Here is a 56456-nt window from a genome sequence, read left to right as displayed (position 1 = left end):
CCCCGCTATCTCTGGAATCTGCGCCGCGGCATCACCGGCCGCTATATCGGACTCAATCCCGCCGGCACGATGATGCTGGTGGCGCTGCTGCTCGCGGTCGCCGTCTCGGCGATCACGGGCGCGATGTCGGTGACCGTGACCTTCTTCGGCCTCTGGTGGGTCGAGGACACCCACCATTATTCATCGGATGCGGTCATCGTGCTGGTGGTGCTGCACGTGCTCGGCGTGCTGCTGATGGGACTTCTTCAGCGCGAGAACCTGATCCGGGCGATGATCACCGGCCGCAAGCGGATCCGGCATCATCTCTAAGCGAACCGGTCGAGTTCCCGAGCAGCCACAGGGCTACGTAGTTTCACGGGGCGGAGCCGTCTTAACCCGCACAACCACCCCCAACTGGCGTCATTTGCGGGGAAACATTTACCTCGCGATAGGCATGCAACCGGGCATTGCAGAAAATTAACGCGGACAAAGCCTGATCGGCTCAATCCTCGATAGTATTGACGAGGGAGCGATTTGCATGTTCCGCGTTTTTTCATGTCTTACGGCCGAGCACGATTTGCGGCTCGTCGTACTCGCAGGCCTGGTCTGCTTCGTCGCGAGCATCGTCGCAGCCAACATCTTTCATCGTGCGATCGCGACGCGCGCGCGAACGCGGTGGATCTGGATCGCGATTGCCGGCGCCGCCATCGGCTACGGAATCTGGGCCACGCATTTCGTCGCGATGCTCGCTTATGAGCCGGGTGTCACGACCGGCTACGGCCTCGTGCTGACGGCGTTCTCGCTCGCCGCGGCCATGGTTCTGACCTCGGTCGGCTTCGGTGTGGCGGTCGGCACGTCCGGTCGCTGGGGCGCGATGGCGGGCGGCGTCATCATCGGCGGCGGCATTGCCAGCATGCACTATGTGGGGATGTGGGCCCTTGAAGTGCCCGGCCGGGTCGCCTGGTCGGTGGACCTGGTAATCGTCTCGATCATTCTCGGCATGTGCCTCGGCTACGCAGCGCTGGCAGTTGCCCTCACCTACCAGGACTATCGGGGCACGCTGGGAGCGGCCGTCCTGCTCACACTCGCCATCGTGTCGCATCACTTCACAGCCATGGGCGCCGTGCAGATCACGCCGGACCCCACCCTCGCGACGGACAAGCTCTCGCTTTCTCCGGGTTTCCTCGCACTTGCCATCGCCGGTGTCGCACTTTCCGTGCTGGGGATGAGTCTGATCGGCGTGCTGGCCGATCGCCGCCTGGCAAGCCGAACCGCCAGGTTCGAGGAGATCATCAGCCAGCTTTCGCTCGCCCGGCAGCAGCTCGAAGATTCGCAGCTGGAACTACAGGAACAGACGCTCAGGCTGGATACGGCGATCAATCATATGGTCGAGGGTCTTTGCATGTTCGACGCCGAAAAGCGGCTTGTGGTCTGCAACGAGCGTTATGCCCGACTCTATCAGCTGCCGCCGGAGCTGCTGAGGACCGGGACATCGCATACCGACATCATCAGGCATCGTATCGCGAAGGGCATTCTCAAGGGCGATTCCAGCGAATGCGCTGCCGAGCAATTCATCTCGAAACTGGCGGCCCTGCCGTTCGATGCAGTTTCGAGCAGGATCGACGAGTTTGCGGATGGCCGGCTGATCCGCGTGACGCGACAGCCAATGGCCGGCGGCGGATGGGTGGCCACGCATCTCGACGTAACCGAGCAACGCCGGTCCGAGGCCAAGATCACCCATATGGCGCAACACGACGCGCTGACCGATCTGCCAAATCGCGTGCTGCTCAGGGAGCGGATGGAGCATGCGATTGCGGTGACGCGCAACGGCGGCCTCGATCTGGCCGTGCTCATGCTCGATCTCGATCGCTTCAAGGAAGTCAACGACACGCTTGGACATCCGGCGGGCGATGCGCTGCTGCGCGCCGTCTCCACGCGTCTGCGCGAATGCGTCACGGAAACCGCGTTGATCGCGCGACTCGGCGGCGACGAGTTCGCGGTCATCGACTACGTGACCAACCCGGCCGTGGAGGCCGCCGCCCTTGCCGAGAACATCAGAAAGGCGCTTTGCGAACCCTTCGATCTCGGCGATCACCGGGTTACGGTGGGCACCAGCATCGGCATTGCCATCGCGCCGCGGGACGGCAACGATTCCGACGTGATCCTGAAGAGCGCGGATCTCGCGCTCTACTCGGCCAAGAGCGGTGGACGTGGTGCATACCGCTTCTTCGAGCCGGAGTTCGACGAGCTGATGCATGCGCGACGCAACCTCGAGCGCGACATGCGGGATGCGCTTGTTGGCCGTCAATTCGAGCTTCACTACCAGCCGTTCGTCAGCGCCGCGACCGGCGAGACCTGTGGCTTCGAGGCCTTGCTGCGCTGGCATCACCCGCAGCGAGGCCTGGTCCTGCCCGGCGAATTCATCCCGCTTGCGGAAGAGACCGGCTTGATCGTGCCACTGGGCGAGTGGGTCTTGAGGACCGCCTGCGCGGAAGCTGCCACATGGCCGACATCTGTCAGGATCGCGGTCAACCTGTCTCCCGCCCAATTCAGGAGCAAGGAGCTCGTTCCGGTCATCGTCGGCGCGCTGGCGAGTTCAGGACTCGCGCCGCACAGGCTCGAGCTCGAGGTCACCGAGACGGTGATCATGCATGACAGCGAAGCCGTCTTTGCGGTGCTCGCTCAGTTGCGCGAACTCGGCGTGCAAATCGCCCTGGACGATTTCGGCACCGGTTATTCATCGCTGAGCTTTCTGCAGAGATTCCCGTTCGACAAAGTCAAGATCGACCGCAGTTTCGTCGACGAACTCTCCGGCGTGCGGGCCGAGGCGCGCCATCTCGCGCGCGCAGTGGTTCGTTTCGCAGTCAGCCTCGGCAAGACGACGACCGCCGAAGGCGTCGAAACGAAGGAACAGCTCGACATCCTCCGTGAGGAAGGGTGCATCGAAACGCAGGGCTATTATTTCAGCCGGCCGATGCCTGCATCCGACATCGCCAGAATGCTGCGGCGGGACGAAGCAGCCGTCCGCGCTGCGTGAGCTTTCAGACCCTCACTGCAGCGGCGGATCGCCGCTGGTGCGTTTCTTGGCGAGATCCATCTCCGTGACGGCGATCAGGATCTCGGCGCGGGTCTTCAGGTCGGGCGCCTCGAGCATCGCCTGCTTCTCCGCGGGGCCATAGGGCGACATCATCGCCAGCGCGTTGACGAGCGCCTCGTTGGGTGCGCTCTCGACGCCCTCCCAGTCGACCTTGAGATTGTTGGCCTTCAGGAAATCCGCCAGCACGGCCAGCAGCGCCTCGCGATCGACCTCCTCCTCGCCCCTTCGCGCGGTGAAGTCGTCGACGAAAGCGAAGAAGTCCACCTTGCACTGCCGATAGGGGGTGAGCACCTCGAGCTCCTCGACCACCTTGAAGCGCGAAACGCCGGTGAGCTCGAGGATGTAGCGGCCGTCGCCGGATTCGGCGAGCTGGGTGATGCGGCCGACGCAGCCGACGCGGAACAGTGCCGGCTTGTCGGAATCCTTCGGCGAATGCGCCACGTCCGGCTGGATCATGCCGATCAGGCGATGGCCGTCGCGGAAGGAATCGTCGACCATCGCGAGGTAGCGCGGCTCGAAGATGTTGAGCGGGATCTGGCCGCGGGGCAGCAGCAGCGCGCCCGGCAACGGAAACACCGGAATGATCTCCGGGAGGTCGGCGGGCCCGCGATATTCGATGTTGATCGGCATCTGCCCGGTCCCCCTGGCGTTGCCAGTACGTCCCTACGAAAACAGGATCGTCGACAAACGCTTGCGTCCCTCGACGGTTGCATCATCCGTGCCGCCCCAGGCCTCGAAGAACTGCACCAGCTGCTTGCGGGCGCCGTCGTCGTTCCACTTGCGGTCGCGCTTGACGATCTCGAGGAGCTGCTCGGTCGCCGCCGCGCGATTGCCTTGCGCGTTGAGCGCGGTGGCGAGGTCGAATCGGGCCTGATGATCGAGCGGGTTTGCGGCGACTTTCTGTTCCAGCTCGGCGACAGGACCAAGCGATTTCGCTTGCTCGGCGAGATCGATCGCGGTCTGCACGGCCTTCACGGCCGGATCGTTGCGCTTGGAGTCCGGCACCATGGCCAGCGTCTGCTTGGCCTGCTCCAATGCGCCGGAGACGGCGTAACACTTCGCAAGGCCCGCAAGCGCCGCGATATTGGTCGAATCATGCTGGAGCGCCTCGGCATAGATCTGCGCCGCCGCCGCCGTGTCGCCCTCGGCGAGCACAGCTTCGGCCTCCTGCACGATCTCGGAGACGTTGACCTCGCCCGGCGCGGTGACGCCCTTGGTCAGCCGCTCGATGAAGGCATTGACCTGGCTCTCCGGCACCGCGCCCATGAAACCGTCGGCCGGCTGGCCGTTGACGAAGGCGATCACGGCCGGGATCGACTGGATGCCCATTTGGCCCGGGATCGCCGGATGGTGGTCGATGTTCATCTTGACCAGCTTGACCTTGCCCTTGGCCGCCTTCACCGCCTTCTCCAGCACGGGGGTGAGCTGCTTGCAGGGGCCGCACCACTCCGCCCAGAAATCGATCAGCACCGGCTGGCGCTTCGATTCCTCGATGACATCCTTCACGAAAGTCTGGGTGGTGGTGTCCTTGATCAGGTCGGCCGCAGCCGGGCCCGCCGCTCCGTTACCCTGGTCGATGATCGTCACGGGATCCCCTCGTCATGCTGGAATGGCGGCTCTTTAGCATGCCGCCGCATCATATGCTTGTGGTCGGCTCCTAAATTGGGCCGGATGGGCCGAATTTCAATCCAGGCGCCCCGATTCGCCGGTTCCGGAGCTTTTTCGGTCCATTTGGCCACGTTCGGGGTCCATATGGGGTCCTCAATTGCAAATCTATGCCGCGGGTAGCTGTTGCATTCCCCTCCCGCTTTTGGCATACGACAGCCGTTGCCGGCGCGTCACGCGACCGACACAGGATGCGGGTGTAGCTCAGTGGTAGAGCACGACCTTGCCAAGGTCGGGGTCGAGGGTTCGAGCCCCTTCGCCCGCTCCAAATTTTCCCAGAGCATCCAGCCAAACCGGATCGGGCCGTGGTTTTCCACGCAGCTGACGGCTGTATTGGATCTCAAATGACAATTCTGGTCACCGGCAGCGCGGGCCACCTCGGCGAGGCCATTCTGCGGACGCTCCATGGGCGCGGGTCGCCTGCCCGCGGGCTCGATCTGAAGCCCTCCCCTTTCACCGACGCCGTCGGCTCGATCGTCGATCCGGCGCTTGTGCGAGCGCAGATGGACGGCATCACTGCAGTGATCCACACCGCGACGCTGCACAAGCCGCATGTGGCGACCCACGGCAAGCGAGACTTCGTCGACACCAATATCACCGGCACGCTCAACCTGCTCGAGGCGGCCGCGGCGGCCGGTGTGAAGAGCTTCGTCTTCACCAGCACCACCAGCGCGTTCGGCTCGCAGCTGCGCCCCGAGGCCGGGCAGACCGCCGTGTGGGTCACCGAGGACCTGCCGCCGGTGCCGAAGAACATCTACGGCACGACCAAGCTGATGGCCGAGAACCTGTGCGAACTGTTCTTTCGCGAACGCGCCCTGCCGGTCCTCATCCTGCGGACCTCGCGCTTCTTTCCCGAGGACGACGATGATCCGGCGATGCGGTCGGCTTACGCGCTCGACAACGCGCAGGCCAACGAGCTGCTCTATCGCCGGCTGGATATCGCGGACGCGGTCAGCGCCCATCTGCTGGCCGTCGAGCGCGCGCCCAGAATCGGGTTCGCCCGCTACATCGTCTCGGCCACGAGCCCGTTCGAGCAACGTCATCTCGAAGCGCTTGCGCGCGATGCCGCCGGTGTCGTGCGCGAGCTCAATCCGGAATGTGCGCAGCTCTATGCGGTGCGCGGCTGGCGGCTCTTCCCCGCGATCGACCGCGTCTATGTCAACGAACGGGCGCGGCGGGAGCTCGGCTGGCGGCCCGAATACGACTTCGCGCATGTGCTGCGCAGCCTGCGAGATGACCGCGATTTTCGCAGCACCCTGGCGCGCGAGATCGGGTCGAAAGGCTATCATGACACGGTGTTCGAGGATGGGCCCTACCCCGTCGCTTCGTAAGCGCCGCGATTGCTGTTTTGCTCGACGTTTCAAATGCCTGTTCGACGTCACCGGGAGCGCGCCGGTCTGAGCCGTTCTACTGTGCATGGGGTTGTTTTCGCGTTTTTGTATGATCCCTCGTGCCGCCTGCAAGCGATCCGCGTGCCCAATTGATTTCGCGCTGCAGCGAGAGCATTGCCGCGGCGGCGTCCGCCCGCTCATTGACATTGCGTCTCAATTTTTTCGGAGCACAACCGCAGCACACGCGATGCGCTTCTCAGGGCTCGCAGATGTGCTAACCTTTTTACGTCTGTCGTCCCGACGGACTCAAAAACTTCGCCTCTCGACTAGCAAAACAAAATAACGCGCAGCCCTCACGGCTGCCTTAGGGGAGTGACGCGATGACATCGATGTTCCATCGATCCGTGTTGGCGCTTGCGGCCGTGGCCCTTCTTGCCGGGACCAGCGTTGTCAATGCGCAGCAACAGGACAAGAACCGGGCGCTGAAGAAATACGAATCCGGTACCAAGGAGTTCTGGACCCATCCGCCGGACGACTGGTTCCTCGGCGACGAGACCGAGGCGCAAAAGGGTCTCGCGCCGCCCTCGGGCCCGCCGACCGGCGCCTCCGACACGGAGCTCGCCAACATCGTCAAGAAAATCAAGCTGCCGCCGGGCTTCAAGATCGAGGTCTACGCCTCGGGCGTGCTTGCCGCGCGGCAGATGGCCTGGGGTGACAAGGGCACGCTGTTCGTCGGCTCGTTCGGTCTCGGCAACGTCTATGCCATCAAGGACAACAACGGAAAGAAGGAGGTCAAGACCATCCTCAAGGGCCTGAACATGCCCACCGGTCTCGCCTTCAAGGACGGCGCGCTCTACGTCATCGCCGTCGACAAGCTGATCCGCTACGACAACGCCGAAGCCAATCTCGACAATCTCGGCGAGGGCAAGGTCGTCTATGACGACATGCCGTCCTATGCCGCGCACGGCTGGAAGTACATCGCGGTCGACAAGGAAGGCTGGTTCTACATTCCGTTCGGCCCGCCCTTCAACATCGGCATTCCGCCGACCAGCGTGTCGCAGATCCGGCGCGTCGATCCCAAGACCGGCAACGCCGAGATCTGGGCGCTCGGCGTCCGCAACTCGGTTGGCGGCGACGTCGATCCGCGCACCGGCAAATACTGGTTCACCGAGAATGCCCGCGACTGGATCAGCGATGATCTGCCCTCAGACAAACTGAACATGATCAACAGGATCGGCGAGCATTTCGGCTATCCCTATTGCCACCAGGGCAATCTGCCTGACGACAAGTTCGCGATGGGCCACAAATGCTCCGAGTTCACACCGCCCGTGCTGAATCTCGGCGCCCATGTCGCGCCGCTCGGCATGAAGTTCTACACCGGCGACCAGTTCCCCGCCGACTACAAGAACAACATCCTGATCGCCGAGCACGGCTCCTGGAATCGTCACAAGTACCAGGGCGCGCGCATCGTACGCGTGATCGTCGGGCCTGACGGCAAGAACCCGAAGCAGGAGGTGTTCGCCTCCGGCTGGCTCGAGGGCGACCAGGGCTATCTCGGCCGACCCGACGACATCATCCTCGCCAAGGACGGATCGATCCTCGTTGCCGACGACTGGGCCGGCGCGATCTACCGCATCAGCTACAGCAAGAAGTAGCGCGACACGAGAACGAGGCTGCGACCGGGTGACGGCTGCAGCCTCTTTTGTCTGACGCAGCAGGCTCGCAGCGGAACAGGTTCGTCATGTCCGGACTTGACCCGGGTATCCACCAAACGAGAAACGTTTCACCAATGGGATGGATTGCCGGGCCTACGCCCACCGAACAGGCCTCGGCCTCGCAGGCGGGTCAAAGCCCGGCAATGACAGTCGGAGAAATCATCCATGCGAGCCGTTTGGTTTGGAGCTCTGGCAGCCAGCTTTCTGATTGCGCCGGCCACTCGCGCCGCCGACGTCTCCGCCGGCCAGGCCAAGGCGCAGGTCTGCGCCGGCTGTCACGGTGAGAACGGCATCTCGCAGACCGAGAACATTCCCTCGCTCGCCGGCCAGCCTGATCAATTCCTGCAATGGCAGCTCGTGTTCTTCCGCGCTGGCTCGCGCAAGAACGACCAGATGCAGCCGATCGTCGAGGAGATCAACAACGAGGACATCCGCAATCTCGGCGCCTATTTCTCCCAGCTGACGCCGCCGAAGGGCCCGGATGACAAAGATCCGGACCTGTCGAAGAAAGGCGCGCAGGTTGCCGCGGGCCGCCGCTGCGCCTCATGCCACACGGATAGCTATGCCGGCACCAAGGCGGTTGCGCGGCTCGCCGGCCAGCGCGAAGAATATCTCGTCAAGGCGCTGCACGATTACAAGGCCGGCCAGCGCGTCGGCGGCGGCGTCGCCGCGATGGCCGATGTCGCCTATCACATGAGCGACGAGGAAATCACCGCGGTCTCGCATTATCTGGCGCATTTGAAATAGCTGTTCGTCGTCCCGGACAAGCGCGCCTCAAGCGCGCGCAGATCCGGGACGACACCGAGTGTGTGGCCGGCCGCTATCCCACCCGCTGTTTTTCGTACGCCTTCAGATGCGTGTAGGCGATACGCAGCTTCGGCACCGGCACCTTGGCGGCATCGGCGCGCGCGATGAGATCGCCGATGACGTGATCGGCTTCGACCGGCAGGCCCGCCTTGATGTCGCGGAACATCGACGCGGTCATCGGCGAGCCCTCGGTGGTGATATTGCCCTTCACCCGCTCGAAGAACGGCCCGCCCGGCGGATAGCCCGACGCGGTCGCGATCGCGCTGGTCTCATCGAGCATGCCGAGCAGGAAATCCCGACCGCCGGGAGCCGCAAGGATGTTGCCGACCGAGGCGCGCATGAGGCTGGTGGATGCCGCGAGCGAGGAGAGGAACACCCACTTCTCCCACATGTCCTGCATGATGTTCTCGCTGGCGGTGGCGCCAGCGATGCCGCTCCTGAAGGCCTCGTCGATCGCCTTCACCCGTTCCGACATCCTGCCGCCGCGCTCGCCGTAATTGATCGACTGCATCGGCTGGAGCTGCACCACCTCGCGCTTATCGTTCAGCGTCGCGGCGATGGCGCAGAGGCCGCCCAGCACGCGCTCCTTGCCGAACTTGGCATCCAGCGTGTCGAGGTGCTTCATGCCGTTGAGCATCGGGATGATGGTGGTGTTCGGCCCGACCGCCGGTGCGAACGACTTGATGGCGTCGTCGAGGTCGAACGCCTTACAGCTCAAGAGCACGACGTCGAACTTGTCCTTGAGCGCGTCCGCCTGCACGGTCGGCGGATCGTTCAAGGTCACGTCGCCATTCGGGCTCTTGATGACGAGGCCGGCGCTCGCAAGCTCGGTGGCGCGCCGCGGCCGGACCAGGAATGTGACGTCGCGGCCGGCCTGCAACAACCTGCCACCAAAATAGCCGCCGATGGCGCCGGCGCCGACCACGAGGATACGCATGGGATCTTCCTTGTTCTTGCTGTTGGCGGTCTATCTATAGACGCCCTTGCGAGCGAAGCGAAGCAACCCAGAATGTTGCCGCGATCACATTCTGTCGCTGGAGTATGATGCTATTTGCCGAGGACCATCTCCTCGACGTCGCGGAGCTGCTCCTTGCCAAAGAACATCTCGTTGCCGACGAAGAAAGTCGGCGAGCCGAATGCGCCGCGGGCGACTGCCTCCTCCGTGTTCTTGATCAGTCTGCCCTTCACCTCGGGTTCCTGGGTCCGGGCGAACAGCTTCTGCGCATCGAGGCCGGAGGATTCCAGCGCCTTCGCCGCGATCTCAGGATCGTCCATCTTCTTCGGCTCGCGCCACATGTGGTGGAAGGCGGCCTCGACGTATTTTTCGAAGACTCCCTCGAGCTGCGCCGCGATTGCCGCGCGCATCAAATTCAGCGTGTTGACGGGAAAATGCGGATTCCAGACATGGGGCTGGACATGGAAGCGCCTGATGAAGCGCTCGGTCTCAACCTGCTGGAACTCCCGCTTGTTCTTGATGCCGGCCAGCGTCTCGGCCGGCGATTTGTTGTTGGTCGCCTTGAAGATGCCGCCGAGCAGGATCGGCACATATTCGAACTTGACGCCGATCCGCTGCTCGATCGCCGGTATCGCCAGATGGCTGAGATAGGCGTTAGGGCTGCCGAAGTCGAACAGGAATTGCGGGGCGGTGCGGGTCAATATCATTCTCCCTGACGTCGCTTTTTGCTCATTGTGGCGCAGGCCGCGCCACAGGTCCACCGTTTAATGATGGTCATAATACTTTGGGGATCAGATCAGACGCTGGACTGCCTGCTTGCGCCACACCAGGAGGTAATAGCCCATCTGCAGGGCGAGCATGGCGCAGAACACAATCGGATAGGCGGCCCATACGCCCCCAAGGCCGATCGTGCCGCTCAGGATTACCGCAGCCGGCAGCTCGATCGCGACGATCGCGAAGATCGACAGCAGCATCGGCGTGAAGGCGACGCCGGCCGCGCGCATCGCGCCGGAAAACACCGTGGCGAGGCCGAAAGGCACCGAGCTCCACAAGGCGATGTACAGCAGCTCCCTCGCCAGATCGAGCACGGCGCCTTCGGTGATGAAGATGCCAAGCACCGTGCGCGGCACCAGGTAAATCAGCGCCACCAGCCCGCCGGTCAGAGCGAGGTTGAACGCAAGGCCGGTGCGCACGATGCGGTCGAGCCGCGCCCGGTCGCCGGCACCGATCGCCTGCGCACCGAGGATCGAGACCGCGATCGAAATCGACATCGCCGTGAACTGCGTGTAGCCCATCACCTGATTGACGGCGCCATAGGCGGCCGTGGCGTTTGAGCCGAAGCCGTTGACGAGGCCGAGCAGCACCAGCTCCGCGATCGCCATCACCATCATGCCGATCGCGCTCGGCAGCCCGATGCCGAGAATCTTACTGAGCACGGCGCCGTTGAACCGCACCTGACGCAGCAGTGCCGCGTCCGGCGCGAGCGCGTGCTTCCTCCTCAGCAGATAGACGGCCAGCGAGGTCAGCGTGAGCATGTTCGAGATCGCAGCCGCCCACGCCGGACTGGTGATACCCGCCGCCGGCAATCCGGACGCGCCGCGGATCAGCAGTGGCGTCAGAATCAGGCCGATCGCAGTCGACGACGCCAGCGCCAGCAGCGGCGTCAATGTGTCACCGACTCCGCGGATCATCGCCGTCATCAGCAGGAAGATGAAGCCGAGCGGCATGGTCAGCAGCATGATTCGCGCATAGGCGCTGGCCTCATCGAGAATGTCAGCGGGCGTGGCGAGCGCGATCATCAATTGCCGGCTGAAGAGCCCGCCAACCAGTGCAATCGAAATCGACAGCAGCAAGCCGACTGCGAGCGTCGTCCCCACGACGAGCTTGATCCCGTTGTGCTCGCCCGCGCCAAACGCTTGGCCGATCAGCACGGTCGCGCCGGTGCTCAGGCCCATGACCAAGGCGAACAGGAAGAACATCACGGGGAAGAACGCCGAAACGGCGGCGAGCGCGTCGACGCCGATCATCTGGCCGAGATAGACGTTGCTGACAGTGCCGAACAGCGATTGCAGCGCGTTGCTGAGCATTAGGGGAGCAAGGAAGCGGAGGAATGTGGTCCAGAGAGGTGTTGCGGCGGACATGGATTGGCCTTTCATCAGGGTGTGCGAAGCCGTTGCCGCGCAATGCGCGGCTCGGCTGTCGATGGGGTTGTGAAGAAGCGGCGCGCGGTTTAAGCGCGGTCGCTGTAGGCGAGCTTGACGATGTGGTCGCGGATGTCGGTCGGCCAGTCCGCGATCAGCCCGGTGAAGCGCCGCCGGTCATCCGCGAACAGCGCGCGCGAGGCTTCCTCGAACTGCGGCAGATTGCCGGCGATGGTCGACATGAAATGATAGGCGGCATCGCGCGCCTGGCGCTCGCGGTCCTTGTCGCCGCTCGCGCGCCTGGCCTCGTCGACCAGCTTGCGCAGCGCGACCGAGGCACCGCCCGCCTGCGCGTTGAGCCACTCCCAGTGTCGCGGTAGCAACGTCACCTCGCGCGCGACCACGCCGAGTTTCGGCCGGCCGCGGCCGCGCGGCTCTGCGGGTGCTTCAGCCTCCTCACTCGGCGGCGGGGCCAGCTTCGCCAGCCGCGCCAGCACCTCGCGGTCATCGCCGCGCAGGTCGAAATCGATCGACCGCCCGGTGCCGTCATCAAAGATGATGATCGGCTGGTCCAGCGATTGCGTGGCTCGCTTGACCGCGAGCGCGACATCGCCGGCCGTGCCGGAGGCCAGCCGACGCTGGCCGACGAAGGCTGTGTAGGTCCCTTGCATTGGAATCATTGCCATTTTGTTCGTGCCGCGAGCTTAATACCCGGGTAAATTCCCGCCGTCAATATACCCGGGTGAAAATATCTGTACCTGCGGCTCGACAATGCGTTTCCGGGCTGGCACGAACGGCGCGGCCGACCGACCACGCCCAATGCTTGAGGACTCCGCGATGCTGACCGTTCACCACCTCAACAATTCCCGCTCGCAGCGCGTGCTGTGGCTACTCGAGGAGTTGGGTGTGCCTTACGAGATCGTGCGCTATCAGCGCCAGCCGGACATGCGCGCGCCGAAGGAGCTGCGCGCCATCCATCCGCTCGGCAAGTCGCCCGTCATCACCGACAACGGCAACACCATCGCCGAGTCAGGCGCGATCATCGAATACCTCATCGCCACCTATGGCAATGGCCGGCTGATTCCGCCGCCGAACACGCCGGAGCGGCTGCGCTACACCTATTGGCTGCACTATGCGGAAGGATCGGCGATGCAGCCGCTGCTCCTGAAGCTGCTGTTCACGCTGATGCCGAAGCGCGCGCCGGCGCTGCTTCGGCCGCTGGTGCGCAAGGTCTGCAACCAGGCGCTGACCGCGCTGGTCAATCCGCAGCTCAAGCAGCACATGGACTATTGGGAAGGTGAGCTTGGCAAGAGCGAATGGTTCGCCGGCAGCGAGTTCACCGCGGCCGACATCCAGATGAGCTTTCCGCTGGAAGCGGCCCAAGCGCGAGGCGGGCTCGAGCAGGGCCATCCGAAGGCCATGGCGTTCCTGGAGCGCATCCACGCGCGGCCGGCTTATGCGCGTGCCCTCGAGAAGGGCGGGCCGTACCAGGTGGGAAGGTAAGCCACTATCTCGTCATTCCGGGGCGGTGCGCAGCACCGAACCCGGAATCTCGAGATCCCGGGTTTGATGCTTCGCATCGCCCGGGGATGACGCCGAGCCGTCAATCCGCGTGCAGCACGCGCCCGCGCGTCTCCGGCAGCGCGAACGCGGCGATGAAGAACACCGCATAGGCGACTACCGCAAAAATCGCGATCGCGTTCGCCAGCGACGTCGTCGCCGACAGCGCGCCGACGAGGAATGGAAACAGCGCGCCGATGCCGCGGCCGAAATTGTAGCAAAAGCCCTGGCCGGAGCCGCGCAGTCGCGTCGGATAGAGTTCTGTGAGGAACGCGCCGATCCCGGAGAAATAGCCCGAGGCGAAAAAGCCGAGCGGGAAACCCAGTATCCAGAGGATCTCGTTGGTTAGCGGCAGCTGCGTGTAGAGCAGCACTACTGCCATGGCGCCTAGCGAGAAGATCAGGAACAGATTGCGCCGCCCGATCCGATCGGCAAGCCAGGCACCGGTGAGATAGCCGATGAAGGAGCCGATGATCAGCGTCGACAGATAGCCGGTCGAGCCGACGACGGACAGGTGCCGCTCCTTGGTCAGGAATTGCGGCACCCAGAAGGTGATGGCGTAGTAGCCACCTTGGCAGCCCGTTGCCATCAGAGACGCAAGCACCGTGGTCTTCACGATCGGGAAGGTGAAGATCTCCCAGAGTTTCGGATGACCGCCCGTTTCCGCCTGCTTTGCTCGGGCCTCGGCTGCGATCTCCGGCTCGGTGACGGAGCGGCGGATGTAGAACACCAGCAGTGCCGGTAGCGCACCGATCACGAACATCCAACGCCAGGCCGTCTCCGCCGGCAGAAGCGAGAACAGGATCGCCTGCGACAGCACGGCGAGAGCCCAGCCGACCGCCCAGCCCGACTGCACCGAGCCGACCGCGCGCCCGCGAAATTGCGGCCGGATCGCCTCGCCCATCAGCACGGCGCCGGCGGCCCATTCGCCGCCGAAGCCGAGACCGAGAACGGCGCGCGCGATCAAGAGCTGATCGAAATTCTGCACGACGGCGCAGACCAGGGAGAAGAAAGAGAACCAGACGATAGTGATCTGGAGCGTCCTGACACGCCCGATATGGTCGGAGAGATAACCGCCGAGCCAGCCGCCGATGGCGGAGGCGAGCAGCGTCACCGTGCCGGCAAGGCCGGCCGAGGCTGCATCGACCTTCCACAGCGCGATGATGGTGCCGATCACCAGCGGGTAGATCATGAAGTCCATGCCGTCGAGCGCCCAGCCCGCCGCGCAGGCCCAGAACGTCCGCCGTTCGGACGTATTCATGTCGCGATAGAAGGCGAGCAGGCTGGTGTCCTCGATCTCGGCGCGTTCGATGCGCTGGTTCGGATCGGCGATGGTCATGTTGCGTTTCCCCGGCAATTGTTTTGGCGGACGGTAGTAGCATGCGCGACGGCCGAGCAAGCCGGCGCGCGCGGTCGTGCCATGCAGAGAGAGCGGGTTTACTGCCCCGCCGCCTCCGCGCCGCGCGTGCGCGGATCGGCCGCGCCGAGCGGTCCGTTCGGCGTCACGAGAATCGAATTCGCCGATGTCTGTCCCATCGGCTCGACGATGAGATGGCCCATCACCTTAAGCCCGAGCAGCACGTCGTCGGGAAAGCCGCGTTCGACGCGCACTTCATCCGGCAACCATTGGTGATGCAGCCGCGGCGCTGCGACCGCGGCCGCAACATCCATCCTGTAGTCGAGGACGTTCACGATCACCTGAAGCACGGTCGAGATGATGCGGCTGCCGCCAGGCGAGCCCGCCACCAGCACCGGCTTGCCGTCCTTCAGCACGATGGTCGGGGACATCGACGAGAGCGGCCGTTTGCCGGGTCCAGGCAGATTTGCCTCGAAGCCGACGAGGCCATAGGCATTGGAAGCGCCGACCGCCGCCGTGAAATCGTCGAGCTCGTTGTTGAGCAGCACGCCGGTGCCTTCGGCGACGAGGCCGACGCCATAGCTGAAGTTCAGCGTGTACGTGTTGCTGACGGCGTTGCCGCGACTGTCGACGACGGAAAAATGCGTGGTGTTGCTGCCCTCGCGCGGCGCGGCAGACGCGGACACGAGGTCATTCGAGGGCGTGGCGCGTTCGGCGGAAATGCCCGCGCGCAGCTTGGCGGCGTAGTCCTTTGCGATGAGCGTCTCGATCGGCGCGTCGACGAAGGCGGGGTCGCCGAGATAGCGCGCACGGTCGGCATAGGCGCGCTTCATGGCCTCGATCAAGAGATGCAGCGATGCCGGCGATCCCTGCCTCAGATCAGCGAGCTGAAACCCCTCGAGGATGTTGAGTGTCTCGACCAGCACCACGCCGCCGGACGAGGGCAGCGGCATCGAGACAATATCATAGCCGCGATAGGTGCCGCGCACCGGCGCGCGGATGACCGGCTGATAGGCTCTGAGGTCGGCCGGCGTCATGATGCCGCCGGCGTCGGTCACGGCCTTGGCGAGCTTCTCCGCGACCGGCCCCTGATAGAAGCCGCGCGGCCCCACTGCGGCTACGGCCGACAACGTTTCGGCGAGATCGCCCTGCACCAGCCGGTCACCTTCGCCCAGCGGCGTGCCATCGGGCCGCGAGAAGATCTTGGCCGAGGAAGGCCAGCGTGCCAGCCGCCGGTGCCAGCTCGGCAGCGTATCGGCAATGTCGTCGCTGACGGTGAAGCCATCGCGCGCGAGCGCGATGGCCGGCGCGAGTAGTTGCGCCAGCGTGAACTGTCCCGAGCCGTATTTGTCCAATGCCAGCGCGAGGCCGGCGACTGTGCCGGGCACACCGATGCCGAGCGCGGAATCGCGCGACTTCGTCGCGTCAGGCTTGCCATCGGCGCCGAGAAATATCTGCGGGGTCGTCGCAGCCGGCGCCGTCTCGCGATAGTCGATCGTGACGTCTTCATTGCGATCGGCGGAATGAATCACCATGAAGCCGCCGCCGCCGATATTGCCGGCGCGCGGGTAGGTCACCGCCATCGCAAAGCCGGTCGCGACCGCAGCATCGATCGCATTGCCGCCGCGCCGCAGGATGTCGGCGCCGACCTGTGCGGAAATCTTCTCCTGCGCCACCACCATGCCGTGCTCGGCGGCGACGGCGCGCACACTGTCGCGTGCAGGCGGGACATAGCCCGTCCGCGCATCCTGAGCGGCCGCCGGAGCGAAGCCAAACGCCAGCGTGGCTATGAAGGCAAAAAATGTCCGCCGTGTCGAATATGACGACATCATCAAACTTCCGCCGCGTGCTCGGGCCAGTTCACACGTCTCGCTGCAATGCTATACGGTTTGCGCCGGTAGAGGCAAAACTGTTCGTGATGAGGACTGCGTGATGACGACGATCGCCCCCGACGTGCGCATGACCAGCACCCCGCGCACCTATCCGCCCCGTGCCGCCATCGTCAGCTGGATCTTCTTCGACTGGGCTGCGCAGCCCTATTTCACGCTGATCACGACCTTTGTGTTCGCGCCCTATTTCGCGAGCAGCGTTGCGCCAAATCCCGCCGCCGGCCAGTCGCTGTGGGGCTTCGCGATGGCCGCGGCGGGCCTTGCGATCGCGCTGCTGTCACCCGTGCTGGGGGCCATCGCCGACGCGGCGGGCCGCAGGAAGCCATGGATCGCAGGCTTCGGCGCGGTGCTGGTGCTGGCGTCCTGCACGCTCTGGATCGGCAAGCCCGGCGATTACGCCATCATTCCGACCTTGCTCACCGCGGTCGCGCTCGCCAGCGTCGGTGCGGAATTCGCCACCGTCTTCAACAATGCGATGATGCCGACCCTGGTGCCGCCGGAACGGATCGGCCGGCTCTCCGGCACAGGCTGGGCTACGGGCTACATCGGCGGCATCGTCAGCCTGGTCATCGTGCTCGGCCTGCTCGCCGCCAATCCCGAGACTGGTCGCACGCTGCTCGGCGTCACACCGTTGTTCGGGCTCGATCCCGTCACGCATCAGGGCGACCGTGCCGCCGGGCCGCTGACGGGGCTGTGGTTCATCATCTTCGTGACGCCGATGTTCCTGTTCACGCCGGATTATCCGGCGAGGCGCCCGTTGCACGAGGCGCTGCGCGAGGGCCTGTGGGAGCTCAAGCAGTCGATCAAAGGGTTGCCCAAGCAGAAGTCGCTCGCGGCGTTCCTGCTCGCCAACATGATCTACACCGATGGTCTCGTGTCGCTGTTCGCGTTTGGGGGCATCTATGCCGCAGGCACGTTCGGCTGGCACACGATCCAGATCGGTACGTTCGGCATCATGCTCGCGATTGCCGGCGCGTTCGGCGCATGGCTCGGCGGCAAGCTCGACGATCGTCTCGGACCGAAGCGCGTGATCGCCGGCAGCATGCTGATCCTGCTGCTGTCGCTGGCGGCGATCCTGCTGGTCGACAAGGATGCGATCTTCTTCATCAAGGTCGCGCCGCCGCAAGCAGGCGCTCCCCTGTTCTCGAGCGCGGCGGAGCGCGCCTATCTCGTGCTGGGCTGTTTGATCGGTGCGGCCGGCGGCCCGCTGCAGGCCGCCTCCCGCACGCTGCTGATCCACCTCGCACCGCACGATCGCATCGCTCAGTATTTCGGCCTGTTCGCGCTGACCGGGAAGGTGACGTCCTTCGTCGGACCGCTCTTGATCGGCATGATCACCGCGGTGACCGCGAGCCAGAAGGCCGGCATGGCCGTGCTGGTGGTGTTCTTCGTTGCGGGACTTGGCCTGTTGATGCGCGTGCGGGAGTAGCCCGCAGCATGCGATCTCACCTCAGTCATTGCGAGGAGCGAAGCGACGAGGCAATCCAGACTGCCCCCGCGCGAATGAATCTGGATTGCTTCGCTACGCTCGCAATGACGAAGTCAGGACCGATGCGCGCCTAGGGCGAGCTTGTCCGGGACGACAGTGAGGCTCAGTGCCTGAAGTGCCGCGTGCCCGTGAACACCATGGCGATGCCGTGCTCGTCGGCGGCCTTGATCACCTCGTCGTCGCGCATGGAGCCGCCGGGCTGCACCACGGCGGTTGCGCCGGCCTCGATGCAGGCGAGCATGCCGTCGGCGAACGGGAAGAAGGCATCCGACGCCACCACCGAACCCTTGGTGAGCGGCTCAGCCAGCTTCAGCTCGGCTGCGGCATCCTGCGCCTTGCGTGCCGCGATCCGTGCTGAATCCACCCGGCTCATCTGGCCTGCGCCGATCCCGACGGTGGCGAGATCCTTGGCGTAGATGATGGTGTTGGACTTGACGTGTTTTGCCACCCGGAACGCGAATTTCAGGTCACGCATCTCCGCGTCGGTCGGTGCGCGCTTGGTCACGACCTTGAACGTCATGTCGTCGACCACCGCGTTGTCGCGGCTCTGCACCAGCAGGCCGCCCGCGACCGTCTTGGCCGTGAGGCCCGGCGCACGCGGATCGGGCAGGCTGCCGGCGAGCAACAGGCGGAGGTTCTTCTTGCCGCCGATGATGGCGATCGCCTCCTCGCTGGCATCGGGCGCGATGATGACCTCGGTAAAGATCTTCGTGATCTCGCGCGCGGTGTCAGCGTCGAGCGCGCGGTTCATCGCGATGATGCCGCCGAAGGCTGACGTCGAGTCGCACGCAAGCGCCTTGCGATGGGCGGTGACGAGGTCAGGGCCTTCCGCGACGCCGCAAGGATTGGCGTGCTTGACGATGACGCAAGCCGCCGTGCGCTTGGCGTCGAACTCGCCGATGCATTCATAGGCGGCATCGGTGTCGTTGATGTTGTTGTAGGAGAGCTCCTTGCCCTGGAGCTGCCGTGCGGTGGAGACGCCCGGGCGCTTGTCGGGCGTCGCATAGAACGCCGCGGTCTGGTGCGGGTTCTCGCCATAGCGCAGCGACTGGATCAGCCGGCCGCCGAAGGCGCGGAAATCCGGCGCGTCGATTTCGAGCTGCCGAGTGAACCAGTTCGAGATCGCGGCGTCATAGGCCGCGGTGCGCGCGTAGGCTTTCGCGGCAAGCCGGCGGCGCAGCGCAAGCGTGGTCGCGCCGTCATTGTGGGCAAGCTCGTCGAGCACCGCCTTGTAGTCCTGCGCCTCGACGACGACGGCGACATCGTCATGGTTCTTGGCAGCAGCGCGGATCATCGCGGGTCCACCGATGTCGATGTTTTCGATGCAATCCTCGAAGCCGGCGCCTTTGTCGACGGTTGCTTCGAACGGGTAGAGATTGACGACCAGGAGATCGATCGGCGCGATCCCGTGCTTCTTCATCGCGTCCGCATGTTCCTTGTTATCGCGGATCGCGAGCAGGCCGCCATGCACCTTCGGATGCAGCGTCTTGACGCGGCCGTCCATCATCTCGGGGAAGCCGGTCAGGTCGGAGACGTCCTTCACCTTGAGGCCCGTCGCGGCGATCGCTTTTGCGGTGCCGCCGGTCGAAACCAGCTCCACGCCGCGTGCGGCGAGCGCGCGGGCAAACTCGATCAACCCGGTCTTATCGGAAACGGAAAGCAGCGCGCGGGTGACGCGGCGGGTCGTGTTGGTCATGGACAAGATCCTCTGTTGTAAGGAGTACCTATGCCCAGGCGCGCGGCAGCCATATCCCGCGCTTCCCGATGGTGCTCCATCCAAGGTCGCCAGTCGCGCGAGCGCGTGTTCGTTAGCAGCTTTCGACCGTTTTCACAACGCCGGGATGGGCCGAATCGCGCGCGGTTACAACGGAAGTTCCGGCTCGCGCCTGGCGTTGCGGCGGGCGTTGGTGACTGCGGGCGAGGCGGTGGAGCGAACGAAGCTCCAGCGCACCGACGGCGCCTGGCGGGCGTTCTGCCGGATCACGATCTGCGCGGTGCGGCGCGGGCCGTCATTGCCGGCCAGGAACACGCTGTCCTCGAGGTCGACCTTGTCGTCCAATGCTTCAAAGGTCCAGACGTCGCGATTCGGCAGCACCAGCATGACGCCGCGGGCGTCCGACAACCGGCTCGCCTTCACCGCCGGATGCAGATGGAAGCGCAGCGCGAAATCCGCATCGGCACCCTTGAAGCGTCCGCCCTGCGGCGGCGACAGCGTGTCCTCGCCGTCGATACGCGCGCCGTCATTGGTGATCATCAGCACGCGGCGGTGGATCGCCCCGAACTTGCCGAGATAGCCGTCATGCGACGTCGTCAGCAGCATGCCGTTCGGCACCACCTCGCGATAGCTCTCGACCTCGACCGGACCGCTGGTGACGGGTGCGCCGTGCAGGAGCCGTTTCATCGCCGACATCTCGACGAACTGGCATGACGAGGTGTCGTGATAGGTCAGCGTCGAATGCGCCGCCGTGCTGCGTGCGAACGGCCGCCAATTGTCGCGACCCGTGGTCGGCATGCCGCAATTGGTGACGATGCGGCTGATGCCGGAAGACAGTTCGAACGCCAGGCAGCCGGCATGGGCATCATGGCTGACGCCGGCCGGCGGCGGCGGGCCGGTATCGATGATCAGCGTGGTCTGGCCGGCATCGAGGCGCTGGAAGCCGGTATGCGGCATGTTCGCCATCGGCATGCCGTGGGTGTCGTCATAGGCGAGCAGCGTGGCGAGCAGGTCCGAAGAGGTCGCGCTCATGCCGTTGAACAGGGCGAAATTGCCGTCGCCGTGCCGGAAGAAGCGCAGCATCGGCATCATGCGGTCGATCGCATTGAGCAGCGCCGGCGGCGGCGCGATGTTGCGCGCGGCAAAGGTCTGCCGCAGCGGCAAGAGATCGATCAAAAGTTCGATCAGCGCGCCCGGGTTGCGGGAGATGTGTCCACCGTCGGGTAGGATCTGCCGCTGCAATTCATCGGACAGCTTCTTCGAGGCGCTGCGGATGTGACGTGTCTGGTTGGCGAGGCACAGGGCCGCATAGCACAGCGCGATCAGCACCTGGAGCTTTGGCACCCCGTCCGGGATGTCGACCATGGTGTAGCGCAGGAAGCGGATCTCTCGCGCCAGGGCGCGCAGATAGCGCCTATAGAACTTGTTGTCGGTCTCGCCCAGCACCAGCGGCGCCTGCGACAGCAGCGAGATCACGCGCCGGGCCAGCACGTCGGCGCGGCGCGCGACGGGGCGGCGCTTGTTGGCGGGGTTGGCGATCCAGTCCTCGATGAGTGCCCGCGCATTCGCCCGCGTCAGCGCGGTGTCGGCGGCGCGCAAATGACGCAGCCAGCCGAAGCCGAGCAGCGCAACCTCCCAATCCTCCGACGGCGGCTCGAGATCGAAGATCGAGCGGCCGTGGCAATTGACGATCTTGCCGGCGAAGACGAAGCGTCCGGCATAGATCTCGGCGGCGCGGGTCGCGTCCGCGGTGCGCAGGTCGTGCGGTGCGATGATCAGCCGGTCGGTGCGGCCGGGCCAGACCCGCGACAACGCAACGGAACCGCCGCTCGCGCGCGCGAGCATGTTCCGCGCGAAGCGGTTCATGACCAGCGTCGAGATACGTCTGCGTTGAGCGACCGACACGCCTTGCCTTGAAGGGGGAGAGGATCAGTGACGAATCCTTATTAATCCCAAAATCGGACGTCTGACACCACCTTGAACGGCGCGAATCAGCGTCGTGGTCGCAAAATCCAGTGCAAAATCAGGATTTAACGAGCCGGGCCGCGAAAAATCCGTCGAGGCCGCCGAGCTTGGGATCGGCGTTCGGCAGATGGCAGGGCAGGGTGCGAAGATCGCCGTCTCGGTTGAGGATTTCGTCCAGGCCCGCGACCTCCGACGCCTTGATCGGAACGCGGCGAAGCGCAGGCTCGGCGGCGAGCAGCGCCGCCACGGCCTGCTCACCCTCCTCGGGCTCCAGCGAACAGGTGCAATAGACCAGCGTCCCGCCCGGCTTGAGCAGCGACACCGATTTTCGTAGCAGCCGCTGCTGCAGCGAGGCCAGGGCGGCGATGTCGGATTCCTGCCGCAGCCATGCCACGTCGGGATGACGGCGGATCGTGCCGGTCGAGGTACAGGGCGCATCAATCAGGACGCCGTCGAAGGCCTCGGCCGGGCCGGCCCATTCCACGGCGTCAGCGACGACAGTCTCGGCCTGGAGCGACAGTCGCGCCAGGTTTTCGCGCAAACGCGCCACCCGCGCGGGCGAGCGGTCGACGGCCGTGACATGCGCGCCCGATAGCGCCAGCTGTGCGGTCTTGCCGCCGGGGGCGGCGCAGAGATCGGCAATGGACTTGCCTTTGACGTCGCCGAACAGCCGGGCGGGCAGCGCGGCGGCAGCATCCTGCACCCACCATTGTCCCTCGGCGAAGCCGGGCAGCATGGTCACCGAACCGTGCAGCAGCATCCGCACCGTTCCCGTCGGCAGTGTCTCGCCATGCAGACGGCTCGCCCATTGTGCGGGATCCGACTTCACCGTCAGATCGAGCGACGGCTCGTGCCCAAGCGCCAGTGCCATCTCTCGCGCGGTCGCTTCGCCATAATGCGCGCTCCAGCGCGCGAGGAGCCACGGCGGCAGATCCAGCGATTGCGTCGCGACTTCCTCGACCAGCGCCTTGCCCTCGCGCGCACAGCGGCGCAGCACGGCGTTGACGAGGCCGGCATAGCGCGCGGCGCGGCGGTCGGATTGCACGAGGCGAACGGAAAGATCGACCGCGGCATGATCCGGCACGTCCATCCAGAGAATCTGGGCGGCGCCGATCAACAGCGCACTCTGGGCGCGCGGCGCGTCGGAAGGAATGCCCTTGTCGAGCAGGCGGGACAGCACATGGCCGAGCGTGCCGAGCCGGCGCAGCACCGTGGCGACGAGGCGCCGCATCAGCGCGCGGTCGCGGTCGGCCAGCGTCTTCAGTCCGGGATGTGCGCTGCCGCCGTCGAGCTGGTCGTCAAGCGTGCGGTGCTTGTGCAGCACGCCGTCGACGATGTCGGCGGCAATCCGGCGTGCCGCAAGACCTGGCACTTCGGATGGAGGGACGAAACGTTGAGATGGCATGCGGAAGCAAGGTTCTGAGCGAGCGGCAGTTCCGCCGCAAAGGGCGCATGCCTTGAGAAGGCGATCTCTGACACGCGAATATGCCAAATGTAAGAATGTCCTCTCGCGACAGCAGTCTGCAATGACCAATTCAGCAATGCGTAATTGGACCTCGCACTTCCCCTGATCCTGCGCTAGAAACCCGAAGAGATGAGTGACGAGCCCTCCGTTCCCGATCGCAAGCCGCTGCCGCCGGCGGCACAGCGCGCGCTGGCCGAAGCCGAGGCGCGCCGGCAGGCTGCCATCGCCGCGCATGCTGGAGCCGCGCCCAGGGAGCTGCAGGGACCAAAGGGGCCGGAGCCGACCCGCTACGGCGATTGGGAGCGAAATGGCATCGCTTCGGACTTTTGACGCGCCGCGTGACGCGCGCTCGTCTTAAGTGAACTTGCCGGTTCACTCGACTCAGCCGTAGCGTGCAGGAATGTCGCGCTTCGACCCCGGCCATCCATACCGGCCTTCATACAGCGGCTCGCCATTCGGCCGCCGCTTGTCCGGCCTGTTGCCGTGGATGTTCGTGGTTGGCGTTGTGACGGCCGTCGTGCTCGGCCTTCGCCAGGGAACGATCTGGCCCATTCCGCGTGTCGATGACGAACACTCGCGCGATGCCGGGATCATCCTGCAGCAGTCCGACAGGTCCGATGTGAGGCAACCGGTCGAGGTGGTCCGCACCATCGACGGCGATACGTTCCTCGCGCGCCTGCATCGGCGCGACGGGCGCGATCTCGTCGCGCGCGTCCGTCTCCGCGGCATCGATGCGCCCGAGATGAAAGCATCTTGTCGAGATGAATTGGACAAGGCCGAGGCCGCCAGCGATGCGCTACGCAATCTGCTCGGTCAGGGCGGCGTGATGATTTACAACCTCGGTCAGGATAAATACGGCCGCCTTCTCGCCGACGTCGCCACCAAGCGCACCGCCAACGTCTCGGCCGCGTTGCTCGCCGGCGGCTTTGTTCGCAGCTACAATGGCGGCCATCGCGACGGCTGGTGCGCGCGCGGCTGGCGCTTCTGGCAATAAAAAAGCCGCGTCGAAAGACGCGGCTTTCTCATCTCGACCGATTCAGGCGATCAGCGCGTCACGACCACCGTCGTGCCGACGGAGACGCGACCATAGAGATCGGTGATATCGTCGTTCAGCATGCGGATGCAGCCATAGGAGACGAAGCCGCCGACCGAGCCCGGCACGTTGGTGCCGTGGATGGCGTATTCGCCGCCGGCGAGCGTCATCGCCGCAACGCCCATCGGATTGCGCGGCGAGCCGCCCGGAATGACGTCGGGGATGTTCGGCTTGTCGCGCTTTACCTCGGCGGGCGGCGCCCAGGCCGGATTGAGATACTTGCCGTCGATCTTCGTCGTGCCGGCCCATTGCTTGCCGGCCTTGCCGACGCCGACCGGATAGCGCACGGCATGGCCGTTATCGAGGATGAGATAGAGCCGCCGCTCGCTGGTCTTGACCACGATGGTGCCCGGCGAATAGTCGGCCAGATGCGCCCCCACCAGTTCCGGCCGTGCCTCTGCCTCCGTCGACATCGAGACCCCAACCCCGATGGTGGCGGCCAGCGCCACTGCAATCCTCATCGACATCGATGCTTCCCTTTGCCCAAAACAAATCGTCCAAAATGACGCAAAACCCGGCAATTGCCGCCGCGCCGAGCCCTCGTCACGCTCATTGTTAACCGCGCCCGTTAACCGGATGGTTTCCACGCACGGCCGCCGAGGGCCAGCTGGCAGGGGGAACAAAGGAAATGTTCGAAACAAAGTAAATGACCTGAAAACAACACTGGGCGGGAAAGACGCGGGGGAGGCACCGCCCGCTCTGACAATTACGCGAGGAGGTGCCGGGAAGAGCCGGTCTGGTCCGAGGAGCCCGCGGCTATTTGCAGATTCCGGAGCCGATCCAGATTTGGAGACTGCTCGCGGCGACACTGGAATCGACCTTCACGCTCACCCCACCGGGCGCAACGCGTGTGGCTCCAGCAGGAGCGGCGATCCCTGTAATGTCCTTGGCCAGCAGCTCAGCGAACGGGCGGTCGGACGGAGATCCATACCGCACCTCGCACGTCCGCGCCGCTGCCTCGCTCCTGGTGCCGCCCCCGGCCGTGGGCTCCTGCCATTTCCAGCCCAGCGCCCCCACCTCGCGCGCGAACGGCCTGATGTCGCGGTCGCGGTTGAAGTCGCCGGCAAAGACGAGAGAGGCTGTGTAGTCGCCCCGATAAGGCAGCCAGATGCCGAGCTTGTTGGCCTCCATGGTCTGTGGCCGCGGCTTGATGCCGGTACCGAGCAACTCGTTGGTGATCTGAGCGGCTTTGGTGGCGGCCGCAAGACTCTTCGCATCCCCCGCGCGGTAATCAACCCCCGAGCGTGGCGATACGCTGTCCGGCTTGTTGTCGTTGTCGACGTTATCATCCGAGCGGAACTGCTCAAAGCCGGCGTCGTGCAGCTTCGCAAGAAGCGCATCGACCTGCTGCTGAGGACGTTTGGTGTGCAGGTAGATCGTCACTCCCTTGAAAGCAGTCTCCGCCGTTGTGGCCGTAGGGCTCGGCGTCGCAGTTACGTCAGGTATGGAGGGGCGGCCTGCCGGCGGCCGATTCAGCATGACGACGGCGACCGCGACGCCTGCTGCCATTGCGATTGCCAATGCGATCAACCAACCCTGCAATGATCGTGGCTTTCCTCCGGCCGGTTCTGGTTTTGAGGGCCCAGGCTCATCTCCAGCAGGTCGCTCTTTGACAGGTCCGGGGCTGGTCGAACCAGGAAGTTCGTTGGCGGGCGATGACGTCGACTTGGTTGGAGCTGGTTGAACTCCCACTCTCAATTGAACTGCTTGACGAAGCTTCATGAACTCCGGGGCGTTGCGATCGCCTTGCCATTTCGAAAAATCGCCTGTCTGAATACCACGGAAGCCCAGCGGAGGCTTGGCACCGTCCAGCGAGATCGGAACGAGCTTGCCCGCCTCATTGGCGAGCCCGGCTTCATCAAGAACGTATTTGGATTTCGTCGAGGCTTTCGACCACGCGACGATCGTGCACGACGCTCTATTCAGCTCTTCCTCGATCTCCTCGCTGAAGGATCGTGCGATCTGAAGATCGTCATCCCACCACACCGTCCACTCGGTTTCGAGTGCATGAATGATGGGCTCGATCTGCGCGCGATCAACCTTGGCATAGCTGAAAAAAATATCGGCCAAGCACCAGCCCTCGCATAATCGCCCTGGAATAACAACTTCAGGTTAGTCCTGGAATCCTTCGCGAGCAACATTGCAGGATTGGCGACGATGTGGGCCAAAAATGACGGGGCCACGCAAGCGTGGCCCCGGCATGAAGTTCAGAGTTGCGGGGTCCCGGTTCGATGCTCACGCATCACCCGGAACGATCCCGATGACTTACGCCGATTTCCGGTTCTGCCGGTTCTTGACGAGATCGTCGACCACGGCGGGATCGGCCAGGGTCGAAGTGTCCCCTAAGCTACCGGGCTCGTCCTCGGCGATCTTGCGCAGGATGCGCCGCATGATCTTGCCCGAGCGGGTTTTGGGCAGACCCGGCGCGAACTGGATCTGGTCGGGCGAAGCGATCGGGCCGATCTCCTTGCGCACCCAGGTGACGAGTTCTTTCCGCAGATCGTCGGTCGGCTGCACGCCGGCCATCAGAGTGACATAGGCGTAGATGCCCTGACCCTTGATGTCGTGCGGAAAGCCGACCACGGCGGCCTCCGACACCTTCTCATGCGCGACCAGCGCGCTCTCGACTTCCGCGGTGCCCATGCGATGGCCGGAGACGTTGATCACGTCGTCGACGCGGCCGGTGATCCAGTAATAGCCGTCGGCGTCGCGTCGGCAGCCGTCGCCCGTAAAATACTTGCCCTTGTAGGTCGAGAAATAGGTCTGCTCGAAACGGGCGTGGTCGCCGTAGACCGTGCGCATCTGGCCCGGCCATGAGCGCGTGAGACAGAGATTGCCGGTGGTCTCGCCTTCCAGCACCTTGCCGTCGGCGTCGACGATCTCCGGCACCACGCCGAAGAACGGCTGCGTCGCCGAGCCCGGCTTCAGCTTGGTCGCGCCCGGCAGCGGCGTGATCAGGATGCCGCCGGTTTCGGTCTGCCACCAGGTGTCGACGATCGGGCAGCGGTCGTCGCCGACGACGCGGTGATACCACTCCCAGGCTTCCGGATTGATGGGCTCGCCGACCGAGCCGAGCAGGCGAAGCGAGGCGCGCGAGGTCCTTTTCACCGGCTCGTCGCCGCCCTGCATGAGTGCACGGATCGCAGTCGGCGCGGTGTAGAAGATCTTGACCTTGTGCTTGTCGATGACGTTCCAGAACCGCGAATTGTCAGGATAGTTCGGTACGCCCTCGAACATCAGCGTGGTCGCCCCGTTCGCCAGCGGTCCGTACAGGATGTAGCTGTGGCCGGTGACCCAGCCGACGTCCGCGGTGCACCAGTAGATGTCGCCGTCGTGATAGTCGAAGACGTATTGATGCGTCATCGCGGCATAGACGAGATAGCCGCCCGTCGTGTGCAGCACGCCCTTGGGCTGGCCGGTCGAGCCCGAGGTGTAGAGGATGAACAGCGGATCCTCGGCGTGCATGTGCTCGAGCGGGCATTCCGTCGTCACCATCGCCGCCGCCTCGTGGTACCAGAGGTCGCGGGTCGGGTTCATGTCGACCTTGCCGCCGGTGCGTTTGACAACGACGACCCAGTCGACGCCGTCCGTCTTGGGGAGCGCAGCGTCGACATTGGCTTTCAGCGGCACCTTCTTGCCGCCGCGCAGGCCTTCGTCCGCGGTGATGATGACCTTGGATTGGCAGTCATTGATGCGCTGGGCGAGACTGTCCGGCGAGAAGCCCGCGAACACCACGGAGTGGATCGCGCCGATGCGTGCACAGGCCAGCATCGCATAGGCGGCTTCGGGAATCATCGGCAGGTAGATGGTGACGCGGTCGCCCTTCTTGACGTTGCGGGTGCGCAAGATGTTGGCCATCCGGCAGACCTCGTCGTGCAGCTCCTTGTAGGTGATGTGCTTTGACTGCGAGGGATCGTCGCCTTCCCAGATGATCGCGGTCTGGTTGGCGCGCGCAGGCAGATGCCGATCGATGCAGTTGTGGGCGACGTTGAGGACACCGTCCTCGAACCATTTGATCGAGATGTTGCCGGGGGCGAACGAGACGTTCTCGATTTTCGTCGGCGCCTTCATCCAGTCGATGCGCTTGGCCTGCTCCGCCCAGAAACCGTTCGGGTCCGAGATCGAGCGGGCGTACATCTCCTTGTACTTGGTCTGGTCGATCCAGGCGCGTTTCGCCCACTCCGCGGGGACGTCGTAGATCTTCTCGGACATGCTTCCCTCCACATACGGCGGGCCGAACGCAGCGATCGGCGAGCCGACTTGATCATTGACTGATTATGCGTCGGGCTAGCCGGACCCGACAAGGAGCACAAGCTGGACCTTCGGTGGGCTGCCGGCCATGCGGAGGATCAAGGCCATCTGCCGCGACCGTCGCGGATCTGAAACAGGCCCGCGGGCGCCTTTTGGGGTGTTTACCCCGTTTGTGCGGAACAGCCCGGCGCGGAGCCTCATGCATCATTGGAGGTATTTAGCAACCTCCTCTCACTGATTCGGGACTCGCAATACGGTTCGGAACACCCTAAATGGCCAACCCGGGTCCAAGGAGACCCCCGGAACAAAAATCAGAACAGCGGCATTGATCGATAACAGACAGGGCTAAAGGCATAAGACTATGATGGATCAGCAGAATCTCGGGACGATGCGGCCCGCTTCAGCCGATCCTGCGGCCATTGCCCTCGCCAAAGCCCTTGGACAATGGCCGAAACCGGCGCCCTTCAGGCGCCCGAGCCCGAAGAAGGTCTTCGATACGGCGCCCGCAGCGACGGTCGAGGCGCTTGCCAAGGAACTCGGCCTGCGGCTCGGCGACCAGAACGAGCTGACCATCCGCCGTATCAAGCGCGGCAAGGGCTACTTATTCGTCCGTCCCAATGGCGCGCACATCCGTGATGCCCGCACCATCCGCCGGCTGCACGCGATGGCGGTGCCGCCGGCCTATCGCGAGGTACGCTACTCCGCCGATCCGAACTCGCACCTTCAGGCCGTGGGCCGCGATGCCGCGGGCCGGCTGCAATATCGCTATCACGCCGACTGGGAGAAGGTGCGCGAGCAGCGCAAGGCGCATCGGCTGGAGAAGCTCGTCGGCGCGCTGCCAAAAATCCGGCGCAAGGTTTCGGCGTTCCTGTCGGGGGACGAGCCGACGCGCGAGTTCGCGCTCTCGGCCGTGATCGAGCTGATCGCGCGCACCGCGATCCGTCCGGGTAACGAATCCTATGCCCGCCTCAACGGCACCCGCGGCGCCACCACGCTGCTGAAGTCCAACGTTATCTTGGAAGGCGACAGCTTCGTGCTGACCTTCAAGGCCAAGGGCGGCAAGGCGGTGCGCAAGGAGTGCGACGCGGCCAAGCTGGTGCGCGCCATCGGCATTTTGCAGGGCGTCCCGGGCAAGCGCATGTTCCAGTATCGCGATGCCTACGGCATCGTGCGCGCGGTCAACACCACGCAGGTGAATGCGTTCTTGCGCGAGATCGCGGGCATCAAGATCTCGCTGAAGGATTTTCGCACGCTGATGGCGTCCGCCGTCGTGGTGGAATCGCTGTCGCGGATCACGCCGGCGACCAGCCAGCGCGGCCGCAAGAAGCAGGTGCTGGATGCGATCCGCGCCGCGGCGGACAAGCTCTCCAACACGCCGGCAATCTGCCGCAAGAGCTACGTCCATGACACCATCGTCACTGCGTTCGAGGAGGGCATCCTCGAGCGCTTCGCCGCGACCATGAAGGGCCAGCGTTCGCAGGCAAGACGCGAGCAGCTGCTGGCGCAGGTGGTGGCGACCGCGGCCGTGTAAGCCGCCCGACGTCCCTACGTCTTGTCTGAAACACCATTGTCCGGGCCGGGGTCGCTGCCGGCGGCTGCGCGCGCGAGACGTCCCAGATAATGCGCCCATCCCTTCGCATGCGCGGCGGCCTGCGCCTCGCTCGGCAGGCCGCTATGGGTCATGCGCAGCAGCGTGCCGCCGTCGCGCTCGATCAGGTCGATCTCGATCAGGCTCGATCCGGGCGGCACTTCCTGACCGCCCTCCCAGCCGAATGTGTAGGCCAGGCGATGCACCGGCACGACCTCGCGAAAGGCGCCGCGGGCAACGCCATCGCGCGGACCGATACCCTTGAGCAGGTAGAGCCCGCCCGGATGTGGTTCCGTGGTCGCGTCGGAGCCCATCCAGCTGAGGATCTTCTCGGGGTCGGTGAGATAGGCGAAGACCGTGGCACGTGGGGCCGCGATCTGGGTCTCGCGCCGCACCATGAACGGCTCGGTCATTGGCGATCATCCCTCGTCTTGCCTTAGGCTGACCTTGGGACATGGCGGCGCTGCGGGGCTCCGTCAAGGATTGCCCGTGACAAAGACGGCCCGGCTTCGCCATCATCGGACCATGGATCTATCTCCGACCCTCGCCTGGCTCGTCGATGCCGCCTCGGATTGTCCCGGAGCCGACCGCCTGCTCGCGGAGCTCGGCGCTCATCTGGTGGCCGACGGCGTGCCGCTTGCGGCAGGCAGCCTGACGCTGGAGGTGCCGCACCCGCTGATCGCGAAGCGCACGTGGTTGTGGCGGGCTGATCGCGGTCAGGTGATCGAAGCGCTTGGCTTCGTGCCTGGCGGGCTGGCGCCGGACCCGCCGAACGATGCCGGCCGCCGCTGGCTGCGCGACATCGCGCACGGCGAGGTGCACGAAGACATCGTCGGCCGGCTCGATGGGCCGCAACTGGGCTGGATCGGTCCGCGTCCGTTCACTGCAGACGAGATCGAGCAATTGCGCCAGGCCGCGCGCTTTGCCGCGACGCCCCTTGCCGTGCTCGCGGCGCGTGCCACTTTGCGCGCGACACTGGATGCCTATCTCGGCAAGCGCAGCGCAGAGCGGGTGCTGGCGGCACCCTTGCGGCGCGACCTCGGCGAGACCATTCAGGCTGCGCTGCTCTATGCGGACCTGCGCAATTTCACGAGCTTGTCGGAAACCGCGCCGCCGGCCCAGGTCATCGCGGCGCTCGACGCCTGGTTCGACCGCATCGCCGGCGCGGTTCATGCCTTCGGCGGCGAGGTGCTGAAATTCATCGGCGACGGCGTGCTCGCGATCTTCCCGGTGCTCGAGGCATCGCCGCGCCGCGCCTGCGATGCCGCTCTCCGTGCGGCGAGTGCGGCCGAAGCCGGGATGGCCTATCTCAACGCCGAGCGCCGCGCGCAAGGGCTGCCGCCGCTCGCGTTCGGTGCGGCGCTCCATCTCGGCGAGATGCTCTGGGGCAATATCGGCGCCGCCAACCGGCTCGATTTCACCGCGATCGGTCCCGCCGTCAATCTCGCCAGTCGTCTCGAGGGATTGTGCAAGCCGCTCGGGCGGACCGTGCTCGTGTCGGGGGCGCTTGCGGCCGAGACGGACATGCCGTTGATCGCACTCGGATCGCATTCGCTGCGCGGGATTGCGGCGCCTTGTGAGGTGTTTGCGTTGCCGGACCCGCAAGCCCGGGTATCGTAGCCCGAATGGAGCGAAGCGCAATCCAGGCTCCGGCAGCTTCGGCTAGATTCCGCCCATCTTGCAGACGAGTTTCCATTCCTCTGCCGTCACCGGTTGCACCGAGAGGCGCGAATATTTCACCAGCGCCATGTCGGCGAGCTTCTTCTCGGCCTTGATCGCAGCCATCGTTACTGGCGTCTTCAAGGGCTTGTCGGCCTTGATGTCGACGCAGACGAATTTGCCGGTCTTGTCGGTCGGGTCGGGATAGGCCTCCTTGATGATCTCCGCGATCCCGACGATCTCCTTGCCCTCGTTGGAATGATAGAAGAACGCCTTGTCGCCCTTCCTCATGTTCACGAGGTTCTGGCGCGCAGTGAAATTGCGCACGCCGGTCCAGGCCTCGCCCTTGGCGCCCTTCGCAACCTGCTGCTCCCAGGACCACACCGACGGTTCGGATTTCACCAGCCAGTAGTTCATAATGCGCCCTGTCCATTCGTCATGGCCGGGCTTGCCCCGGTCATCCACGTCTTTGCTATCCGTCAATATCAAGACGTGGATGCCCGCGACAAGCGCTGCCATGACGAGAAAGACGTCATTCCTCTGCCTTGAAGGGACGCGTCATCAGCCCCGAGATCGCAGCATCGATCGTGCTTCGGCCGCTCAGGATCGATGCGACCGCTTCTGATACCGGCAACTCGATGTTTTGCGAAGCGCCGAGTTCGATCAGCACAGGGGCCGTGAACTCGCCCTCGGCGAGCTTGCCGGCAGGCGGCTGCTCGCCGCGCCCGAGTGCGAGTCCGAGCGCGAAGTTGCGCGATTGCGGGCTCGAGCAGGAGAGAATCAGATCACCGAGGCCGGACAGACCAGTGAGCGTCTCGCTGCGCGCGCCGAGCGCGCGGCCAAGACGCGTCAGCTCGGCAAAGCCGCGGGTCGTCAGCGCCGCCTGGGCCGAGGCGCCGAGCTTGCGCCCGACGGAAATGCCGACTGCGATCGCCAGCACGTTCTTGGCGGCGCCGCCGATCTCGACACCCCGGATGTCCGTGGAATGATAGGGGCGGAATGTCGGCGAGCCCAGCGCCTGCACCAGGCTGCTGGCCAACGCCTCATCGCTTGCCGCCAGGGTCACAGCCGTCGGCAGGCCGCGGGCGACGTCGTCGGCAAAGCTTGGGCCTGACAGGATCGCCGGCTGCGCGTGCGGCGCGGCCTCGGCGATCACGTCTGTCATGAACTTATGGGTGCCGTGCTCGATGCCCTTGGCGCAGGCGACGACCGGAATGTGTTTTGCGAGATGCGAGGCCAACATGTTGACCGCGCCGCGCAAGTGCTGCGCAGGCGTTGCGATCAGCAGCATGTCGGCGCGCGCGGCGATCGCCGGATCGCTCGTGACGACAATGTCCGGAGCAAGCCGCACGCCGGGCAGCCGCGGATTGTCGCGCGTCGATGCAATCCGCGTCGCATGCTCCGCGTTGCGCGCCCAGAGCGTCACGCTCCGCCCTGCCCGCGCCGCCACCATTGCCAGTGCGGTACCCCAGGCGCCCGCGCCGATCACCGCGATGGATTGGAACGCGGTCATCGTCAGAATCCCGCCCGTGTGTTGCCGTAGCCCCGAGGCGCCGCCGCATTGGCGTCGAGCAACCACCGTGCGCGCGGCTGCGCGTCCATCGTGTCGGTCAGGCCGAGCGCGAGGCGTTCGGCTCCGGCCCAGGCAATCATGGCGCCGTTGTCAGTGCAGAGCGCGGGCGGCGGCATGATCAGTTGCGTCTGCGCCTGCCTCGCGACGTCATCGAGAGCGCCGCGGATCGCCTGATTGGCGGCGACGCCGCCGGCGGCCACGAGCGCGCGCGGCGCGCCGAACTGCTCACGAAAAAGCTTCAGGCCAACGCTGAGGCGGTCGGCCGTCGAATCCAGCACCGCGGCCTGGAAGCTCGCGCAGAGATCGCTGATGTCCTGCGGCGTGAGCTCAGCCAGCCGGCTCGCTTCGGTGCGCACTGCCGTCTTCAATCCCGACAGCGAGAAATTCGCATCGGGACGCCCTTGCATCGGCCGCGGAAACGCAAAGCGCGTGGCGTCACCGCCTGCCGCCGCGCGCTCGACCTGCGGTCCGCCGGGATATGGCAGTCCCAGCATCTTCGCGACTTTGTCGAAGGCTTCGCCGATGGCATCGTCAACGGTGGTGCCGAGCCGCACATACTGGCCGACGCCGGTGATCGCGACGATCTGGGTATGGCCGCCGGAGGCGAGGAAGAGGCAATAGGGAAATTCGATGCCGTCGGTGAGGCGCGGCGTCAATGCATGCGCTTCGAGATGATTCACCGCAACCAGCGGCGTGTCGTGCACCATCGCGATCGCCTTCGCTGTGGTGAGCCCTACGATGACGCCGCCGATCAGCCCGGGTCCTGCGGCCGCGGCGACGCCGTCGAGCTGGGCATAGTCGATGCCGGCCTCCCGCATGGCGCGATCGATGATGCCGTCGAGCAGGTCGACATGCGCGCGCGCGGCGATCTCCGGCACCACGCCGCCGAAGCGGGCGTGCTCTTCGACCTGCGACCGCACGATATTGGAGAGAATCTTGCCGCTGCCGTCAGGTGTCCGCTCGATCACGGCCGCAGCGGTCTCGTCGCAGGTGGTTTCGATGCCCAATACCAGCATTGGCGAATTGTTATCCAATTTGCGCCCTTGCGCTCATCTGTAAAGCAGAGTTCTGGTACGTCCGGTAGCATCCCGGGGCCAGATTGCGCAATCGTCACGCGCCGCCGTCCAGGTCAATGCGTCACCGCCACGTGGTTCGGGAACACCAGCGATGTCCATTCTTGTCACACGGCCGCATCCCGACAATGAGACGACGGCGGTAAATCTGCGCGCGCGTGGGCATCTGGTGCTGCTCGCGCCGGCGCTCAAGTTCGAGCCGGTCGCCTTCCTTGGCGAGAGTGAAGCGCCCTACGGTGCCGTTCTCGTCACCTCGGCCAACGCGATCCGCGCCGTCGCGGCGCAGTTGCGGGACCTCGGTCTTCTAGAGCTCCCTTTGTTTGCGGTCGGCGAGCATACGGCCGCTGCGGCGCGCGAGGCCGGTTTTGTCGAGGTAATCGTCGCCGGTGGCGATGCTGCTTCCTTGCGCGAGAAGGTGATGCAGAGCGCGCGCGACAAGGTGCTGAAGAAAAAGAGCGCGCTGCTGTATCTCGCGGGCGCGGATCTGTCGCGCGATCTCGGCGGCGAACTCGTTGCCGAGGGTTTCCGCGTGGTCACGCAGACAACCTATCGCATGGTCCCGGTCAAGCATCTGCCGCGCGAAGTCTGCGAGGGCTTTGCCGCCCACGGGATCGAGGCGGTGCTGCACTACTCCCGGCGCAGCGCCCGCGCCTTCCTGGACGCAGCGCGGGACGAAGGCGTCGAAATCTCGGCGCTGGCGATTCCGCATTGCTGCCTGTCCGACACGGTTGCGGGCGTGCTGCGCGATGCTGGCGCGTCACAGGTTCTGGTGGCCGCCACGCCGGACGAAACTGCCTTATTCGACACCTTGGAGCGTGCGTTGCGGACCCGTTTGGCGTAAAGGTCGGGCCGAATCCGACGCAATCTAGTCCACCCTGGTATCGAAGTGTGAGGAACCGTCACGATGGCCGATGACAAGCCTGAAGACGCTGGATTGGCACCCGACGCGGGCCGTGCCAAGCGCACCCCGCCCACCATCGACCTCGAGGCGACAGAAGTCTCCACCCAGCCGCAGCAGGTCGCGGGCGAGCCCGAGGGTCCCGGGCATGCCGCGCAGGCGCAGGCCAGGTTCGAAGAAGGCGGATCGGAAGAGATCAAGACCGAGCCTCAGTCCGGCTCTGCAGAGGAGCAGGCGTCCGCGCCTGTGTCAGCGCCGGTTTCGCCCTGGGTCATTGCGCCGTTCTCCGGTGCCGTCGCAGCGGCGGTCGTGATCGCGGTCGGCTGGATGCTGGGCTGGCCTGCGGTGCAGGCGCCGCCGGCCGCGCCGCAGGTCACCAGTGCGACGATCGATGCGCTAAGCGGACGCGTTGCTGCGGTCGAGGCCAAGGCCGGCAAGCCCTCAGCCGATCCGGCCATGGCGGCGCGGATCGACGCGCTGGAGAAATCCGCAAGCATCCTGCGCAGCGACATTGCCAATCTGCGTGCGCAGTTCGACAAGACTGCGAATGCCCTGAATGACGCGAAAGTAGCGTCGCCTGCCGCTGCGCCTGATCTTGCAGCTGTCCTCGACCGCATCGCTCAGCTCGAGCGCGCCAGCAAGACGGAGCGCGCCGAGCTTGCGCAGCAGGGCGAGAAGATCGCGGACGCCAGGACGGTGGACGACAAGCCGCTCCGCCATGTGGTGGCAGCGGCGCTGCTCGACGTCGCCGTTCGCCATGGCGATCCCTACCGATCGCAACTGGCCGTGGCGCGTTCGCTGGCGGCCAAGCCCGACATGCTGAAGCCGCTCGACGCGTTTGCATCGTCCGGTATTCCGACAGCGGCCGCGCTGAGCCGCGATCTCCTCAACATCGTGCCGAAGCTGTCGCCGCCGCCGGAAGCTCCGTCGAGCGACGCCGGCATTGTCGAGCGTCTCCAGGCCGGCGCATCAAAGCTCGTTCGCATCGAGCGCACCGACGGGGTCGGCAACGATCGCGGTGCCATCGCTGCGCGCGTGACCGCGGCTGCGCTCCGCAACGATTTCGTCGAAGCGCGGCGCGAGCTGAAGATGCTGCCCGAGGCTGATCGCGCCCCGGCGCAGGCCTGGCTCGACAAGATCGATGCCCGCGACACCGCGCTCGCCGCGTCCCGCAAATTCGCCGACGATGCCATGGCGGATCTCGTGAAATCCGATCCGGTCAAGTCTGATCCAGTCAAGCCTCTTCAGTAAAGGTTCGCGCAACAATCGGCGCGTATAGGGATCGCCATGCTTCGCATCGTCCTGTTTCTCGTCCTGATCGCACTGGCGGCGGCCGGTGCGGCCTGGGTTGCCGACCAGCCCGGCGACCTCGTCCTGACCGCGGGTGGTTTTCGCATCTCGACGACGCTTCCCAGGTTCGTGTTCCTGCTTGGGCTCTTTGCCGTCGCCGTGGTGCTGCTCTGGAGCATCCTGACGATGATCTGGCGCACGCCGGGGCGTCTGCGCCGCCGTCGCCACGAAAAGCGCCAGGCGCGGGGACGCCACGCCATCACCCACGGCCTGCTCGCGATCGGCCATGGCGATCCCGCGCTCGCCCGCCGTCATGCCGAGGCGGCGCGGCGGCATGCGCCGAACGATCCGCTCGCGCTGCTGCTGCACGCGCAGTCGGCTCAGCTCGAAGGCAATCGCGACGAGGCGCAGCGCGTTTTCCGCGCGATGGCCGAGCGCGAGGACACGCGGCTGCTCGGCCTGCGCGGCCTGTTCATCGAGGCGCAGCGCGCCGACGATGCGGTCGGCGCGGTGATGATCGCGGAAGAAGCGATCAAGCTGTCGCCGTCCGCGACCTGGGCCTCGCACGCTGTGCTCGGCTTCCGCTGCGCGCGCGGCGACTGGAGCGGCGCGCTTGCGATCCTCGATTCGAATCTGTCCGCGGGCCAGATCGACAAGCCGACGTATCGGCGGCAGCGCGGCGTGCTGCTTACCGCGCGCGCGCTGGAATTGGAGACGATGGATCGCGACGTGGCGCGCGAGAGCGTGATGGAGGCGGTCAAGCTCGCGCCGACGCTGGTCCCGGCCGCGGTGCTCGCGGCAAGATTCGAGAGCGAGGCGCATCAGGTGCGCCGCGCCATGAAGCTGGTGGAAGCGGCCTGGCTCGCCAATCCGCATCCCGATCTCGCCGATGCCTACGCGCATGTGAAGCTCGGCGATTCCGCGCGGCAGCGCCTGCAGCGGGTCGAGACGCTCGCGGCCAAGACGCCAGCGGACAAGCCCGGCCATATCGAGGGCCAGCTCGCGATCGCGCGCGCCGCGATCGATGCCTCCGAGTTCGGCCGCGCCCGCGAGGTGCTCGCGCCTTACGTCAGCGATCCGACCCAGCGCGTCGCCCTGCTGATGGCGGAGATCGAGCGCGCCGAGCATGGCGATGGCGGCCGTGTCCGCGCCTGGACCCTGCGCGCAGTACGCGCTCGCCTCGACCCCGCCTGGACCGCGGACGGCTATGTCAGCGACCGCTGGCGGCCGGTCTCGCCGGTCACCGGCCGCCTCGATGCGTTCCAGTGGCAGACACCGGTCGCGAGCCTGCCCTCGGACAAGGGCGCCACGATCGAATCCTCGCCCTTCGAGGAAGCCATGCTGGCGGCCCCGCCGCCGAAGCGGGTCACCGCCGCTCCTGGCGCAGCTCCGGTGGAACCGCCGGTGATGGCCCCGGTGCCGGTACCGGCCGCCCAGGACAATTCGCCCCCTCCGGCCAAGGAAGTTCCACAGGAAGCTGCCAACGAAGCAGTCAAGGACGACGAGCCGGCCGTCACACCCTCCGAGCCGGCGAATCCGGCTCCGGCGCCCGCCGAATCATCGCCGCCGGCGGCAACGCCGGTGTTCCGAACCCGAGCCGACCTCGGCAAGCAGGCATCGGCGCCGATCCAGGCCGTCATCCCGATCGTCCGCGCACCGGATGATCCCGGAATCGACGACGACGGCCCGAGCGATGAATTTACGGAACAAATCGGCACGCCCAAGGCTGACGCAAAGGCCCAGGTGGGCGGCTGGCGCGGATTCTGGTCCCGCTGGGGCGCGTGAGGCGTATTTCGAGCCCGGCTTGTCCTTGCCAATTCCGGCCATGCCCGATATCAGGAGCGCGTATCGGGGCCGGCATCGCGCAGGTCCCGGCCGGTTCGCCGCAATAGCTCAGTCGGTAGAGCACGTCATTCGTAATGACGGGGTCGGGGGTTCGAATCCCTCTTGCGGCACCAGCGCCTGCCTGTCCGGCCCGGAGACATGGGTAACGAAACGTACCTAAGAGATGGGTGACAACCTCGTGCCGATCGGGTTGTCGCGGGGTTTCAAAGTCATCTGCTCCAAGTTCGCTTCAAATTGCTCACCCCGCCGGCAATTTCGGCTCCTGCGCTCATTACGCTGATCGCTCCCGCTGCGGGAAGAACCGTCTCAGCGCCGGTCACAACCAAGCCCGCCGACCAGGACCACGGCATCTACCGGTAAGCCGCTCGCCAAAGCAAATGGCCGGGCGAAGGCCCGGCCATGTGCATCTTGAAGTGGCGATCGCCTTTATTGCGAGACCGTCTGCACCACGCTCGAGATCGGGCGCGTGTTCGTGCCGGCGGTCGGCACCTTCATGTCCTTCATCAGCGCCTCGTCATATTCCGGCAGCGTCTGAAGCGTCGTCTTCGCTTTCATCTGCACGACCTTGTAGCCGCCGGCCTTGAGCCGCGCGAGCAGCGCCGGCATGGCTTCGCCGGTGTGCTTCTGGAAGTCATGCATCAGGATGATGCCCTTGCCGAGCTTGTCGAGCCTGGTCATCACGGTCTCGACGATCTTCTCGGGCGTGGCACCCTTCCTGAAATCGAAGGAGTCGATGTCGGTCGAGAACATCGCGACGTTGCGGGTGCCGAAATAGGTCACCATCGCCGGATTGTGCTGGAGCTGCGGGAAGCGGAAGAACGGCGCCGGGTTGGTGCCGAGCGCGAAGCGCACCGCGCTAAAACCCTTCTCGACCTCGTCCTTGACTTGTTGCTCGGTCATCTTCTTGCTGTTCAGGTTGACATGCGACCAGGTGTGCGTGCCGACCGTGTGGCCCTGGGCCAGCACCTGGCGCAGGATTTCCGGATGGTAGGTCGCGTGCTTGCCGACCGAGAAGAACAGGCCCTTGGTGCATTCGTCCGCGAGCGCCTTCAGCACGGCGGGCGTGTTGACCGGCCACGGGCCGTCGTCGAAGGTCAGCACGACCTCCTTCTCGGTGAGGAAGTCGAACTGCTTGAAATGCTCGAAGCCGAAGCCCGGACCGCCTGTCGTGTCGATCTCGACCACGCGGGACACGCCCAACGCGTTCGGATTGGCGCAGGCCTGTTTCGGCTGCATCGGCATGACCGGCGCGGGTGCCGGAGCCGCTGCGGCCGGCTTGGCCGCGATCGCCGCGGTGGTCTCGACGTCGTCCTTGGCGGCGAGCTTCGCCTGTGCCGGCAACGGGTCGGCGGTACGGGCGGCAATCGTCTTGGGAGCGCCCTGGTCGGCGCGCGCGGAATAATAAAACCAACCGCCGGCGGCGATCACGACCGCCGCAACTACACTGGCCAGCATCAGGCCCAACGCATTACGCATCGCTACTCTTTCCAATTACGCAACCAAACCGGCGGAATTTCCCGCGCGACAAGCCATTAATGCGAAGTAAGAGTTAACGTGACACCAACGCGACGGCGGTCGTGGAGGAATTTCAGCGGGGTGCGCCAAAGTGACCGGGATCACAGAGGATCGGCCTCCCGTGAGCGTCATCACAGTGGAAACGGATTTCCCGGATCATCGTAGCTCCCATCGATAACGGGGCCGCTTGTCGCGGTTCCAATGGGAGCTTCAAATGACCAAGTCGTTTACCAGCAAGATCCGTGACGCCAGCCTGGCCTTGGGCTTTGCCGCCATCGTCTCGATCATCTCGACGAGCTCGAGCTTCGCGTTCTCGGCCGAGGCGCAGCAGATGTGCACTGGCGATGCCTTCCGCCTCTGCTCGGCGGAGATCCCCAACATCCCGAAGATCACGGCCTGCATGGTCAAGCACCGCTCTGACTTAAGCGCCGGCTGCCGCGCGGTGATGGACAAGGATCTCGCCAAGGGCGCCTCGCGCAAGATCGCTGACGCCCAGGACAAGCAGTAAGCAACGCGGCGATCATTGCGCTGGTCAGCTCCCCTTGCGATGTGTCCCGGCATGAAGCCGGGACCATGCGGCGGCGCCTTGCAGCCAGTCAACAAAGCCGTTGCAGCCCCGGTATCGTCGCACTAGCTTCGCCCGCACATTCTTTTGCGCTACGAGGCATTACGCGATGGCCAGATTTCTTTTCATCATCCCTTTTCTGCTGTGCGCATCGGCTGCATCCGCACAACAGCAGCCCGGCCACGATGCCTGCGCGCGCGACGTCTCGCGCTTCTGCCGCGCCGTGATGAACAATGGTGATGGCGCCGTGCTCGCCTGCCTGAAGCAGAACCGCACGCGCCTGAGCAAGGCCTGTGACAAGGTGCTGACGGAACACGGGCAGTAACGATTTCTGTAGCACGGATGAGCGCAGCGAAATCCGGGAACGCTTGGCCCCGCATGTCGCTTCGCTCATGCGGGCTACGGGCCGAAAGAAGCTACGTGCCGCTCCCTGTCGCGGTCGCGACCACGGGCAGCACCTCGCTATTCGCCCGGTCCGGCGTCTCGTCCTTCCAGCGCACCGAACCGAATGGGCGCTCCAGCATGCGGCGGATCCGAACCGGCTCGGGACCGATGTGGAAATCGATCGCCTGCTGATGCAGCGCGCGTTCGGACTGGGTCGAGCGGTTGCGCTGGCGCAGGTAATCGAACCAGGTCGGGCAATGATAGCGCTCGGTCCACAGTTCGGGATCGGCGATGTCGCGGGCGATCGACCAGCCATAGGCGCCGTTGCGCTGGCGTGAGAGCTGCACGTCCTGCATCACGTTGTGGAACGCGCGCGCGTTCTCTTGCGCGACGCGGTATTCGATCTCGACCACCAGCGGCCCGCTACGCCCGGTCAGCGACAGCTTCACCTCGGGATCGGCCAGCACCTCTGCATCCTCGTTGCGCGCGCCGACGCGCGGCATCGCCAGCCGAATGCCGAGCAGCGGCGAGATCAGCATCAGGCCTGCCGCCGTCAGCAATGCGATCTCGACGCCGGCATAGTCGGTGAGATGGCCCCAGCCCCAGGCGCCGATGGCGATGCCACCGGAAATCGACGCCTGGAACGCCGCCAGCGAGCGGCCCGCGACCCAGCGCGGCGCCGAGAGCTGCACGCCGATGTTGAACAGCGCGATCGCAGCCATCCAGACCGCGCCGGCCAAGACCAGCGCGGTCGCCGTCAGCACCGGCTCCGTGCTCAGGGCCAGGGCGGCCATCGCGAAAGCCATCGAGATGGTGCAGGCGCGGATCGCGGCCTCGCCGCTCATGCGCTTGCGCAATTCGTGGATGTTGAGCGCGCCGATCACCGCGCCCATGCCGAAGGCACCCAGCATGATGCCGTAGGTCTGCGCGCCGCCACGCAGCAGGTCACGCGCGACCAGCGGCATCAGCGCCATCACCGCGCCGCCGATCAGGCCCATCACCAGCGTGCGCAACAGCACGATCTTGATCGGCGGCGAATTGGTGATGTAGCGCACGCCCGAGACCATGGCGCGGTTGAGCTTTTCCCGCGGCAGGCGCGAGGGCTCGGTGCTGCGGCGCCAGAGCAGCAGCACCAGCAGAAGCGGCAGATAGAGGATCGCATTGCAGGCGAACGCGGCGACCGCGCCGAGCGCAGCGACGATGACGCCGCCGACCGCCGGACCGAAGCTGCGCGCGATGTTGTAGCTGATACCGTTCAGCGCGACGGCCGAAGGCAGTGCATCGGGCGGCACCTGCTCGCTGACCGAGGATTGCCAGGCCGGGCCGAACAGCGCGTTGCCGCTGCCGACGACGAAGCAGAAGGCGAGCAGCGTTTCCGGGGTGATGAGCTTGAGGCCGGCCAAGATCGTCAGGGCCGTTGCGCCGATCAGCGCGATCGACAGTGAAATCACGCTGACGATGCGGCGGTCATACATGTCGGCGATGGCGCCAGCCGGCATCGAGATCAGCATGATCGGCAGCATCAGGGCGGTCTGCACCAGGGCCACCTTGTCTGCCGAGGCCGCCATCTGCGTCATCGCCCAGGCCGCGCCCACGCCCTGGATCAGGAGGCCGAGATTGGAGAGCAGGCTGGCGAGCCAGATCCGCCGAAACACGGTGTACCGCAGGGGTGCGGCAATGCCGTCGGCGGCACTTTTCTGGCGGTTCGTCTGCTCGGTCATATCCCCTTCCAAACGGTCTTGCAGAAATGGTCCCAGGCGATTCCGGCAAATTCAGTGATGCCCGCGAAAGTCCTTCGCTGTCCAGCGTTTAGGCCGGTATAAGCGGTGCAAAGAGGCGGTTTGCCGGGGAGGAACAGATGAAGCTGTCACGACGGACGATTTTGCAGGGCGTTGGCAGCTTGCCTTTCGCAGTTGCGAGCTTGCGGACGGCTGCGATCGCGCAGACCGCGCCGGCGGCCGCGCCGAGCACGGAGGTGCCGCCGATCCTGTTCGTTCACGGCAATGGGGACTATGACGCGCTCTGGATGACGACGCTCTGGCGGATGGAATCCAATGGCGTTGCGCGCGAGCGCATGATGGCGATCAATTTCACCGATCCCCTGGCGCGCAGCGACGACAAGCTCGAGCAGGCGGGGCGTTCCTCGACCGAGGACCAGCGCCGCGAGCTGGCCGCTGCCATCGCCGAGCTGAAGCGCCGGACCGGTGCGACGCGCGTGGCGCTGGTCGGCAGCTCGCGCGGCGGCTACGCCATTCGCAACGTCATCAAGAATGGCGGCGCCGGCGATGTCAGCCACGCCGTGCTGTGCGGCACGCCCAATCACGGCGTGTTCGCGACCGACGACCAGCCGAACAACGAGTTCAACGGCCGCGGCACGTTCCTGCGCAGCCTGAACGAAGGCGAGAGCGAGGTGACGCCGGGGGTTGCCTTCCTCACGCTGCGCAGCGACGGTCTGGACAAATATGCGCAACCCGACGGCCGCTTCATCGGCAAGCCTGGCACACCGACCAATGTCAACGCAGAGGGGCCCGAGCTGAGGGGCGCCACCAACCTCGTGCTCGGCGCGCTCGACCATCGCGAGGTCACGTTCCATCCGCGCGCGTTCCGGGAGATCTACAAGTTCATCGCCGGGCGTGAGCCCGCGCGCATCGCGATTGTGCCGGAGACGAATGTGAGGCTGAGCGGCCTGGTCACGGGCACGCCCGGCGGCGTATCGACCAATCGCCCGGTGGCGGGTGCAACCGTCGATATCTTCCGTGTCGATCCCGAAACCGGCGAGCGCATGGGCAGTGCCGTGCACAGCACGAAGACCGGCGCTGACGGCCGCTGGGGGCCGGCGCAGGTCGAGCCGTCCTGGTCGCTCGAATTCGTGCTGGCGGCGCCGGATGCGCCGATCACGCACATCTACCGCTCGCCCTTCCCGCGCTCGTCCGACGTCGTGCACCTCCGGCCCGCGCGCCCGGTCGGACCGGCCGACAAGGATGCCGACGCGGTCGTGATCATGTCGCGTCCGCGCGGCTATTTCGGACTGCCGCGGGACGTGGTGCTGTTCGACGGCAGGGAGCCGGCCGACGTCAAGCCGGGCGTGCCCACGGATGCGACAGCAACACTGCGGCTTCCGGCCAGCGAGGTCGGACGTAACATCGTGGCTCAATTCGGCGAAGAGCGGATCGTGGCCCGCACCTGGCCTGCCGCCGAGAACCGGATTGCGATTGCCGAGCTGACTTACTAGCTATTAGCCTGCGTCACATCCGCGGGAGAGAGCCATGAATATCGCCAGCGTGCGTCGGCCCATCATCCCTCCCGCTCCCCCGCGTGCGCCCGACGACATGTCGTTCTTCGGCCGTCTCGCGGTGATCCGGCAGAACATGATCGCGACCTGGGGGCAGCGCGCCTATGAGGAAGACGTCATCCCGGGCCGCTTCTTCTTCCGCAACAGTTTTATCCTGAACCAGCCGGATGCGATCCGGCACGTCCTGCTCAGCAATTACGAGAATTACACGCGCACGCCGGCCGGCATCCGCATGCTGCGCCCCGTGCTAGGCGACGGCCTCCTGATCGCGGAAGGTCATTCCTGGACATTTCAGCGCCGCACCCTCGCGCCAGCCTTCACCCCGCGCGCCACCGCAAATCTCGTCCCGCACATGACGGCGGTACTCGACGAGACCATCGCAAAGCTCGATGCGCGCGCGGGCGAAGACGTCGACCTGCGCGAGGTCATGCAGCGCATGACCCTCGAGATCGCCGGGCGCACGATGTTCTCGTTCGGCATGGACCGGCACGGCGCGACCCTGCGCAACTTCATCATGGAATATGCCGCGCGGTTGGGACGTCCCTATTTCCTCGACATGGTACTGCCGGTGTCGTGGCCGAGCCCGATGGATCTTGCGCGCGCCCGTTTCCGCAAGCGCTGGACCGAGTTCGTTGCCATGCTGATCGCCGAACGTCGCGCGGCCGGCAAGAAGGATGGCGCGCCGCCGCGCGACCTGTTCGATCTCATGGACGAGGCGCGCGATCCCGAAACGGGCAAGGGCTTCTCGGACGAGCAGCTCGTCGACGAGGTCGCGACCATGATCCTGGCGGGTCACGAGACCACGGCGACGGCGCTGTTCTGGGCGCTCTATCTGCTCGCGCTCGATCCGGAGACGCAGGAAGAGCTCGCGTCCGAGACAAGCGGCGAGCATCTCGACAGTATCGCCGACATCGATCGCCAGAAATTCACCCGCGCCGTGATCGACGAGACCATGCGGCTCTATCCGCCCGCCTTCCTGGTCGCGCGAGCCGCGCGCGAGAGGGACAATGCCGCGGGCGTCGAGATCGGCAAGGGCGACATCATCATGATCGCGCCCTGGTTGCTGCATCGGCACGAGAAGCTGTGGGATCAGCCGAACGCGTTCATTCCAAAGCGCTTCATGTCGAAAGAGGCGCCGGACCGCTTCGCCTATCTGCCGTTCGGCGCAGGTCCGCGCGTCTGCATCGGCGCGCCGTTCGCGCAAGCCGAATCCGTGCTGGCCCTGGCCCGGTTGATCGGCGCCTTCCGCGTCGAGCTCGCCGATCAGGCTGTTCCCGTGATTCCGCAAGGCGTCGTCACCACCCAGCCGGACCATTCGCCCATGTTCCGCATCACGCGTCGGTGACAGGCGCTCGTCCGGCCGACGGCGTGATTCATCCTAGATAGAGCCCCTGCCATGAGCGACATCCAGGCCCAGTTTTCCGTTCTGAAGCAGACCGCCGATCCGAAGGTTGTCGATGCGATCGCGCAGCTGATCGCCCAGGGTCAAGATCGCGACCTTAACCGCATCAATGTGCTGGATTTTGCCGATCGCACCGGGCTCGACCAGGAGAAGGTCATTTCCGGATTCCTGCATGCCTCGCGGCTTGGCCTGTTCGACATGAGCTGGAACGTGCTGTGTCCTGGCTGCGGAGGGGTCCTGGGCGCACACGCAACGCTGAAATCGTTGAAGCACGAAGACTACAACTGCGCGCTCTGTGCAGCCGGATACGAGGCATCTGTCGATGAGATGGTCGAGGTGGCCTTCACCGTCAGTCCGCGGGTTCGCCGCATCGGTGCTCATGATCCCGACACGCTGCCGATCTGGGAATATGTCCGGCAGATGTTCTGGAGTTCAGGCGTCGACATCAACGATGAAACCTTTGCGCGCCTGATCAACGAGGTGACGCTCGAGGCACTCGAATTGCCTGCCGGCGAGAAGGCAATCCTCTCGCTGACCCTGCCCAGCCAGTTCATCATCGTGTTCGAGCCGGTCACTCATTCGGCGCATTTCCTCGACGTCCGGGGTGAGCCGACGAGCGAACGCCAGCAGCTTTCGATCATGTTCAACAGGCTGGAGGCGCCTACGGGGACCACGGTGATGCGCCCCGGGCCGTTGCGCCTTACGCTCGAGAATCAATCGGGCGGTCGCGTGTTGCCCTCGGTCTGGATTGCTGCCGACGCGCTGCATGAGATGATCGGCAAGCGCAAGCCAATTCTGACCGCCAAGCGGATGCTGTCCAATCAGACGTTCCGCGATGTTTTCAAGGCCGACAATCTCAACGTCGACCAGCGATTGAAGATCACATCGTTGACCTTCCTGTTCACCGACCTGAAGGGATCGACGGCCCTGTACGAGCGCGTCGGCGACCTCAGTGCTTTCGATCTTGTGCGCGCGCATTTTCGTGCGCTCCTGGAGATCATCGCTGCCGAGAAGGGTGCAGTTGTGAAGACGATCGGTGATGCCGTCATGGCGACCTTCGTCAGACCTGAGCACGCCATCACCGCCGGACTGCGCATGCGCGCAGCCATGGACGAATTGAACAGGCAGCGCGGCGCCAACGATCTCATTCTCAAGATCGGCATCCATGAAGGTCCCTGCCTCGCGGTGACGCTCAACGAGCGCCAGGATTATTTCGGCCAGACGGTCAACATCGCGGCTCGCGTGCAGAGCCTGTCGACCGCGCAGGAGATCCACATCACCGGGCCGGTGGCGGATGCGCCGGCGGTCGCCGAGCTGCTGGAGCGGCGCGCGATCAAGCCGATCCAGAAGCAGGCCGCGCTCCGCGGCATCGCCGACAAGATGGTGGTGTACGAGATACCGTGAGGGAGTGCGGCGGCCGCAGCGCCGTCATTCATGCACAAGTAATGACGGTGTCGAGGCAGGTGCGTATCCCAGCCACCGTCGTCATGTCCGGACAAGCCTGGACATGACCGCGAGCCGCGCTCCGGATTGCTGAAACGTAATGCAGCGCGCGGAACTGACGCACGTTGCGCCGGTTGAGTTTCCCGCTCATATAATGCTGGTATCGGCCGCACCCCTCGCGGCGTCATTGATCTCGGTAGGACCTCATGCTCGACGGCTTGCGCCAGTTCATCGCCGACATTGTCGGTCCCCAAGCTCAGGACCGCGCATTCGGCGACAGCGATTATCGGCTGGCGGCGACCGCCCTGCTGGTCCATGTGGTCTCGCTGGACGGTCAGCCGAGTGCAGCCGAGAAGCGCAAGCTGCACAGCCTGATCGAAAGCCATTTCGGCCTCGATCGCGGCACCGCGGATCGCCTGATCGCCGATGCGACGGAGGTCGAGGGCGAGGCGGTGGACCTCTATCACTTCACCAGCGTCATCATGCGCTCGCTGGACGAAGAGGGCCGCAAGCGCATCGTGCAGATGATGTGGGAGCTGGTCTATGCCGACGGCCAGGTCAGCGAATTCGAGGACAATGTCGTCTGGCGTGCTTCCGACCTGCTCGGGATTTCCCAGCGCGACCGGATCGAGCTGAAGCACGCAGTCGCAGAGCGTGTCGGCGGCCAAATCAAGGACGGTGCCGTCGGCGGCTGACGGCGCTGGACTCGACGAAGCGCGGCGTGCGCGCATACATGACGAAACTTTAATTTATTCGCCGCCCGCGCCGAATTCGCCTGTAAATCCACGGTCTTTCAGCACTGCCTGTCGTTCTGCTCAAGCGGCCATGCTGTCAGCGCCGCTTGCCTGTTGCGTTCGGCCTATGCTCTCGTTCCCCCGTTGCGGGGCCAAAAAAGTTGCTTTCAAGAGACTTCGATCGTGGTTGAGCGGGTGACGCTGATTACTGGTGCCTCGGCGGGCATCGGGATGGAGCTGGCGCGTGTGTTTGCGTCCAATGGACATCGCCTCGCATTGACCGCGAGACGGGCAGACCGTCTGGAGGCGCTCGCCACTGAGCTGGCCGCCAAGTGCGGCAAGAAGCCGATCGTGATCGCCTGTGATCTCGAGGACAGGGACGCCGGCGCGACGATCGCGGCAGCGCTTGCGGCCGAAGGTGTCGAGCTCGATCATCTCGTCAACAATGCGGGCTTCGGCGTGTTCGGCGATGCGACCGAACGCGATCGCAGCGAGCAGCTCGGCATCGTCGACGTCAACGTCCGGGCCCTGACGGATCTGTCGCTGCGCTTTGCCGATCAGCTCGTCAGGAACAAGGGCGGTCTTCTCAACGTCGGATCCGTCGCCGGCTTCCTGCCCGGGCCCGGCATGGCCGTCTACTACGCGTCCAAGGCCTATGTGATTTCCTTCACCGAAGCGATGCGGGCGGAGCTTGCACCGCGCGGCGTCCGCGTCACCGTGCTTTGCCCGGGTCCGGTGCCCACCGAATTCCAGGCCCGCGCCGGCGTCGGATCGCAACATGATACGGCCGTTCTCAACGTCTCTGCCGCCGAAGTTGCACGGGAGGCGTATCGTGGCCTGATGGCCAACAAACGGGCAGTGCTGCCGGGTCTCGGCATCAAGATTGTGCCGTTCGCGCTCCGCTTCTTCCCGCGCGGCTTCATCCTGGCAGCCACCAGCCGGTTCCAGAGGCAGCGGCGCTGAAGAACGCCCGGTGCATCCGTAGTGGCCCGGAGCTTGCTTCAAGATCGGGGCGTGTGTGCGCAAACTCACACGATGTTAACCATCGCTTAGCTAAGCTGGCGGTCTGAACCGATAGCACTCGCAGAGGCCATGTCGTTCCGGACGGACAGGTTTGGTGGCGCAGATGTGGTGCCCTTCCCACGGAGGGCGCCGAGCGCCGCCGCCGCTGAAACCCGGCTGCCGATTCTGATCGTCCTGCATCAGGAATGCTCGACACCGGGCCGCGTCGGCAATGTGCTGCGCGCGCTCGGCCATCGCCTCGACATCCGCCGTCCACGCTTCGGCGATCCCTTGCCCGAGACGCTCGATCAGCATGCCGGTGCCGTGATCTTCGGCGGCCCGATGAGTGCCAACGATCCCGACGACTACATCCGCCGCGAGATCGACTGGATCGAAATTCCGCTTCGCGAGCAGCGGCCGTTCCTCGGCATCTGCTTGGGTGCGCAGATGTTGGCGATGCAGCTGGGGGCCCGTGTCGCGCCGCATGCGCAGGCGCTGACCCAGATCGGCTATTACCCGATCAGGCCGACCGCTGCTGGCCATGCGCTCTGCCCTCATTGGCCGGCACAGGTCTATCACTGGCATCGCGAGGGCTTTGAGCTGCCGGCCGGCACCGAGCTGCTCGCCGAAGGCGATGATTTTCCGGTGCAGGCGTTCCGTGCCGGGAATGCCTTCGGCGTGCAGTTTCATCCCGATGTGACCTACGCGATGATGCATCGCTGGACCACGCGCGGCTATGACGGTTTCAGCGCGCCCGGTGCGCGGCAGCGGCATCATCACTTCGCGGATCGAGCCGTCTACGATGTCGCGGAGCGCGCCTGGCTCGATCACTTCATCAACGGCTGGCTGGCGCGCCGGCCGGTGCTGGCGCAAGCCGCCGAGTGATCGCGACTTCGCGCAGGTCCTTGGCGCAGGTCCTTGGCGCAGGTCCTTGGCGCAGGTCCTTGGCGCAAGTCCTTGGCGCAAGTCCCTGCCGCTTCCTTGGATATGCTAGGTTCGCCGCCAACGAGCGCGCGCGAGATCGCGCCGGCAAACCAGGGAGAGCGTCATGGCCTATGAACACATTCTCTATGAGGTGAGCGACAAGATCGCCACCATCACGCTCAACCGCCCCGATCGCATGAACGCGTGGACGCCGATCATGGAGCGCGACGTGCGCCACGCGATGGAAGCGTCAAACGCCGACGACAATGTCCGAGTCATCATCCTCACCGGCGCGGGCCGCGCCTTCTGCGCCGGCGCCGACATGGATGCGCTGAAGGGGCTCGATCCCGACGACGTCAGGCGTGCTTCGAACCTGCCGCCGTTCGACATGAACCGCCGGCCGGATTGGCAGACGCGCTACGGCTATTACCCCTCGATCAAGAAGCCCGTCATTGCCATGCTGAATGGCGCCACGGCCGGCATCGGTCTCGTCCACGCGCTCTGTTGCGATCTTCGCTTTGCTGCCGACAATACCGTGTTCACCACCGCCTTCGCGCGGCGCGGCCTGATTGCGGAGCACGGCATCAGCTGGATGCTGCCGCGCATCGTCGGTCACGCCAATGCGCTGGATCTGTTGCTTTCAGCTCGGCGCGTGTCGAGCGAGGAAGCGTTGCGGATCGGGCTGGTCAACCGGCTCTGCTCGCCCGAGAAGCTGCGCGAGGAGACCTACGCCTATGCGCGCGACCTCGCCGATTTCGTCTCGCCGAGCGCGATGGCCGTGATCAAGCGCCAGCTCTACGAGGTGCCGTTCCAGACGCTTGCCGAGGCGACGATCGAGGCCAACCGCGAGATGATGGTGGCGCTGAAAGGGAGTGATTTCAGGGAGGGTGTAGCCAGCTTCATGGAGAAGCGGCCGCCGAGGTTTACGGGCAGGTAGGGACTGATTTGCGGATGAAGCCCGGCTTCGCCCTTCGGGCTGCGCCGCGGCAGCCTTCGCTACGAAAGGGCTTGCCGAGCCGAAGCTGGCGAAGCCAGCGAAGGCTGGTGGAGCCAGGCGGGATCGAACCGCCGACCTCGTCATTGCGAACGACGCGCTCTCCCAGCTGAGCTATGGCCCCTTTGCTGGCCGCTCTGGTGAACGCGGCCGACAACCGGGCGCCATTTAAGTCCCTGCCAAGGTCAAGTCAAGGACGGGTGTAACCCGGTTTTAGCCATTTCCGCGCCTGAACTTCCCTTGTTTGGGCCGGAGGGAACCGATATCTAGCAGCAGGCGTCAATCCCGACCGTAGCCAGAGTTTTCAAAAGCCAGAGGCCTCAAAAGCCATGCGTGCCGTTCTCGACATCGTCATCATCGTGCTCGACCTCTACGTCTGGCTGCTGATCGCCTCCGCAATCCTGTCCTGGCTGATTGCCTTCAACGTGGTGAACACCCGCAACCAGTTCGTGTCGGCGGTAGCGGAGTTCCTGTACCGGATCACCGAGCCTCTGCTGGCGCCGATTCGCAATTTCCTGCCGAGCCTCGGCGGCCTCGACATCTCGCCGATCATCCTGATCCTGATCATCATGTTCATCGAGCGGGTGATCCTGTACTACATCTACCCGAACGTGATCTGAGCGGGCTGGGGCGCCTTGGTTGCGAACGAAGCTTCAAGGGAACCCTGGCGTTACTCGACCGCAGGAATCAGCATCGCGCTGCGGGTGACGCCACGCGGCGGCCGCGACGACATCGACGGCATCGAGCAACTCTCGGATGGCCGCAGCGTGCTCAAGGTGCGGGTGCGCGCCATCGCCGATGGCGGCGAGGCCAACAAGGCCGTTCTGGTGCTGCTGGCGAAATCGCTTGGCGTACCGAAGGCCAGCGTCAAGCTTTTGTCCGGGGCGACCTCGCGGCTGAAGCAGATCGCGGTCAACGGCGATCCGACACGGCTCGGCGAAGCCTTGCGCCGGCTCACGTCGGCCCATTCGATAGACTGAGGAACTGACATGACCGCTGAGATCATCGATGGAAAAGTCATCGCCGCGGACCTCCGCGCCCGCGTCGCCGACGAGGTCGCCCGGGTCAAGCGCGAGCACAATCTGGTGCCGGGCCTTGCGGTCGTCCTGGTCGGCAACGACCCCGCCAGCGAGGTCTATGTCCGCTCCAAGCGCACCCAGACCCAGGCGGCCGGGATGACCTCGTTCGAGCACAAGCTGCCGGCCGACGTCTCGCAAGCAGATCTGCTGGCGCTGGTCGCAAAGCTCAACCGCGATCCCGCCGTGCACGGCATTCTGGTGCAGCTGCCGCTGCCGAAGGGGCTGAACACCGAAGCCGTCATCAACGCGATCGACCCCGCCAAGGACGTTGACGGGCTACATCCGAACAATGCCGGCCGGCTCGCCGGCGGCTTTGAGGCGCTGTCGCCCTGCACGCCGCTCGGCTGCATCATCCTGACCAAGAGCGTGCACGCCTCGCTCGAAGGCATGAACGCCATCGTCCTCGGTCGCTCCAACCTGGTCGGCCGCCCGCTGGTGCAATTGCTGCTGAACGAGAACGCCACGGTGACGATCGCGCATTCGCGCTCGCGCGATCTGCCTGATCTCGTGAAGCGCGCCGACCTCGTCTATGCCGCGGTCGGCAAGGCGGAGATGGTGCGCGGCGACTGGCTGAAGCCGGGCGCCACCGTGATCGATATCGGCATTACCCGGATTACGAAGGAGGATGGCAAGACGCGCCTCGTCGGCGACGTCGCCTATCAGGAAGCGCTCGGCGTCGCCGGTGCCATCACGCCGGTGCCGGGCGGCGTCGGCCAGATGACGGTGGCGTGTCTGCTGGTGAATACGCTGCGGGCAGCGTGTGCGATTGCCGGCCTGCCGAAGCCGGCGGTGTAGTTGAACTCTCATGCCCCGGACGCAGCGTGAAACGATGCGCTGCCGAGCCGGGACACGGAAGCATCAACCCTTCTTCTTCTTCTTCTCGCGCTCGATGCCTTCGAGGATCAGCTTGTGCGCTTCCTCAGGGCCGCCCCAGCGCAAAATCTTCACCCACTTGCCCTTTTCGAGATCCTTGTAGTGCTCGAAGAAGTGCTGGATCTGCTGCAGCGTGATGTCCGGCAAGTCGGAATAGCTCTTCACCTTGTCGTAGCGCTGAGTCAGCTTCGATGACGGCACTGCCAAAATCTTCTCGTCGCCGCCGGCTTCGTCTTCCATGAACAGCACGCCGACCGGGCGCACGCTCATGACGGCGCCGGGAATGATCCCGCGGGTGTTGATGATCAGGACGTCGCAAGGATCGCCGTCGTCCGACAGCGTATGCGGGATGAAGCCGTAGTTACCGGGGTAACGCATCGGCGTGTAGAGGAAGCGGTCGACCACCAGCGTACCGGCCTCCTTGTCCATCTCGTACTTGATCGGTTCGCCGCCCACGGGGACCTCGATGATGACGTTGACGTCGTGTGGTACGTTTTTCCCGATCGAGACCGCATCGATACGCATTCAAGGCTCCGTTATTGCCGAGGTGAAATCGCGCCCGGCAGCGATTTTGGCGCTGTCATACGCGGGCTTGGCCCGCTGATCCATCGCGTTTTTGTGAAATAATGAATCCGGCGACCACCGGCTCTTGAGGCAACGGGTATCGACGGACGGGAAACCCTGCCGGGAGGGTTTCAGCAGCTCAATTGGTCCAGGCGAAGGCAACCTTGTCGAGCGATTTCGGCCCGAACCGCTCGGACGAACGTGCCACCATGCGTCCTCCCAACGCCCGGTAGAACTCGGTCGCGGGGTCATTGTCCGAGAGCGCCCACACCACCATGCTCTTCAGCCCGCTCTGCATCAGGTCGCGGCGGGCGGCAGCGAACAGCCGGCGGCCGAAGCCGAGTCCCTGAAATTCGGGCCGCAGATAAAGCTCGTAGATTTCTCCGTCGAAATGCAGGCTGCGGGCGCGGTTGCGGCCGTAATTGGCATAGCCGGCGATCTTGTCGCCGAACACCAGCACACTGACGCGGCTGCCCTTGCGGATTGCACTGTCCCACCACTGCGGACCGCGGCGATTGATCAGCTTCTCCAGCTCGGCGCCGGGAATGATGCCCTGATAGGCCGAACGCCAGGCTTCGTCATGGGTCGATGCCACCGCAGTTGCATCTGCAGCTTTGGCCGGCCGGACCTCGATCAGGGTTGTGCTCATGGACGCGATCAAACCAAGTCGCCGCGCCGGCGGCAAGACCTATCGTTAATTATCGGTTAACCTGTGGACTTTCTGCATCAGTATTTTGGCCATGCTGTGCCGAAAGAGGACAAGCCGACATTTCAGACGGCAATCGCAGGACCAAGCGTCGGTACGAAACTACGTTACGGCAACCAGGGAAGGGCAGTGGCAACGCAGAAAGTCGGCCGATAATGATTCGTTCCTACCAATCTGGCTGTCACTATTCGCATTCGCCCTCGGCAATTCATGCGGCTCCTCAACACCATTGCGCTCCTGCCTCTGTTGGCTTTGCTGACTGCGCCGCCTCTGTGTGCTCAGGCCACGCTCGGCCCATCGGGGGAGGAGGGCGAACCGTTTCGTCGGCAAGAGTGGCTTGTGCCCTCGCCGGATACCCACCTTGCTGCGCATGCCCTGCTGTTTCGCCCCGCTGGCCCAGGTCCGTTCCGACTCGCGGTGATCGCGCACGCCTCGACGCAGAACGCGTTGCGTCGTGCGCAAATGCCGCAGCCGGAATACCGTCCGCTCGCCGCCTACCTCGTCGCGCGCGGTTTTGCCGTGCTGGCGCCGGAGCGGCCCGGGCATGGTGCGACCGGCGGCCGCTATATCGAGGATCAGGGCGGCTGCGACGAGGCCGACTACGCACGCTCGGGCCGCGCAACGGCCAACGCAATTTCGCGTGCACTGGCCTATCTGCAAAAGCAGGATTTCATCGGCAAGGAGGCCGCCATCGTGATCGGCCATTCCGCCGGGGGATGGGGTGCATTGGCGCTGGCCAACGCCGATCCCAAGGTGATCTCCGCGATCATCGCCTTTGCGCCGGGGCGCGGTGGCCATGCCAATGATGAGCCGAACCGAATCTGCGCGCCGCATACGCTGCTTGCCGCCGCCGCGGAGTTCGGCAGGGCGGCGCGCATTCCCGTCACTTGGCTAGTTGCGAGCAATGACAGCTATTTCGCCACGGCATTTTCGCAGAAACTCGTCGGTGCGTTTCGCGGCAGCGGCGGAAAGGTCGAGTTTCGCTCACTGCCGGCCGTCGGCAGCGAGGGCCACTGGATGATCGAAACCGAAGCCGGCGTCAAAGCCGCAAGCGGTGAGCTCGCGCGCGCACTGAACCAGAGCGGGCCAACGGCCATCCAGAAGCCATGGGGCAATCGCTGATGCAGAAATGGCCCGACGATGACGTGATCCTGTTCGACGGCATCTGCATCTTCTGCTCGCGCTGGGTGCGGTTCGTTGGGACCCGCGACACGGCGAAGCGGTTTCGCTTTACGCCAATCCAGTCGGATTATGGAACGCGGTTGGCGCGAACGTTCGGCATCGATCCGGAGGATCCCGACACCAATGCGGTGATCCATGGGGGCGAGGCGTTCATGAAGTCGGATGCTGCGCTGACGGTGCTGTCGCAGCTCCCCGGCTGGGGCTGGGTACGCGCATTATTCGTCGTGCCGAAGCCGTTGCGGGACCCGATCTACAATCTCGTCGCGCGCAACCGCTATCGCATCTTCGGCAAGTACGACGCCTGCTTCGTGCCCGATGCCGATTTGCGAGCGCGGGTGATTGAGTAGCCCGTCATTGCGAGCGTAGCGAAGATTCCATGGGGAGTGGATAGCGACCAGGTCTGAGGCCAGACTGAGGGTTGCTGAATCCATTCAACCTGGAGACGACGATGTTGCTCGATCATCCTTCCGACGGACTGGCCGCTATCCGCACGCAGTTTGGCGCAATTTTTGTGTCATTGGAACTGAGCCGTTCGACATGGCTGGTCACTTCGCTGTCGCCCTGCAAGGGCGAGAAGATGTCCAAACGCAGCATGAAGGCCGGCGACCTTTCGGAACTGTTGAAGCTGTTTGCGGAGCTGAAGCGCAAGGCGCAGGCGCGAACGGGTGAGAGCTATCCGATCATCACGATCCAGGAGGCGGGGCTGGACGGGTTCTGGCTTCACCGCGCCCTGCAGCAGGAAGGCATCGAGAGCCACGTAGTCGATCCGGCCTCGATTGCGACGCCGCGCCGGCGCCGGCGGGCCAAGACGGACCGGCTGGATGGCGAGACGCTGTTGCGGACGCTGCTGGCCTACAAGCGCGGCGAGGTACGGGTCTGCGCCATGGTCGTTGCGCCCTCTCCGGCAGAGGAGGACCGCCGTAGGCTGTGCCGCGAGCGAGAGACCTTGATCGCGGAGCGGATCGAGCATGTGAACCGGATCAAGGGTCTTCTGTTCGCGCAAGGGATCTTCGACTACGCGCCGCTGCGGCGAGACCGGCGGAAGCGGCTGGAGGCCTTGCGGACGGGCGACGGGCGCGCCTTGCTGGCGCATCTGAAGGCGCAGATCAGCCGCGAACTCGACCGGCTCGAACTGCTGCTCGACCAGATCACGGCGGTGGAGCGCGAGCAGGATGCGTTGCTGGCCGCGAGCAAGGCGGCGGGGGAGAAGACCGTATCGAACCCGGTGGCAATGCTGCTCGAACTGAAGAGCCTGGGCCCGAACTTCACGGCCGTTCTCTGGTCGGAGGCCTTTTACCGGCAGTTCGCCAACCGCCGCCAGATTGCATCCTATGCCGGCCTTGCAGCCACGCCATGGCGCAGTGGCGGCATCGAGCGCGAGCAAGGCGTGTCGAAGGC

Annotated in this window: 51 protein-coding genes, 3 tRNA genes and 1 riboswitch (1 of these 55 running past the window's edge); of the genes, 31 read left to right on the top strand and 23 right to left on the bottom strand. The window is 65.0% G+C overall.

Features of this window, described 5'->3' with window-relative positions; translation table 11 throughout:
• Together EAV90_RS18870 and EAV90_RS18865 are read left to right on the top strand one after the other, a co-directional pair.
• On the top strand, positions 1-309 hold the 3' portion of the coding sequence (locus EAV90_RS18870) for a cytochrome b/b6 domain-containing protein (RefSeq protein WP_208738514.1). It extends 285 nt beyond the left edge of the window; the window shows 309 of its 594 coding nt (coding positions 286-594); its start codon lies beyond the left edge, outside the window; its stop codon occupies positions 307-309.
• Between the two features lie 208 nt (positions 310-517).
• Positions 518-3016, top strand: coding sequence for an EAL domain-containing protein (locus EAV90_RS18865; protein WP_129144337.1), 2499 nt, complete (start codon positions 518-520; stop codon positions 3014-3016).
• A 12-nt stretch (positions 3017-3028) separates the two neighbouring features.
• On the opposite strand, the gene EAV90_RS18860 is transcribed toward EAV90_RS18865, so the two are convergent.
• Positions 3029-3706 carry an LON peptidase substrate-binding domain-containing protein gene (locus EAV90_RS18860; RefSeq protein ID WP_122400290.1) on the bottom strand — a complete coding sequence of 226 codons (678 nt, stop codon included), beginning with the start codon at positions 3704-3706 and terminating at the stop codon, positions 3029-3031.
• A 33-nt stretch (positions 3707-3739) separates the two neighbouring features.
• Complete coding sequence (gene trxA, locus EAV90_RS18855) at positions 3740-4663, bottom strand: thioredoxin (protein WP_122400291.1); 924 nt, start codon at positions 4661-4663, stop codon at positions 3740-3742.
• Positions 4664-4934: 271 nt separating this feature from the next.
• Between trxA and EAV90_RS18850 the strand changes: the two genes are divergently transcribed.
• From EAV90_RS18850 to EAV90_RS18830, 4 genes are all read left to right on the top strand, one after another.
• Positions 4935-5009 (top strand) — tRNA-Gly (locus tag EAV90_RS18850).
• 76 nt (positions 5010-5085) lie between these two features.
• Positions 5086-6072, top strand: a complete 987-nt coding sequence (locus EAV90_RS18845; protein WP_164937012.1) for an NAD-dependent epimerase/dehydratase family protein — start codon at positions 5086-5088, stop codon at positions 6070-6072.
• Positions 6073-6452: 380 nt separating this feature from the next.
• Positions 6453-7727 carry a PQQ-dependent sugar dehydrogenase gene (locus tag EAV90_RS18835; RefSeq protein WP_129144335.1) on the top strand — a complete coding sequence of 425 codons (1275 nt, stop codon included), beginning with the start codon at positions 6453-6455 and terminating at the stop codon, positions 7725-7727.
• 225 nt (positions 7728-7952) lie between these two features.
• A complete protein-coding gene (locus tag EAV90_RS18830) occupies positions 7953-8534 on the top strand; it encodes a c-type cytochrome (protein WP_122400294.1) in 582 nt (193 codons plus the stop codon).
• Between the two features lie 73 nt (positions 8535-8607).
• On the opposite strand, the gene panE is transcribed toward EAV90_RS18830, so the two are convergent.
• From panE to EAV90_RS18810, 4 genes are all read right to left on the bottom strand, one after another.
• A complete protein-coding gene (gene panE / locus EAV90_RS18825; RefSeq protein ID WP_122400295.1) occupies positions 8608-9531 on the bottom strand; it encodes a 2-dehydropantoate 2-reductase in 924 nt (307 codons plus the stop codon).
• Between the two features lie 110 nt (positions 9532-9641).
• Positions 9642-10250, bottom strand: coding sequence for a 2-hydroxychromene-2-carboxylate isomerase (locus tag EAV90_RS18820; protein WP_174221541.1), 609 nt, complete (start codon positions 10248-10250; stop codon positions 9642-9644).
• 90 nt (positions 10251-10340) lie between these two features.
• The gene (locus EAV90_RS18815) at positions 10341-11690 is read right to left on the bottom strand and encodes an MATE family efflux transporter (RefSeq protein WP_174221542.1); all 1350 of its coding nucleotides are present in this window, start codon (positions 11688-11690) and stop codon (positions 10341-10343) included.
• An 89-nt stretch (positions 11691-11779) separates the two neighbouring features.
• Entirely contained in the window at positions 11780-12361 is a 582-nt protein-coding gene (locus EAV90_RS18810) for a DUF2239 family protein (protein ID WP_162500057.1), read from the bottom strand.
• Positions 12362-12527: 166 nt separating this feature from the next.
• Here EAV90_RS18810 and EAV90_RS18805 point away from each other — a divergent pair, with 166 nt between their 5' ends.
• Complete coding sequence (locus EAV90_RS18805) at positions 12528-13193, top strand: glutathione S-transferase family protein (protein WP_036038860.1); 666 nt, start codon at positions 12528-12530, stop codon at positions 13191-13193.
• 100 nt (positions 13194-13293) lie between these two features.
• Here EAV90_RS18805 and EAV90_RS18800 read toward each other — a convergent pair whose 3' ends face one another.
• Together EAV90_RS18800 and ggt are read right to left on the bottom strand one after the other, a co-directional pair.
• Positions 13294-14589: an MFS transporter gene (locus EAV90_RS18800; protein ID WP_122400299.1), complete on the bottom strand. Its 1296-nt coding sequence runs from the start codon at positions 14587-14589 to the stop codon at positions 13294-13296.
• 98 nt (positions 14590-14687) lie between these two features.
• On the bottom strand, positions 14688-16439 hold the full coding sequence (gene ggt, locus EAV90_RS18795) for a gamma-glutamyltransferase (RefSeq protein WP_129144334.1): 1752 nt from the start codon (positions 16437-16439) through the stop codon (positions 14688-14690).
• A 100-nt stretch (positions 16440-16539) separates the two neighbouring features.
• Here ggt and EAV90_RS18790 point away from each other — a divergent pair, with 100 nt between their 5' ends.
• Positions 16540-17925: an MFS transporter gene (locus EAV90_RS18790; RefSeq protein WP_122400301.1), complete on the top strand. Its 1386-nt coding sequence runs from the start codon at positions 16540-16542 to the stop codon at positions 17923-17925.
• Positions 17926-18088: 163 nt separating this feature from the next.
• Here the strand turns inward: EAV90_RS18790 and purH are convergent, their stop codons facing one another.
• The 3 genes from purH to EAV90_RS18775 form a co-directional block, all read right to left on the bottom strand.
• Positions 18089-19681 (bottom strand): bifunctional phosphoribosylaminoimidazolecarboxamide formyltransferase/IMP cyclohydrolase, encoded by a 1593-nt coding sequence (gene purH, locus EAV90_RS18785; RefSeq protein WP_129144333.1) that lies wholly within the window; start codon positions 19679-19681, stop codon positions 18089-18091.
• Between the two features lie 25 nt (positions 19682-19706).
• Positions 19707-19788, bottom strand: a riboswitch (ZMP/ZTP riboswitch).
• A gap of 58 nt (positions 19789-19846) precedes the next feature.
• Positions 19847-21565: a heparinase II/III family protein gene (locus tag EAV90_RS18780; RefSeq protein WP_164937011.1), complete on the bottom strand. Its 1719-nt coding sequence runs from the start codon at positions 21563-21565 to the stop codon at positions 19847-19849.
• 157 nt (positions 21566-21722) lie between these two features.
• Positions 21723-23069 carry an RsmB/NOP family class I SAM-dependent RNA methyltransferase gene (locus EAV90_RS18775; RefSeq protein WP_129144331.1) on the bottom strand — a complete coding sequence of 449 codons (1347 nt, stop codon included), beginning with the start codon at positions 23067-23069 and terminating at the stop codon, positions 21723-21725.
• 189 nt (positions 23070-23258) lie between these two features.
• Between EAV90_RS18775 and EAV90_RS18770 the strand changes: the two genes are divergently transcribed.
• Together EAV90_RS18770 and EAV90_RS18765 are read left to right on the top strand one after the other, a co-directional pair.
• Complete coding sequence (locus EAV90_RS18770) at positions 23259-23459, top strand: DUF1674 domain-containing protein (protein ID WP_129144330.1); 201 nt, start codon at positions 23259-23261, stop codon at positions 23457-23459.
• Between the two features lie 70 nt (positions 23460-23529).
• Positions 23530-24123 carry a thermonuclease family protein gene (locus EAV90_RS18765; RefSeq protein WP_129144329.1) on the top strand — a complete coding sequence of 198 codons (594 nt, stop codon included), beginning with the start codon at positions 23530-23532 and terminating at the stop codon, positions 24121-24123.
• A 50-nt stretch (positions 24124-24173) separates the two neighbouring features.
• Here the strand turns inward: EAV90_RS18765 and EAV90_RS18760 are convergent, their stop codons facing one another.
• The 3 genes from EAV90_RS18760 to acs form a co-directional block, all read right to left on the bottom strand.
• On the bottom strand, positions 24174-24689 hold the full coding sequence (locus EAV90_RS18760) for a L,D-transpeptidase (RefSeq protein WP_129144328.1): 516 nt from the start codon (positions 24687-24689) through the stop codon (positions 24174-24176).
• A 289-nt stretch (positions 24690-24978) separates the two neighbouring features.
• Positions 24979-26292 (bottom strand): toll/interleukin-1 receptor domain-containing protein, encoded by a 1314-nt coding sequence (locus EAV90_RS18755; protein ID WP_164937010.1) that lies wholly within the window; start codon positions 26290-26292, stop codon positions 24979-24981.
• A 195-nt stretch (positions 26293-26487) separates the two neighbouring features.
• Positions 26488-28434: an acetate--CoA ligase gene (gene acs / locus EAV90_RS18750; protein WP_164937009.1), complete on the bottom strand. Its 1947-nt coding sequence runs from the start codon at positions 28432-28434 to the stop codon at positions 26488-26490.
• Between the two features lie 400 nt (positions 28435-28834).
• Between acs and EAV90_RS18745 the strand changes: the two genes are divergently transcribed.
• Positions 28835-30004, top strand: coding sequence for a DNA topoisomerase IB (locus EAV90_RS18745; RefSeq protein WP_122400309.1), 1170 nt, complete (start codon positions 28835-28837; stop codon positions 30002-30004).
• A gap of 14 nt (positions 30005-30018) precedes the next feature.
• Here the strand turns inward: EAV90_RS18745 and EAV90_RS18740 are convergent, their stop codons facing one another.
• Positions 30019-30474 carry an SRPBCC family protein gene (locus EAV90_RS18740; RefSeq protein ID WP_129144325.1) on the bottom strand — a complete coding sequence of 152 codons (456 nt, stop codon included), beginning with the start codon at positions 30472-30474 and terminating at the stop codon, positions 30019-30021.
• Positions 30475-30586: 112 nt separating this feature from the next.
• On the opposite strand from EAV90_RS18740, the gene EAV90_RS18735 reads away from it, so the two are divergent.
• Positions 30587-31681, top strand: a complete 1095-nt coding sequence (locus EAV90_RS18735; RefSeq protein WP_164937015.1) for an adenylate/guanylate cyclase domain-containing protein — start codon at positions 30587-30589, stop codon at positions 31679-31681.
• A gap of 42 nt (positions 31682-31723) precedes the next feature.
• Here EAV90_RS18735 and EAV90_RS18730 read toward each other — a convergent pair whose 3' ends face one another.
• From EAV90_RS18730 to tsaD, 3 genes are all read right to left on the bottom strand, one after another.
• Positions 31724-32137 carry an EVE domain-containing protein gene (locus EAV90_RS18730; protein ID WP_129144323.1) on the bottom strand — a complete coding sequence of 138 codons (414 nt, stop codon included), beginning with the start codon at positions 32135-32137 and terminating at the stop codon, positions 31724-31726.
• 115 nt (positions 32138-32252) lie between these two features.
• Positions 32253-33233, bottom strand: a complete 981-nt coding sequence (locus EAV90_RS18725; protein ID WP_122400313.1) for an NAD(P)H-dependent glycerol-3-phosphate dehydrogenase — start codon at positions 33231-33233, stop codon at positions 32253-32255.
• A 2-nt stretch (positions 33234-33235) separates the two neighbouring features.
• Positions 33236-34309: a tRNA (adenosine(37)-N6)-threonylcarbamoyltransferase complex transferase subunit TsaD gene (gene tsaD / locus EAV90_RS18720; RefSeq protein WP_122400314.1), complete on the bottom strand. Its 1074-nt coding sequence runs from the start codon at positions 34307-34309 to the stop codon at positions 33236-33238.
• Positions 34310-34460: 151 nt separating this feature from the next.
• Here tsaD and EAV90_RS18715 point away from each other — a divergent pair, with 151 nt between their 5' ends.
• The 4 genes from EAV90_RS18715 (at position 34461) to EAV90_RS18700 (ending at position 38512) form a co-directional block, all read left to right on the top strand.
• On the top strand, positions 34461-35207 hold the full coding sequence (locus EAV90_RS18715; RefSeq protein WP_129144322.1) for a uroporphyrinogen-III synthase: 747 nt from the start codon (positions 34461-34463) through the stop codon (positions 35205-35207).
• A 63-nt stretch (positions 35208-35270) separates the two neighbouring features.
• Positions 35271-36515: a COG4223 family protein gene (locus tag EAV90_RS18710; protein ID WP_129144321.1), complete on the top strand. Its 1245-nt coding sequence runs from the start codon at positions 35271-35273 to the stop codon at positions 36513-36515.
• A gap of 36 nt (positions 36516-36551) precedes the next feature.
• Entirely contained in the window at positions 36552-38339 is a 1788-nt protein-coding gene (locus EAV90_RS18705; RefSeq protein ID WP_122400317.1) for a heme biosynthesis protein HemY, read from the top strand.
• A 97-nt stretch (positions 38340-38436) separates the two neighbouring features.
• Positions 38437-38512: transfer RNA gene (locus tag EAV90_RS18700), tRNA-Thr, on the top strand.
• A gap of 313 nt (positions 38513-38825) precedes the next feature.
• Here the strand turns inward: EAV90_RS18700 and EAV90_RS18695 are convergent.
• Entirely contained in the window at positions 38826-39875 is a 1050-nt protein-coding gene (locus tag EAV90_RS18695) for a polysaccharide deacetylase family protein (protein WP_129144320.1), read from the bottom strand.
• A 253-nt stretch (positions 39876-40128) separates the two neighbouring features.
• On the opposite strand from EAV90_RS18695, the gene EAV90_RS18690 reads away from it, so the two are divergent.
• Positions 40129-40422, top strand: a complete 294-nt coding sequence (locus EAV90_RS18690; protein ID WP_122400319.1) for a hypothetical protein — start codon at positions 40129-40131, stop codon at positions 40420-40422.
• Positions 40423-40588: 166 nt separating this feature from the next.
• Positions 40589-40804: a cysteine rich repeat-containing protein gene (locus tag EAV90_RS18685; RefSeq protein WP_122400320.1), complete on the top strand. Its 216-nt coding sequence runs from the start codon at positions 40589-40591 to the stop codon at positions 40802-40804.
• A 91-nt stretch (positions 40805-40895) separates the two neighbouring features.
• Here EAV90_RS18685 and EAV90_RS18680 read toward each other — a convergent pair whose 3' ends face one another.
• Positions 40896-42584 carry an MFS transporter gene (locus EAV90_RS18680; protein WP_129144319.1) on the bottom strand — a complete coding sequence of 563 codons (1689 nt, stop codon included), beginning with the start codon at positions 42582-42584 and terminating at the stop codon, positions 40896-40898.
• 137 nt (positions 42585-42721) lie between these two features.
• On the opposite strand from EAV90_RS18680, the gene EAV90_RS18675 reads away from it, so the two are divergent.
• The 7 genes from EAV90_RS18675 (at position 42722) to EAV90_RS18645 (ending at position 50597) form a co-directional block, all read left to right on the top strand.
• Positions 42722-44095, top strand: coding sequence for a hydrolase (locus EAV90_RS18675; protein WP_129144318.1), 1374 nt, complete (start codon positions 42722-42724; stop codon positions 44093-44095).
• Positions 44096-44129: 34 nt separating this feature from the next.
• On the top strand, positions 44130-45500 hold the full coding sequence (locus tag EAV90_RS18670) for a cytochrome P450 (protein WP_129144317.1): 1371 nt from the start codon (positions 44130-44132) through the stop codon (positions 45498-45500).
• Between the two features lie 51 nt (positions 45501-45551).
• On the top strand, positions 45552-46961 hold the full coding sequence (locus EAV90_RS18665; protein WP_129144316.1) for an adenylate/guanylate cyclase domain-containing protein: 1410 nt from the start codon (positions 45552-45554) through the stop codon (positions 46959-46961).
• Positions 46962-47206: 245 nt separating this feature from the next.
• Complete coding sequence (locus EAV90_RS18660) at positions 47207-47695, top strand: tellurite resistance TerB family protein (protein ID WP_129144315.1); 489 nt, start codon at positions 47207-47209, stop codon at positions 47693-47695.
• 222 nt (positions 47696-47917) lie between these two features.
• Complete coding sequence (locus tag EAV90_RS18655; RefSeq protein WP_129144314.1) at positions 47918-48697, top strand: SDR family NAD(P)-dependent oxidoreductase; 780 nt, start codon at positions 47918-47920, stop codon at positions 48695-48697.
• Between the two features lie 129 nt (positions 48698-48826).
• Positions 48827-49621: a glutamine amidotransferase gene (locus tag EAV90_RS18650; protein WP_129144313.1), complete on the top strand. Its 795-nt coding sequence runs from the start codon at positions 48827-48829 to the stop codon at positions 49619-49621.
• A gap of 163 nt (positions 49622-49784) precedes the next feature.
• Positions 49785-50597 carry an enoyl-CoA hydratase gene (locus tag EAV90_RS18645; protein WP_129144312.1) on the top strand — a complete coding sequence of 271 codons (813 nt, stop codon included), beginning with the start codon at positions 49785-49787 and terminating at the stop codon, positions 50595-50597.
• A 105-nt stretch (positions 50598-50702) separates the two neighbouring features.
• Here EAV90_RS18645 and EAV90_RS18640 read toward each other — a convergent pair.
• A tRNA-Ala gene (locus tag EAV90_RS18640) sits at positions 50703-50778 on the bottom strand.
• 205 nt (positions 50779-50983) lie between these two features.
• Between EAV90_RS18640 and EAV90_RS18635 the strand changes: the two genes are divergently transcribed.
• Genes EAV90_RS18635 through EAV90_RS18625 form a run of 3 tightly spaced genes read left to right on the top strand, consistent with a single transcriptional unit; the run spans position 50984 to position 52528 of the window.
• On the top strand, positions 50984-51274 hold the full coding sequence (locus EAV90_RS18635; RefSeq protein ID WP_018645113.1) for a YggT family protein: 291 nt from the start codon (positions 50984-50986) through the stop codon (positions 51272-51274).
• A gap of 15 nt (positions 51275-51289) precedes the next feature.
• A complete protein-coding gene (locus EAV90_RS18630; RefSeq protein ID WP_122400329.1) occupies positions 51290-51634 on the top strand; it encodes a DUF167 domain-containing protein in 345 nt (114 codons plus the stop codon).
• A 9-nt stretch (positions 51635-51643) separates the two neighbouring features.
• Complete coding sequence (locus tag EAV90_RS18625; RefSeq protein WP_129144311.1) at positions 51644-52528, top strand: bifunctional methylenetetrahydrofolate dehydrogenase/methenyltetrahydrofolate cyclohydrolase; 885 nt, start codon at positions 51644-51646, stop codon at positions 52526-52528.
• Positions 52529-52591: 63 nt separating this feature from the next.
• Here EAV90_RS18625 and ppa read toward each other — a convergent pair whose 3' ends face one another.
• Positions 52592-53131, bottom strand: coding sequence for an inorganic diphosphatase (gene ppa / locus EAV90_RS18620; RefSeq protein WP_122400331.1), 540 nt, complete (start codon positions 53129-53131; stop codon positions 52592-52594).
• 178 nt (positions 53132-53309) lie between these two features.
• Positions 53310-53819: a GNAT family N-acetyltransferase gene (locus tag EAV90_RS18615; RefSeq protein ID WP_008136728.1), complete on the bottom strand. Its 510-nt coding sequence runs from the start codon at positions 53817-53819 to the stop codon at positions 53310-53312.
• A gap of 267 nt (positions 53820-54086) precedes the next feature.
• Here EAV90_RS18615 and EAV90_RS18610 point away from each other — a divergent pair, with 267 nt between their 5' ends.
• The 3 genes from EAV90_RS18610 to EAV90_RS18600 all read left to right on the top strand — a co-directional run.
• Entirely contained in the window at positions 54087-54998 is a 912-nt protein-coding gene (locus EAV90_RS18610; protein ID WP_129144310.1) for an alpha/beta hydrolase, read from the top strand.
• Entirely contained in the window at positions 54998-55405 is a 408-nt protein-coding gene (locus tag EAV90_RS18605; RefSeq protein WP_129144309.1) for a thiol-disulfide oxidoreductase DCC family protein, read from the top strand. Before EAV90_RS18610 ends, EAV90_RS18605 begins: the two co-directional genes overlap by 1 nt.
• 101 nt (positions 55406-55506) lie before the next feature.
• Positions 55507-56456, top strand: a 950-nt coding sequence (locus EAV90_RS18600) for an IS110 family RNA-guided transposase (protein ID WP_129144308.1), incomplete at its 3' end; no start/stop codon positions are given.

The sequence above is a fragment of the Bradyrhizobium vignae genome, from assembly GCF_004114425.1.
Classification (GTDB): Bacteria; Pseudomonadota; Alphaproteobacteria; order Rhizobiales; family Xanthobacteraceae; genus Bradyrhizobium; species Bradyrhizobium vignae.
Note: the sequence above shows the minus strand (reverse complement) of the source record. Positions and strands in the feature narration are given on the sequence as shown.

Coding starts and splice junctions, on each gene's coding strand:
- EAV90_RS18745 (WP_122400309.1), top strand. CDS start 28,835: ATGATGGATCAGCAGAATCTCGGGACGATGCGGCCCGCTTCAGCCGAT.
- EAV90_RS18770 (WP_129144330.1), top strand. CDS start 23,259: ATGAGTGACGAGCCCTCCGTTCCCGATCGCAAGCCGCTGCCGCCGGCG.
- EAV90_RS18605 (WP_129144309.1), top strand. CDS start 54,998: ATGCAGAAATGGCCCGACGATGACGTGATCCTGTTCGACGGCATCTGC.
- EAV90_RS18815 (WP_174221542.1), bottom strand. CDS start 11,690: ATGTCCGCCGCAACACCTCTCTGGACCACATTCCTCCGCTTCCTTGCT.
- EAV90_RS18800 (WP_122400299.1), bottom strand. CDS start 14,589: ATGACCATCGCCGATCCGAACCAGCGCATCGAACGCGCCGAGATCGAG.
- panE (WP_122400295.1), bottom strand. CDS start 9,531: ATGCGTATCCTCGTGGTCGGCGCCGGCGCCATCGGCGGCTATTTTGGT.
- EAV90_RS18615 (WP_008136728.1), bottom strand. CDS start 53,819: ATGAGCACAACCCTGATCGAGGTCCGGCCGGCCAAAGCTGCAGATGCA.
- EAV90_RS18715 (WP_129144322.1), top strand. CDS start 34,461: ATGTCCATTCTTGTCACACGGCCGCATCCCGACAATGAGACGACGGCG.
- EAV90_RS18780 (WP_164937011.1), bottom strand. CDS start 21,565: ATGAACCGCTTCGCGCGGAACATGCTCGCGCGCGCGAGCGGCGGTTCC.
- acs (WP_164937009.1), bottom strand. CDS start 28,434: ATGTCCGAGAAGATCTACGACGTCCCCGCGGAGTGGGCGAAACGCGCC.
- EAV90_RS18725 (WP_122400313.1), bottom strand. CDS start 33,233: ATGACCGCGTTCCAATCCATCGCGGTGATCGGCGCGGGCGCCTGGGGT.
- purH (WP_129144333.1), bottom strand. CDS start 19,681: ATGACCAACACGACCCGCCGCGTCACCCGCGCGCTGCTTTCCGTTTCC.
- EAV90_RS18845 (WP_164937012.1), top strand. CDS start 5,086: ATGACAATTCTGGTCACCGGCAGCGCGGGCCACCTCGGCGAGGCCATT.
- EAV90_RS18810 (WP_162500057.1), bottom strand. CDS start 12,361: ATGCAAGGGACCTACACAGCCTTCGTCGGCCAGCGTCGGCTGGCCTCC.
- EAV90_RS18690 (WP_122400319.1), top strand. CDS start 40,129: ATGACCAAGTCGTTTACCAGCAAGATCCGTGACGCCAGCCTGGCCTTG.
- ggt (WP_129144334.1), bottom strand. CDS start 16,439: ATGATGTCGTCATATTCGACACGGCGGACATTTTTTGCCTTCATAGCC.
- EAV90_RS18660 (WP_129144315.1), top strand. CDS start 47,207: ATGCTCGACGGCTTGCGCCAGTTCATCGCCGACATTGTCGGTCCCCAA.
- EAV90_RS18670 (WP_129144317.1), top strand. CDS start 44,130: ATGAATATCGCCAGCGTGCGTCGGCCCATCATCCCTCCCGCTCCCCCG.
- tsaD (WP_122400314.1), bottom strand. CDS start 34,309: ATGCTGGTATTGGGCATCGAAACCACCTGCGACGAGACCGCTGCGGCC.
- EAV90_RS18805 (WP_036038860.1), top strand. CDS start 12,528: ATGCTGACCGTTCACCACCTCAACAATTCCCGCTCGCAGCGCGTGCTG.
- ppa (WP_122400331.1), bottom strand. CDS start 53,131: ATGCGTATCGATGCGGTCTCGATCGGGAAAAACGTACCACACGACGTC.
- EAV90_RS18860 (WP_122400290.1), bottom strand. CDS start 3,706: ATGCCGATCAACATCGAATATCGCGGGCCCGCCGACCTCCCGGAGATC.
- EAV90_RS18645 (WP_129144312.1), top strand. CDS start 49,785: ATGGCCTATGAACACATTCTCTATGAGGTGAGCGACAAGATCGCCACC.
- EAV90_RS18635 (WP_018645113.1), top strand. CDS start 50,984: ATGCGTGCCGTTCTCGACATCGTCATCATCGTGCTCGACCTCTACGTC.
- EAV90_RS18830 (WP_122400294.1), top strand. CDS start 7,953: ATGCGAGCCGTTTGGTTTGGAGCTCTGGCAGCCAGCTTTCTGATTGCG.
- EAV90_RS18705 (WP_122400317.1), top strand. CDS start 36,552: ATGCTTCGCATCGTCCTGTTTCTCGTCCTGATCGCACTGGCGGCGGCC.
- EAV90_RS18790 (WP_122400301.1), top strand. CDS start 16,540: ATGACGACGATCGCCCCCGACGTGCGCATGACCAGCACCCCGCGCACC.
- EAV90_RS18625 (WP_129144311.1), top strand. CDS start 51,644: ATGACCGCTGAGATCATCGATGGAAAAGTCATCGCCGCGGACCTCCGC.
- EAV90_RS18680 (WP_129144319.1), bottom strand. CDS start 42,584: ATGACCGAGCAGACGAACCGCCAGAAAAGTGCCGCCGACGGCATTGCC.
- EAV90_RS18775 (WP_129144331.1), bottom strand. CDS start 23,069: ATGCCATCTCAACGTTTCGTCCCTCCATCCGAAGTGCCAGGTCTTGCG.
- EAV90_RS18740 (WP_129144325.1), bottom strand. CDS start 30,474: ATGACCGAGCCGTTCATGGTGCGGCGCGAGACCCAGATCGCGGCCCCA.
- EAV90_RS18760 (WP_129144328.1), bottom strand. CDS start 24,689: ATGTCGATGAGGATTGCAGTGGCGCTGGCCGCCACCATCGGGGTTGGG.
- EAV90_RS18710 (WP_129144321.1), top strand. CDS start 35,271: ATGGCCGATGACAAGCCTGAAGACGCTGGATTGGCACCCGACGCGGGC.
- EAV90_RS18730 (WP_129144323.1), bottom strand. CDS start 32,137: ATGAACTACTGGCTGGTGAAATCCGAACCGTCGGTGTGGTCCTGGGAG.
- EAV90_RS18735 (WP_164937015.1), top strand. CDS start 30,587: ATGGATCTATCTCCGACCCTCGCCTGGCTCGTCGATGCCGCCTCGGAT.
- EAV90_RS18865 (WP_129144337.1), top strand. CDS start 518: ATGTTCCGCGTTTTTTCATGTCTTACGGCCGAGCACGATTTGCGGCTC.
- EAV90_RS18665 (WP_129144316.1), top strand. CDS start 45,552: ATGAGCGACATCCAGGCCCAGTTTTCCGTTCTGAAGCAGACCGCCGAT.
- EAV90_RS18650 (WP_129144313.1), top strand. CDS start 48,827: ATGTCGTTCCGGACGGACAGGTTTGGTGGCGCAGATGTGGTGCCCTTC.
- EAV90_RS18765 (WP_129144329.1), top strand. CDS start 23,530: ATGTCGCGCTTCGACCCCGGCCATCCATACCGGCCTTCATACAGCGGC.
- EAV90_RS18675 (WP_129144318.1), top strand. CDS start 42,722: ATGAAGCTGTCACGACGGACGATTTTGCAGGGCGTTGGCAGCTTGCCT.
- EAV90_RS18685 (WP_122400320.1), top strand. CDS start 40,589: ATGGCCAGATTTCTTTTCATCATCCCTTTTCTGCTGTGCGCATCGGCT.
- EAV90_RS18695 (WP_129144320.1), bottom strand. CDS start 39,875: ATGCGTAATGCGTTGGGCCTGATGCTGGCCAGTGTAGTTGCGGCGGTC.
- EAV90_RS18610 (WP_129144310.1), top strand. CDS start 54,087: ATGCGGCTCCTCAACACCATTGCGCTCCTGCCTCTGTTGGCTTTGCTG.
- EAV90_RS18835 (WP_129144335.1), top strand. CDS start 6,453: ATGACATCGATGTTCCATCGATCCGTGTTGGCGCTTGCGGCCGTGGCC.